The sequence below is a fragment of the Aquamicrobium ahrensii genome, from assembly GCF_040545755.1.
Lineage (GTDB): Bacteria > Pseudomonadota > Alphaproteobacteria > Rhizobiales > Rhizobiaceae > Mesorhizobium > Mesorhizobium ahrensii.
The window spans coordinates 1-53,502 of sequence record NZ_JBEPMN010000012.1; the positions used below are offsets into that span (position 1 = coordinate 1).

Below are 53,502 nucleotides of genomic sequence, written 5' to 3' on the forward strand. Positions count from 1 at the left end.
TCAAACCGGAGGCATCTTGATGACCCCACGTTAAGGGGTCCCGTTTGGACGAAAATCACCCCTTAAACAGGGTCCTCATTCCATGAAAAATCACATTGAAGGTGCTGGACGGCCAGCACACAGCCATCGCCGCGGCCAGCCATCCCCACATCGACATGATCCCGGTGATGATCGTCGAGGCGGCGGATACGGCCGCCCAGGCTGCGGCCTTCGTCGGTCAGAATACCCAGCGCGTGGCCGTCACCCCCTTGCAGGTATTCTTCGCCGAGGTCACCGCCGGGGATGACGACGCCCTTGACGTGCTGAAGACCTGCGAGCGGGCCGGCGTGACCGTCATGCGCTCACCGCCCAGCCGCGCCGAGTTCAAGCCGGCCGAGACGATTTCGATTTCGGCGATCAAGGCACTCGTCGACAAGCGCGGCGTCATGAAGGCCCGCATGGTGCTGGAGCTTCTGGCCAAGGCCAATCTGGCGCCGATCACAGCCGACCACATCAAGGCCGCCGAATACCTGATGACCGAACCGGAGTTCTGCGACCAGTTCGAACCCGAGGATCTGACGCGGGAGATTGAGACGGCCGGCAAGGCTGCCGAGCATGAGGCCAAGGTGTTCAGCGTGGCGCAGAAGGTGCCGGTGTGGCGGGCGCTGGCGGTGCAGTGGTTCAGGAAGACCCGGAAGAAGCGGAGGCAAGCGGCGTGAGACGTGATCGAGTGCGCGAGGCGGACATGCTGCGTCGCCATGAGGCTGGTGAAACCTTGAAGTCCATCGCGGACACTTACGGGCTGACCCGTGAACGCGTTCGCCAGATCGTGAAGCGGGCGGGTGGCATCATGCCGGGTAGTGGTCGTCCGCAACTAACTCGACGTCATCGCCTGATCGGGTACGCGGGAAAGGAACGCTGACATGAGCGACCCCGAACTGCTGACCACCATCTGGATCATGCACACAACTGACGGCTGGTATCCAATCCAGCCGAGCGACCGCTGCGAGGCCGAAGACCACGGCCGCCTCAATCCGCATGTCGTGCGGATCGAAGACACTGACGGCAACGTGCTTTGGGCTCGGAAGGGCACGCCGCAATGGCTGCCATGCGATGTCGGCACTGTCTTCCCGCCTCGCGACGAATGGGACATCGCCGCCTATCCGGCCGACGAGGTTGTCGCGGGTTATCGAGATCACCGCGCTGACGACTCCGCACCCGGCCCAAACCACTCCCCCGGCTATCGCTGGGGCTGGGCGAACAAGCGCAAGGACGTGACGGGCGAGCCGGATGGCTTCGAACCGCTTCGCGATGCCTTCATCAAGATCAGCAGGAGGCGGAATTGACCAAGCCCGCTCATGTCGCGCTCTCAGTCGATAGTTGCTTCTCCCAAAGCGTCCACCTCTTTGAGGAAAAGCATGACCACACTTCTCGCCTCGCCCGGCGAGATCGAGCCCTTCAACGCCTCGTCTATCTTGTTGGATGCGGCATAAAACAATGGCGTTCGTCGGTCAGCCCGCCATTCATCGAGATATTCCCGAGCGCCCTCGACGGTCTCCAAGGGAAGAACGTCGAGCCCTTCCTGTCTTACCCAAATGCTCGTGGTGAACCACTGCATAGCCGGACCTCCCTGCGCCTATGCTGTTTTAAACGCGCGGTGGGCGAGGTGGTTTCATGAACATCTCCGAACGCCTCGCCCGTGAAGCCTATGACCGTCTCAACCCGTGGCGTCCCATGTCCGAGGCCAAGCCTGACGGAACCGTCTGCGAATTGCTGTTCAACGATATGGTGGGCGCATTCGAAACAGATGGTCTGCGCTACTTTCTCGATCCCGACGGGCGCTGGTATCGTATCGACCCGCCCTCGCCCGTCTATGCCAGGCCCGTCAATTGGCGACCGGCCTGCGCACGGCTGACACACCAGCGCAGGAACCACATCAAGCAGGAATCAAGGCGGCGATGAGCAAGAATGAACTTCCCAAGCCCGGTATCCGCATTGATGGCGGTCGGCGGCGCGATCTGAACCAGCAGCGTGTGGCCCAGCGTATGACAGGAGTGTTGAAGCCCGGGCGCTCAGCGGAGCAGATCGAGGCTGAGCGGCGTGCCCGGCACAAAGCCGATGATGCGGCGCGCCGGCACATAGCCAAGCTGATACGCGAGGATGGAGGCAAGCAGGGGACGAAACTCACAAAAGTGAAGGTCAAGATTTCGGCTGAGCGCAGCGAGCGACAGACCATCCGATGCAGGCCCGGGACCTTCGACTGGAGATATGGCCGCGACAAGCAGGACGCCTTATTCCACGCTGGCAACCATTTCGCGCGCCTATGGGAGCAGGCAGGCACAGCGGCAGCGTGTTCGCCTTCTATGGAGGAGGCAAGCGGCGCTGGATGGCGTGGAATGCCGGATGGACGAGTCGCCGCAATCGACGTGCTGAACGCCGCGTCGTTCGAACTCGGCAGGCTGCCGCTGTCTCGGCTGATTGACTATTGCGTGAACGGATTGACGTCCGCCGAGATTGCTCGGAAGCATGGTCAAAAGGAACGGGACATGGCGGTGGTCCTGCATCAGGACCTGCGGGCCTGCGCCATTCATTTCCTGTATCTGTGAATACGCGAAAGTTTCGGGTCCGAAATGAGTTGACCATTCGTCACGAAACCCCTATAGGAATATCCATGCGGCGAATTGCGCCGGTGATCCGCCCCAGTCAGGCGGGTTTTCTTTTGAAATTTATCGGAACCGTCTCGGTCAGGACCCGTTGGTCATTCCTACAACCAAGGAGGCCGACATGACGCATCAGGATCCGAACATTAACGAAACTTTCGATCTTGTCGCGAGTGACATGGTCATTGGAACTAACGTCTATGACGCGGAAGGAAACAGCGTAGGCGAGGTAGAGAAGCTGGCTCTGGGCAAGCGAAGCGGCAAGGTGGCTTATGCGGTGCTCAGCTTTGGCGGCTTTCTCGGAATTGGAACTGATTACTACCCGGTTCCATGGGAGACGCTGACCTATGACGAAAGCGTCCAGGGCTTCAGGGTGAATCTCACCAAGGAGCAGATCGAAGGCGCGCCTCGCTACAATCCAAATGATGACTACGATTGGTATGAAGGCGGCAGAACTGTCGACGATTACTACGGCACCCGGCCTTACACACTCTGACACACCGCTAAAGGAGCTGCCAACAGGCAGCTTCTTTTTCTAGGAAACGCTGCTTCAGTCAGAGGTGATACCGTCCGATGGATCAAATCCTTCAGGCATTCGATTGGAAGCGCTTGCTGTTGGGTGACGAACCGCCGTGGTTCTTCGTTGAGATTCTTTTTCGTACCGCCGTTGTCTATGTATACGCGCTACTGCTGATACGCTGGCTGGGTAGCCGAACCATCGGCCAGCTTTCCACAATAGAGTTTCTTCTTGTAATCGCCTTGGGCTCTGCCGTCGGCGATTCGATGTTTTATCCTGACGTTCCACTTCTGCATGCGTTGCTGGTGATAACAGTCGTCGTGGTAGCCAATAAGGGGTTGGATGTTCTAATCGCCAAAAACGCCTCTGCGGAAAGGGCTCTTGATGGAGTCCCCGAAGAAGCTGTCAGAGATGGAGTGATCTGCAGGCCGTTTCTTTCCAGCACGAGCTTGAGCCAAAGCGAGCTTTTTCAGCAACTGAGAGAAAAAGGCATTTCGCAGTTGGGAGAGGTAGCCCACGCATACATTGAGACCGACGGCATGCTCAGTGTTTTCAAGGCAGACCCCGCGCACCCAGGGTTACCAATAGTACCTCCATGGGAAAACATACGACCTCCTGAATTCACATCCGGAGACAGGGATTTTGCAGCTGGCCAATTCGCGTGCAAAAGATGCGGGGCCATTGCGCAAGAAGAGAATTCTCGATGTCTTCATTGCGATGATGATCGCTGGATAAAGATCTCGGCCTGACAAGGCTACGTGAAACGTCAGCCGTGATCTGATTGGTCCGTTAATGAGTGGGCGTTGCTCGCCGCGGTCGCTGTCCATCGGAATGGCGTGTCTTTTCGTTGGCGTCGCTCAAAGGTTCGCTGTTTCCAACACCATCAGGCGGAAGTTTATTCTTTCCTGCATCCTGAGAGAATTCCGGGTGTCCCGCATAAATCGGATCTTCCGGCGCAGGATCAGGCATCGCATGCGGATCTGCAGGAGGTGGCTCTGCCGGCGTGGACGAAAAAGCCGGGTCGTTGAACGGTGGGAACGTCTCCCGCGGCACGCCCCCGTGTTCTGAAGGCGTGTTGTGGTCGGAATTGTGCAACCCGCTTTCGGTCGTGTCGGGTGATCTTTGGGTAGGCTCTTGTTCGAAACGTTTTATATCGGCCATGACCGTCTCCTTTCGCAACGCCAACGGTCCCGCCGGCATTGTTGTTCCCTCAGGGTTCCGAAAGCCGGCATGACACCGGTCCGGTCGCCGAAAAAGTCCAATGGCTGCTTTCGCATCGGAGAGCTGGATGTCCGACCAGCTCTCCGTTTATTGTTCCTCATGATCCGTCGAATTGGGTCGTTTTTCGGTTTTCAGAACCGCTTGCAGCAAGCCGAGAACCACCAGCGCTAAAATGGTGGCGAGGGCAGCGATTTGCCAAAACCCTAGCCCCACCGCTAATCCAATAGCACCAGCGAGCCACATGCCTGCCCCCGTGGTCAATCCATGGACTTCCCCTCTCGTGAAGAAGATCAGCCCGGCAGCCAGGAACGCGACCCCCGCGGTGGTAGCCTCGACCAGACGTAGAGGATCGATCCGAATTTCCTGCCCTCCGAAGTCATCAAGATGGGTAATTTCAACGGCAAGAATGGCAATTGCGGCAGCGGCAACACAGATGAGTATATGAGTGCGCAGGCCCGCCGGTCGATCACGCCATTCCCGTTCGGCTCCCACCAGCGCGCCGAAAATGGCAGCTGCCAGCAACCGAGCTGCGATCACTGAAAAAGGGAGCCAAGTGGAGTGGCCAAATCGGTCGAGAAATAGTTCCATGGCCTCAGCAACGCGTAAAAGGTGAGGCGGTTCCCCACGTTGCAGTGCTGCGGGCCGGACGGGATAGATGCTCGTCTGCCGTTTCGTTGGCCAGGAATCGAAATCGGGAAAAGACTTCCTGTTCACCGTACCGTCGAGCCCGATTGACACGGCCCGCAGCTGATAAATAACGGTCCAGAGTCAGGAAAGTTGCAGTACTTCCACTCCGGCGCGCCGGGCGCGCGGGTAACACCTGTTAACGGATGGCCTCATTTTCGAACAGGATGAGACGCCGCTGCGCCTCTTTGGCCGCTCACCCCTGTCCCTCCGAGATGGGGTCGTCCCACGTAAGTTGCTCAATCTTGGAGATAACCAGCTCAAACGTCTTTGTCTCTTCCAGGAGCGCCATGTCGATATCGCCGCTTTCCAGCGCTTTCAGCATATTGGCCTTGAGGTCGCTGGCGGCTTCTGGTCCCTCATGCTTGGCGACATGCCGCACAGCGTATTCGATGCACAGATAGAGCGTGTTAAGGATGATCTTGACCTGCTCCAATTCGGGTCCAGCCATTTCCTCCATATTGTCAGCCATTGCAGGGGTCTCCGTTCCAGCTCGCCGGCATGGCAAGGCTCCTAATGGCGCAACGCGAGCATTCTTGAATAGTTCCCGTGCATCACCGGTAGGATCTTCCGAGCAATGACCCGGGCGCGACGAGCGTACCGCGCGATCATATCAGGCTGCTCCACCGCTCCTGGTGTTGATTCCGAGCGGGTATGTCACTTTCCCGTCCGAAGTTTTCACCGCCCCAGAAGTGAACTTAGCGTGCTCGTAACGGCCCAAAGCCATCAAATGATCGACGTGGTGCCCTTTGAGCAAAAGATAGTCGGTGATGATTCTTCGATGACACCGCCACCAGACTGCTTCGGAACACATGAGCGCCAACCGATATAGTTCCCCCAGACGAATAACCTCCGAGAGTGCAGCGCCAAAAGCATCGGCGAGGGCGTAGTCCGCATAATTATGAAAGCTCTGAACTCGCCAAAATGCGTTGATGGTTTCGTCTACGTTCTTCTGCTTTGGCCTGCGACCACCCAAATCCGGGCAATGCCGGTAACCTATCTGTACGTCACCCAGCGCGGTTGGGAAGCTCTCGATGTTGAAAGCTGGGTTTGTTCGGGAACGCGGGAAGGACCGCACGTCAATGAGCAGGCTTATCCGAGCTTCCCGCAACATCTCTACAAATTCATCAAGAGAACGGTTTGAATGTCCAACGGTGAGAAATGTCGCCATGTCGATATGGAAACGCGCTAAACCGAGTGGCAGTTCCAGATGGCGGTGATAATCCACAAGCGCTAGCCGGTCGGTGGCGTGACCTTTACCGTACAAGGCGCGACTGAACGGGTTCGCAGGCGGTCGGACCAGTTTATTTACGCTGGATCGTTCTGTCGGTTCTCTGCAAGAAATTTCGCCAACCCCGGCTAAGAGGCTGGCGAAACTTGGAGGACGACCCTCAAATCCAAAATCGTCAGGGGAGTTTTAGACGCGATAGCGTCCGCGCTCCCGGTCGATTTCCTCAGTGGTATATGGCGGCAGGTTTTCATCAAAAGCTGACCAACCTTCCGCTTCATAGGCCCGACGACGTTCCATCGGATCCACCCACGTTCCACGACGCAGAATAGCGGTGGCCTCTGCCTCCCGAGCGTCATTTACACGAGCTGTAACGAGAGAGCCGCCGCGGCGAACACCTTCGGCATACACATGAGCGTCGGCCTCTGGCACGCCATCGTCTGTCATTGCGCCGATTATGCCGCCGGCTGCACCGCCTGCCACTGCTCCGGCGATCGCGCCAGCAGCGGTCGAGGCAAGCCAACCGGCAGCAACAACAGGTCCAACGCCAGGGATCGCCATGATACCGAGGCCGGCAAGAAGTCCGCCGGCTCCGCCAACGGCGGCACCTATACCGGCACCAGTTCCCGCGCCCTCAGCAGCGTTGGAGTCCTCGCCCTCGCCATGGTGGCTGACAATGCTGATGTCGTCGCTGGGGATTCCCATGCTTTCAAGGTCTCGCACAGCCGAAACGGCATCAGCGTGGGTATCGAAAAGTCCTGTTACGGTTTTCATCAGTCAATTCTCCCATTTATTCAGAGGTCACGTTGCCCTGGTAATCCAGGGCCACAGAGACAGACGCACCATTCTTCATCGCTGTGCCGCGCCAGAGACCCTTGTCATCCAGCTTCAGATCAGACACGTCGGTGTAACCCGCGTCGGCAATCCGGGATTTGGCCTGCTCTTCGGTAAAGCTGTTAGCGCCTTCAACCGGGGCCGTAGGGTTGGTGCTGTCCGGCGTAGCGACCGCAGGGGTATCGCCGTCAGGTGCAGGTTGTGTCTGCGCCAGTGCGGGTGAAAAAGACAAAGCCATAGCGGCCATGGCGAGCATGGTTCTGCGCATGATGCACTCCGTTTTGAGGATCTGTTGTACCCGGTAGTAACACGTCGTGGGCTGATAGGTTCCACCGCGATATCCGCCTGCAAAAAGGGAAGGATGGATAGCCGTCCCCCAACCCACCGCTTTCACTGCAAAGGCGAAAGACGGAATGGCTCGTAGATCACTCGATGCTCAAGAGTACCGCCGTCTCTACCGCGACAAGCGCTGGTGTGGTCCGCATGGTGTCAGGCAACAGTCACTGGTTCGTGATCTCTACACGTGCCAGCGCTGCGACTGCCTGCTGGTCACTGGCAACCATCACCATCCCCGCGCCGCAGTGGTCAACCACAAGAGACCGCACAAGGGTGACGAGATCCTGTTCTTCGATCTGGAGAACACGGAAGCCGTCTGCAAGTCCTGCCACGACACGCTGATCCAGAAGGAGGAAGCGCGCGGATACGTGATCGGGTCGGATATCACCGGCCAGCCTCTGGACCCAGATCACCCTTGGAACGGCTCATGGTGATACTGGGCATCCAAACGACCTTTAAAAATTCTGTTCAGTATGGTGCGCGCTGCGTTTGCTTGGGGCCAGGTGCGGTTCACTAGCAGAACCCCGCCCAGAGAAGCAGGTCTGCCTTCATGACAATCCCAAACTAGCCAGCTTCCGTCATCGCACCTCTGGCACTGAAATCGCTTCTTACACAATCGGCAAACTGTCCTCGGATAATTCTGCTGACCAACTATGGCCCAATTCGGCAGCGACGGCGACCAACCAAGGCTTGCAAAGGAGGGGGTGGGTCCAAGTCTGAAGCCGATCAGGCTGGAGACCCGCGCCCCCCCTCCGAATTCACCGAGACCGATTTCAGAACAAAAAGTTGGGGCATCCCGAAGGGATGAGATGTCATGAACGTGATTGAAGGCACCGGCTCAATTGTCGTTGAGCCTGACTGGCAGAGCCTGTTCAATGATGAACTGGAAATCGCTGCGGCCGCTGAACACTGGCGGATCATCACAACCGAGTTGAAGGACCGACAGCTGCTGGCAGCGGCCAACGGCCATTCTATCCAGCGACTGGTGTGCGCCTATCTGATGTTCGACCGCATGTATCGCGAGGTCGCTGAGCATGGCGTGGTGTCGAAACCTCGTCGCGGAAACAGCAAGGCGATTGCCAGGGTAAGCCCGTATTTCACAGCCATGCGAGAGGCAGGATCGGACGCAGACCGGATCGAAGCCGAACTTGGCATTTCACCGCGCCGCCGCGGTTCAGTGATGAAGGTCGAGCGCAAGCAGCGCCGGGAACGGGCATCAGATGGCTATCTCGGCAAGGCCAGCGGCTGACGATCTGGCAACACTTTACGCCTGCGATGTTTTGGACGGGAAGGTTGTAGCAGGCGAATTCGTGACGGCGTCTTGCCAGCGTCACCTGCGTGATCTGGACGAAGGCTCGGCACGCGGCCTGTCCTTCGATGTCGGCAAGGCAAAGCATCATTGCGGGTTCTTCCCGGCCGTGCTGACGGTGACGGAAGGCATTGCGGAAGGAAAGCCATTCCACCTTCTGCCTTGGCATGGCTTCGTCGTCGCTTCCCTGTTCGGATGGCTGCGGTCGAATGGTCTTAGGCGCTATCGCATGGCCTGGCTAGAAACCGGCAAGGGCCAAGCAAAGTCGCCGCTCATGGCCGGCATCGGCATCGACATGATGGGATATGCCGGCAAGGAGCGGTCGGAAGTCTACGCCATTGCTGGGGACAAGGATCAGGCCAACGTCCTGTTCAAGGATGCGGTCGCCATGTGCCGAGCGAATCTGCCGGATCGCGACGAAGATGAATTCGAGTCACTGGAGAGCCGGGGTGATGTCGTCATCCGCGGCACCGGTGACAATGCGTGGCGGATAGAGCACCCGGAGACCAGCTCAAAATTCCAATCGATGGCGTCGGTGGATTCGATCTCCGGGCCACGTCCCTATGCCGTGCTGGCCGATGAGATCCACGAGTTCAAGACCGCCTATTCCCTGCAAATCTGGAAGGCCGCTATCGACAAGATGTCAGGTGACCCGCTGATGGTTCTCGGCACGAACACGCCAGCCATCAACCAGATCGTCGGCACCGAGTATTCGGAGTTGTTCCAGAAGGTCGTCACCGGTCAGGCTGATGATGACAGCCTGTTCGGCTTCATCGCGCGCGTCGACGAAAAGGACCGCGAAACGATCTTTGACAATGAACACGCCTGGGCGAAGGCCCTCCCTGCCCTCGATGTCACCTACCCGATCGACAACGTCCGCAAGCGCGTAAACACGGCGCGGTTGATGCTGTCGGAAGCGCTGTCCACGAAGCGGCTCTATTTCGGCATCCCGGTCGGCACGGAAGGCTTCTGGACGACGCAGGAGGCATGGGACAGTTGCCAAGGCGTGGTCGACGAGGCCGCCATGGTAGGCCTGCCCTGTTGGCTTGGGCTCGACCTGTCGAAGAAAAATGACCTGACTGCGCTGTCGGCATGCTGGCGCGGGGAGAAAGCCGGCAAGCCGCACCTGTTCGTCAAGACCTGGTACTTCACCACCAAGGCCGGCATTCACGACCGCAGCCGTGACGACAATGCGCCCTATGCCGACTGGGCCGAAAAGAAGCTGATCGAGGCGGTTCCGGGTGCGACCATCGATTACGAATTCGTCGGCGCCAAGGTGAAGGCGCTCGACGATAAGCACGAAGTCCAGTTCCTCGCCTTTGACGCGGCCAAGATTGGCGACTTCATCGACGCCTGCGGCCGCATCGATTTTCCGACCTGGCGATTTGAAGGGCCAGAGGAACCGGAAGGCACCGGCCTGAAACTGGTCAGCCATGGTCAGGGTACCCGCCTCGTGTTCGTGGAGCGGGCGCTGTGCATGCCGAAGTCAATCGAGAAGCTGGAAGACGCGATACTCGACGGAGCGATCACCATCGACGCCAGTCCGGTAACGACGATGTGCGCGTCCAACGCGATCATCACGGCCGATCCAATGAACAACCGGGCTTTCGACAAGAAGCGGTCGCGCGGCCGGATCGACGGCATGATCTCAATCGCGGAAGCGACTGGCGCAGCGCACAACGAGTTCGTGGCACCAGCTTCTGTCTACCGCGAGCGCGGCGCGCTCGTCCTTTGAGGAAATCGCATGAGCCTATGGACACGCATATTCGGGGGCGGCGCTTCCCGGACCCCGGAACCGCGCGCGTCCTTCCAGGACAAGGGTGGCGGCGTCGTAATCAGCACGTCGCAGGAGCTAGAAGATGCGCTCCGCGCTGGATCGGTAACAGCGTCTGGCGCGAGGGTCACGCCCGACACTGCGATGCGTGTTGCTGCGGTTTATGCCTGCGTGCGAGTGCGCAGCGGCATCGTCGCGAACATGCCGTTGCACATCAAGCGCCGCGTTGACGCCCGGACGCGTGAGGATGCAACAGACCATCCAGTATGGAAGCTGCTGCGTCGAAAACCGAACCGCTGGCAGACTCCTGCGCAGTTCAAGCGGATGATGCAGGCCCACCTGATCCTGCGTGGCAATGCCTATGCGATGATCGTGTCGTCGCGAGGATTGCCGCAGGAAATGATCCCCCTGCATCCGGATCGCGTCGAGTGCAAGCAGAATGACGATCTTTCGCTGGTCTACGTCTACACACGGAAGGACGGGCGGCGGGTCGAACTGAAACAGTCGGAGGTCTTTCACCTCGTCGGCCTGACGCTCGACGGAGTGCATGGGGTGTCGGCGATCACCTATGCCCGTGAGACCATCGGGCTTTCGCTGGCCCAGGAACAGCACGGCGCGACGGTCTTCAAGAATGGCGCGCGCGTTTCCAGCGTGCTGACGCATCCGAATAAGCTCGGCAAGGAAGGCCTAGAGTTCCTGCGGGCAAGCCTCGATGACTACCGGGCCGGTGGTGAAAGCGAAGGTAAGGCGCTGATCCTTGAAGAGGGGATGTCGGTCACGCAACTGGCCATGACATCGGAAGATGCGGAGTGGATCGAGAGCCGGAAGTTCTCCCGCACCGACATTGCCATGTTCCTTGGCGTTCCGCCGCACATGATCGGTGACACCGAAAAGAACACGAGCTGGGGCACCGGCATCGAGTCGCAGACGCAGGGTTTCATTACCTTCTCTGCCGAGGACGATCTGACGATCTGGGAAGAGACGATCAACCGCGACCTGATCGGCGATGAAGCTGATGTCTACGCCCGCTTCAACCGGGCGGCGCTGGTTCGTGGCGACATCAAGGCCCGCTGGGAAGCCTATGTGAAGGCGCTGCAATGGGGCGTCTACAGCCCTGACGAAGTGCGCGCGCTTGAAGACATGAACCCTCGCGAGGATGGTCAGGGCGGCCAGTATTACGATCCGCCGAACACGGCCGGCGGCGCGGACAAATCGGAAAAGGATGATGGCGATGAGCCTGCGCAACCTGCCTGAGGCGAAGACGTTTCAGCGTCCGCAGAATTTCCAGTGGGACGCGCCGAGTGATGTGATGGCGAAATGGGCGGAAGCGCCCATGGCGGCGGCGTCCGAAGACGACAACACGATCACCATGTTTGAGGTGATTGGCGAAGACTGGTGGACGGGCGGTGGTGTGACGGCAAAGCGCATTTCCGCCGCCCTGCGCTCGATCGGCAAGAATGATGTGACGGTCAAGATCAACTCGCCCGGTGGCGATATGTTCGAGGGCATTGCGATCTACAACCTGCTGCGCTCGCATCCGGCCAAAGTCACGGTCGAGGTGCTGGGCTGGGCCGCGTCGGCCGCGTCGATCATCGCCATGGCCGCGGATGACATCCGTATGGGGCTCGGCTCCTTCATGATGATGCACAATGCCTGGGGCGTGGTGATTGGCAACCGGCACGACATGCGCGAGTCCGCGGAACTGTTTGACGGCTTCGATGGCGCAATCGCCGATATCTACGAAGCCCGCACCGGGATGAAGCGCGCCGACATCGAAAAGCTGATGGATGCCGAAACCTTTATGGGGCCGTCCGAGGCCGTGAAGAACGGCTTCGCCGATGTCGTCGATGACGGCATCGAGGCCGGGACCAGCGAGGCAAACAACATGGACCGGGGGCTGATGGCCCGCCGGCAGACGGAAGCCGCGCTCGCACGCGCTGGCTTCACCAGAGATAAGCGCTCCGAACTCCTGCTGGAGATGGGCGTTTCAGCGGCCCCGCGTGATGCAAGCCGCAAACCCGCCGCGCGTGATGCAGGCTTCGAGGCTGCCGCCAGGCAGTTGATCAACGCAATCCGGTCATAGGAGAACATCATGACCATCGCACTCAATCATCGTGCGCGCGGCATTGTCGCCATTCGCAACGATGGCGGTAGCAACCCGACCGCGATCCTCAACGAACTGAAGCAGACCTTCGAGACCTTCAAGGCCGAAAACGACAAGGCGCTTTCTGACCTGAAGAAAGGTCAGGAAGATGTCGTTCAGACCGAGAAGGTCGACCGGATCAACGCCACTATCACGGAACTTCAGAAGGCGATCGACGAAACCAACGTCGCGCTCGCTGCGGTCAAGGTAGGCGGCGTCGGCGGCGATCTCGATCCTGCCGCTGCGGAACATGCCGAGGCGTTCAATCGCTTCTTCCGTCGCGGCGTCGACAACGGCCTGCGCGACCTTGAGGTCAAGGCAAAGCTGACCACGCAGTCGGACCCTGACGGCGGCTATCTGGTTCCGGAAGAAACCGAGGCCGGTATCGACCGCGTGCTTGGCACCGTCTCGACCGTCCGGTCGCTTGCCCGCACCATCTCCATTTCGACCAACACCTATAAGAAGCTGGTCAACATGGGCGGGGCGACCTCGGGCTGGGTGGGCGAAGAGGATGCCCGCACCGGGACTGATACGCCGACGCTGCGCGAGATCGCTATCAACACCGGCGAGATCTATGCCCAGCCCGGTGCGACGCAGACCTCGCTCGATGACGCCCGCATCGACCTTGCCGCATGGCTGGCCGACGAGGTTGCAATCGAGTTCGCCGAGCAGGAAGGCGCTGCCTTCGTCAGCGGCGACGGCATGAACAAGCCGCGCGGCATCCTGGCCTATGACAAGGTGGCGAACGCCTCCTATGCCTGGGGCAAGATCGGCTTCGTTGTTTCCGGGAAGGCTGACGGGTTTGTCGCGGCCACGGCCTCGGCCAGCCCGGCCGATGCGCTGATCGACCTCTACTACTCGCTCAAGTCCGGCTATCGGAATGGAGCGGCGTGGCTGATGTCGGACAAGGTCATGAACACGGTTCGTAAGTTCAAGGACGCCGAAGGAGCCTATATCTGGGCTCCGCCTTCCGGCGCAGCTGAAGTTGCCACCATCCTTGGCAAGCCGGTTCACACCGACGACAACATGCCTGCCGTGGCAGGCAATGATTTCCCGATTGCCTTCGGGGATTTCAATCGGTCTTACCTGATCGTGGATCGCATCGGCATCCGGGTTCTGCGCGACCCGTTCACCAGCAAGCCGAACGTGCTGTTCTACACGACCAAGCGCGTCGGCGGCGGCATCGTCAACTTCGAGGCCATGAAGCTGCTGAAAATCAGCACATGAACCATGGCGGGCGGCTTCGGTCGCCCGTTCCATCCTCCCCCATTTCTCGAAAGGACAGTCCAATGAAGGACGGTATCTCCGGCCTCGGCCTCGTCGCATCGCTGGCCTCTGCCGTGGTTGCGGCCACGACCAAGGGCAACCATGCGGATTTGCAGGGCTTCAATTCCGCGACCCTGATCATCAATACCGGTGTGGTTGCCGGTGACGGTGATTATGCCGTCGCCATGCAGCACAGCGACACGACCACGGACGGCGACTTCACGGACGTGGCGGCCGGCGACCTGCTTGGCGACCTGCCTGCGACCCTTGAGGCCAGCACGGTCTACAAACAGGGTTACAAGGGCAGCAAACGCTATATCCGCGCGGTCATCACCAAAGCCGGCGGCACGAGCATCGCAGCTAGCGCGGTATTTGCGCTCGGCCATCCCTACGACGCTCCCGTCGCCTGACGATGACAGGGGCGGCGTCCGCGCCGCTCCATCCTCTTTTCCGAGGCATCCATGCTCGCACCTGTCCTGATCACGCCGCCGGCCATCACGCCTGTCTCGCTCATCGAGGCCAGGGCGCATCTGCGCGTCGACCATAATGATGACGATACGCTCATTGCAGCTCTGATTTCGGCTGCGGTCGATCATCTTGACGGCTGGACCGGCATTCTCGGCCGCTGCCTGGTTGAACAGGAATGGCGGCAAAATTCGGACGTGTCCGGCTCTTGTGTGATGTTGCCGCTCGGGCCTGTGATCGAGATCGTGAGCGTGACAAGCGGCTCCGATACGATCGACCCGGCAAATTATAAGCTCAAGACCGATGCCGGCGACCGCTCGCGCGTTGAGTTTGGCGGCCCTTTCTCCGGCCTGATGACCGTCACCTACAAGGCCGGCTATGCGACTATTCCGCAGGAAGATGGTCCGCCCGTTGTTCCCGAGCAATCAACGGTCCCGGACGCTCTGAAAGTGGCGATCCTGCTCCTGGTCGGCAATTGGTACGCCAATCGCGAAACTTCCAGCGTCCCGAGCCTGACGGAACTGCCATTCGCGGTTTCGGCGCTGATCGCGCCATATCGCCGGGTAGGTATCTGATGGTGGGGGCGGGTGATCTTGGCGAGCGCTTCACGATCCAGCGCGACATGGCCGAACCTGACTGGAGCGGCCATCCCGGCGAGCCAGATTGGCAGACGTTCGTCGGACCGATCTGGGCCGGCATTCAGTTCATGCGCGGCGGCGAGGGTGTTCTTGCTGCGCGGCTCACGGCAAAGCAACCGGCGATCCTGACGATCCGCAACAGCACCGCCGCGCGAGGTATCAAACCGAGTGACAGGGCCAAGAACGCGCGCACCGGCGAGATCTTCAATATTCGGGAGAAGCCGAGGGTTTCGCGCGAAAACCGGGGCTTTCTGGAAATGCTGGTTGAGGCGGGGGCGTCGGATGGCTAGGGGCGTAAAGGTGAGAGTGTCCGGCCTGAAGGAACTGGACGTGGCGCTCGGCGAGATGTCGAAGGGCGCGGCGCGCGGGGCACTGCGGCGGGCGCTGACCAAGGCGGCCGAACCGATGCGTGCGGCAGCCGAGCGCAATGCCCCGGAAGATACCGGCGCGCTCAAGCGCAGCATTGCGCTGTCCAGCAAGATCGACAATCGGGCCGGCAAGGCCGAATACGCGGCCGTCATGAAGGGCGGCGGCAGCAAGGCACAGGCGGCCGCGGCCCTGCGGGACGCTCGGCGCGCGAAGGGCATCGGCGAGAGTTTCGCGGAAGTCTTTATGGGACCGAAAAAATCAGGCAAGCGCAAAGCCATCAAAGCCATGGTGCAGGAGTTCGGCAGCAAGAAGCAGGCCGCGCAGCCGTATATGAGGCCCGCATTCGACGCCGAGGCGCAGAACGTCATCAACGGCATCAAGAGCGAACTGTCGACCGAGATTGACAAGTCCGTGCGACGAGCGCGCGCGCGGGCGGCAAAAAAGGCGGGCAAGTGATGGAGCAGGAACTGACCGCGCTTCTGACTTCCGCTGCCCCGCGCCGGTTCTGGGGCCGCGCGCCGCAGACACCGGCACCAGCCCGGCCCTATATCACTTTGTCTCGCGTATCGGGCGTGCGCCGCTATCACAATCAAGGTGCCGACGACCTCGTCGCCAGCCGCGTGCAGATCGATGTCTATGGCGACACCTATGTCTCGGCGCAGAACACCGGCAATGCAGTCATTGCCGTGCTGTCGGGTTATCACGGCGGCACATTGCAGGGCGTGTTCATCGACAGCCAGCGCGATCTGAGCGGTATCGACGGCAGCGATCCGAACGAACTGTTCCGTATGTCCATCGACGTGATCGTGCGTCACGCCGGCTGATCCACCTTCCGCAATCCTGATTTCAACCAGCCGCCCAGCGCGGCCTTTTCCGCATGAGGCAAGACAATGTCTGACGCAATGATCGGCTACAGCACGCTCTTCGACATCAGCCAGGACAATGGCGCATCGTGGATCACAATGGGCGAGGTCTATGACATCACGCCGCCCAGCGATACTGTCGACCAGGTGGACGTGACGCATATGCAGTCGCCGAACCGCAGGCGCGAATTCATTGCCGGTCTGTCCGATCCGGGCTCGGCCGCGTTCGAAATGAACTTTGTGCCCGGCTCCCCATCCGATCTGAAGATTCAGGAAATCCGGGGAACTGGCGAGCAGGTTCTGTGCCGTATCACCTTCCCGAACGCGGTCACATGGCAGTTTTCCGGGCAGATCGAAAGCTATGAGCCCGCGATCCCCACAGAAGATAAGCTCACCGCGTCGGTGAGTTTCAAGGTCTCCGGCTCGACGGTTGCCACGCCGGCGGCCGCTCCGGTCAATGCTGTGCCTCCTGCCGTTGCGGGCCTTGCCAAGGTCGGACAGGTGCTGACTGCATGGGAAGGTCAATGGTCGGTCGCGGCGACCTACACCTATCAGTGGAAAGTGGACGGCACGAACAAGGCCGGCGCGACTGCCAAGACCTACACGCCGGTGGTCGGCGATGTCGGCAAACCGGTGACGGTCGAGGTCACCGCCACCAATGCGGCAGGCACGGCGACGGCCGCCAGCCAGCCCACCGCTGACGTGGAGGCCGCATAATCATGGCCAATCCGAACCGTGGTGAAGTCGCCCTGCCGGTGGGCGATCGCGAGTACAGGCTGTCGTTCTCGGTCAACGCGATCTGCGAGCTGGAAGACGCGCTCAACATGCCCGTAAGCAAAATTGCCGATGGGATGAACGACGCCGGCAGCATCCGCATGTCCATGATCCGCACAGTGGTATGGGCTGCCTTGCAAGACCATCATGATAGCGTTTCGGTGAAGGAAGCCGGCCAGATCGCATCAGAGGCCGGCATCCCCACTGTCATGGAGGCCATCGGCAAGGCGTTCGCGCTGGCCTTCCCGGAGGCGGAAGACAAGGCAAACCCTCGGAAGGCGGCGAAGCGCGCATAGACGTGCTGTCGCTGCTGGAAATATGGGCTACCGCCGATCAAGACCCGGCTTTGTTCTGGCGTCTCACCTTGCGCGAAATCAGCATTATCCTGAAGGGAGCAGCCGCCAGATTGACCCGCGAGCAAGACGGCCGGGCCTGGGTGGCCTGGCACATCGAAGCGCTGGCCCGGACGAAGAAGCTGCCGACGCTGAAGTCGATGCAGTCGGGCAAGCCGCTCAAGCGTCGCCGGATGACGCCTAACGAGATGATCTCCATGGCGCATCTGTGGACGGCGGCAACGACGATGGGTCGGTGTTAGCTATTCACATTACCGGCTCTTGCCGCGTTAAGCGTGAAGGGCCGGCTGCCCTCTGCGATACGTCATCGGAGGCGATCTTGGATAGGTGGCGCTCTATTAGGACAAGATAAGCGATGGTCCCGCAGGCGAGTTCCGCCACCAACGCGCCCGCAACTGCCCCAGCGAACATGCCTGATATTGCGCCACCGGTAGCTTGGTAGCCCACGCCAACCCCGGCAACGACGATGAGAACTGCGATTATCGCGTTCAGTAGAGACAGCGTCTCTGCCAAAAACCTGTTCATTCCCCCACTCCGTTGAAAGTAAAAAACATGGCAAAAGGTAGCGTAATCGGCAACCTGCGTGTGAATATGGGGCTGGATAGTGCCCAGTTTCAGACTGGCTTGGCAAGTGTATCCAAAAACATGGACGCAATGGCGAAGGAGGCAGCAGCCTTCGGCGCGAAGATCGGCCTCGCCATAAGCGGCGCGGTGGCCGGTATCGGCGCATTCGTCAAGATGACAGCATCCAGCGCCGCCAAAATGGGGGATGTGGCCGACCGCCTTGGCCTTCCGGTTGAAAGCCTACAGGAGCTTCGCCATGCCGCCGATATGAGCGGCGTTGCGGTTCAGAACTTCGATGTTGCTTTTCGACGCTTCATTCGTCGCTCGTCAGAAGCTGCGCGGGGGACTGGCGCGGCAAAGGACGCATTCAAGGAATTGGGCGTCAGCCTGACCGATAATCAGAAGCGGATGCGTAACTCCGAGGATATCTTCAACGATGTCGCGGACGCGATGGGGAAGATTAAAGACCCCGCCAATCGGCTGCGCCTTGCGTTCAAAATGTTCGACACCGATGGCGCGGCCATGGTGAAGATGTTTGAGAATGGATCGGCCGGCGTAAAGCAGTTTCGTGAACAGGCGCAACAGCTTGGTATCGTCCTGTCGGAAGATGCCGTTCGGTCTTCGCAGCGATTCAATGATAGCCTGTCGTTGATCTCCAAGACCGCGGAAGGTTTCAAGAACCGTGTCTTCGCAGGCATCCTCCCTGCATTCGAGAACCTTGCCGCTCGCATTCTCGATATTTCGGTGAACGGTCAGGTTATGGACGGCGTGGTCAATGCTCTGAGTGGCGGCATGAATCTGCTCGCGCGCGGCATCGGCTTCGTTCTCGATAACCTCGACCACCTTGTCGATCTGTTCAAGGTCTTCGTCGCTGCGAAGATAGTCACCTATGTCGCAGCGGTGGGCGGCGCGATGCTCACGCTCGGTAGAACAGTTGGCATTGCCTCAAAGGCCATGCTGTTGTTGACGAGCATCACTCGCGTGAAAATTACCACTCTCGCGCTGCTTGCGGGAGTGATCGCCAAAGTGACTGGAACCTATGATGTTCTGGTTGAAAAATTAAAAAGCGTCGGACAGGCGGTGCTGGATGCGCTTCCGGAAGATATGCGAAGCAGCATGGAGGGGCTGGGGCAAAAGCTGAAAGATCTAGTAGCCGACGTTAATGAGGCGAACTCGGAGAGCGCCAAGATGTTTGGCAGCTATCTGGGATGGTCCGATGAAGCTGTCGATAGTTTCGGCAGGGTCGGCACTGCCGCCAAGAGCGCCGCCGACAAAATGAAGGAGATGCAGTCCGAAGCCGCCCGCATCTTCGAAGCAACCCGCACGCCGCTCGAACAGTATCAGGCCCAGATTGCCAGGCTGAACGAATTGCTGGCCGCTGGCGCAATCAACCAGGACACCTACAACCGCGCTGTGATCCAGGCGCAGGATGCCTTCGAACAGGCCGAGAAAGCCGGATTGAAGACCGAGAGCGTGTTCCAGCAAATCGGCCAAACGATTGCGCAGTCTTTTGGCTCGGCCATGCAAGGGCTGATCGACAGGTCCAAGAAGGCGATCGATGTCTTGAAGGACCTCCTTTCGCAACTCGCCAGCATGGCGATGAACCGCGCATTTCAGGCTCTGTTGGGCAGCATTGGCGGGAGCTTGTTCGGCGGCTCCGACCCGTGGGCCGGTCTTCGCGTTCCCAATTTTGCCAGCGGAGGCACGATCATGCCGGGCGGATATGGCGGTATCGACAGCCAGCTCGTCATGTTCCGCAAATCCCCAAACGAGCGCGTCGATATCACCAAGCCGGGCCAGACGTTGGAGGGCGGCCGGGGCGGTGCCGTAAGCGTTGCGGTCGAGGTCTTCGTCAATGACGATGGCATGTTGGGCGCAATTGCAAAAACGGCCGGTCGCGATGCGGCAGTTTCTGTCGTGCAGGCCAACAACAAGGCCCGCCAGAAGCTCTACAACAATGGCGGGAATCCAAGGTGAGCATTCCAGTTCTCGACCTGCCTTCCATCCGCGGCTGGAAGGATGGTGCATTCGCTCCCATCCGGCCGGCGCGCAGTAACCAGATGCGCGGTCGCCGTACCGAGCGGCTGCTTCAAGGCGCGCCCTACTGGACAGCTTCCTTTCAGTCCGTCCACCTCACCTATGAGGATTTCGGCCTGATGGACGCGTTCCGCATGCAGATGGACGGTGGCGGCGTTTTCCGTGCCTACGATCCGATGCGTGCCCGGCCGATCGCTCATGACAAACACGACGGTCAGCCGCTATCAGGCACAAAGGCAGGCGGCGGGGCATTCAATGGCTCTGCGACACTCGTCGAGATCATCAGCCCCACCAAGGTGAGGGTTGGCGGCCTTCCGGCAGGATTTCGGCTGTCGATTGGCGATTACCTATGCCTCGCCATGGCGACGCTGGTGGTCTCGCTCCATCGGATCACAGCGCCGGCGATGGCTGACAGCGGTGGCGTTGTCACGCTCGACATCCTTCACCCGCTCGATACTCAGCATTTCACCACGGCGTCTGTCGTTCATTTCGAAAAGCCGTTCTGCCTGATGCAGGTCGATCCATCATCCTGGGATATGGGCAAGCCTGTTTCGGGCGAGCGGCCGGTTTCATTCTCCGCCCAGGAGGTATTCTTCTATGGCTCTTGACCCTGCCGTTGACGCCGCGCTTGAAAGCGGCCAGATCGCAGCGCTCGACCTGATCCGGTTCGACCTGCCGGGCCGCGATCCTGTGGGCTACCACATGGGCGGCCGGCCCTACACCTATAACGGGCTGACCTATCTTCCGAACCGCTGGCTCGACATGGGGGAGATGCGCGGCGATCTGGGAGTCGCGGTTTCGGCCCGCGAGGTCGTCTTCTCGAATATCCCGACCGATGATCCGAACGATCTGATCAACATTCTGGAATCGCTGTCCTACACCAATGCCCCGGTGATCATCTCGCATCTGGCCGGCGTTCCGGAAACCAATGCGGTTCTGGGTGTCCTCGCTTCCTCGATCTACGAGATCAACGAGGTTCGATACGAGGAAGGCGCGGCCGATGATAGCGGCGAAAGCGCCCTGACCATCATCATCGAACTGGAACCGCCCGGCCGCTCGGCGCGCGGCGAAACGCTCGTGATGCGCGCGCAGGAAGAACAGCAGTTCGACAACGATCCGACCGATACTTGCTTGGAATATGCGTCTGTCGTGCAGACAGTCCCGGTCGAGTGGGGGCAGCGCAGTGGCTAAGACCCGGTTCGAGATCGCCCATCTGATCATCGAGGCCGAACTGACGAAGCCGTATGTCTATGGCACGGCAGATTGCTTCTTTTTCGGCTGCCGGATCGCGGATGCCTTCGACCCGGCGAGGAAGATGGTGAAGACCTATTCCGGCTCCTACAAGACGTTGATGGGTGCCCAGCGCGCCATGCGCAAGCGCGGATTCAAGAGCCTGGCCGAACTGGTCGCCGTCCATCTGGAGCCGTGCGCGCCCGGCGAGGCGCAATTCGGCGATCTCGTCATCCTCCAGCTTGCCGATGGCGAGCATGTGGGCGTCTGCGTCGGCGCCAAGTTCATCACCAAGACCGAACGCGGCAGGTCGCTTCACGATCTGAGCGCCGTCAAGGCAGCTTTCCGCACCTGATCAGGTAGCTTCAGATGATTTTCACCGCTATTGGCACTGCCATTGCTGGAGTGCTTTTTGCTGGATCGGTGCTGGCCGCGAACATTATTGGCGGCGTTTTGGCGTTCGGCGCCCAGCTCGCGCTTTCCTATCTGAATCGGCCCAAGAAGCGGACCTATTCGGCTGTCCAGGGGCAGAAGGAATACGGCGCGCGTGTCCCTGTCTGGGGACTGTACGGCACCGGCAAGGTGCAGGGCCACCACATCTATTATGCGAAATGGGGCAAGGGGAACGCCTACAACGCAGACGTTTTCGTCCTCTCCAATGGCTGGTGCGATGGGCTGGAGCCGGAAATCTACTTCTATGGCAAGAAGCATGCGCTGATACCTCGCCCGATCATCGGCAACGAAGTCGCACACTATGGTGTCGGTGATTTCGGCAATCTCATCTCGATCCGGTTTTACGACGGGCGGCCGGAACAGGGGCCGGATACCAAGCTCGTCGCCGATACCGCGAACATCGGCCAGCGGTGGAAGGCGACTTCCGTCTGCGCCGGCATGACCTATGTCGTGGTCGAGCGGAAATACGACGAACAATTCGAACATGGCATCCCCGAGTTCGAGTTCATTCTTCGCGGTCTCCGCCTGTATGATCCGCGCCAGGACAGCACGGTTGCCGGCGGTTCCGGATCGCACCGGATCAACGAGCCATCAACGTGGGAGTTTTCGGAGAACCCGGCCCTCCAGCGCCTCAACTATCAGCTCGGCCTTCGTGGGCAGGTATCCGGCCGCACGCTGATCGGTGAAGGCAAGAGCCGCGGCCAACTGGATCTCGGCTCCTACTTAGCGGCGATGAACGCCTGTGATGCGCTGCGCAACGGCAAGCCCACGTATCGGGCATCGCTGCTGGTCACCGGCGAGGATGACCATACCGAAGTCCTGAAAGAGTTCGATGACGCCATAGCTGGCTACGGCATGAACCGCCGTGGCCTCTCTGGAGTGATCGCCGGTGCGCCGCAAATTCCGGTGATGGATATCGGGCCGGACGATATCGATGCGGGCCGCGCCGTGCAGATCAAGCGCCGGAAATCGGCCTTCGAACTCTACAACAGCATTGGCGGACAGTTCATTTCCAGGGAGGCGAACTGGAACCCGGAGAGCTTGAAGCCAGTCACGATCAACGCCGATGTGGTTGCCGACGGGCGGATGCGGCAAACCTCGAACGATTTCCTTCAGGTCACCGATCCCGATATCGCGCAATACCTGTTGCAGATCAGGTATCGCCAGAACCGCAAGGGTGGATCGGCTACCATCCCGGTATCGCGACGTGTCGGTTTCGACGTCGAGGAAGGCAACTGGATCACCTATGCCGGGCTGACCTGGCTTATCACCGGCTGGCAGATGGATTCCAGTCTGGAGTTCACGCTGACGCTGGCGGAGACCGGCAGCGATGTCTATTCAACCGCCGGTATCGAGCCCGGCCCGATCGTTGTTCCGCCGACACCTCCAATCAACCCGAGCCTTTTGACGACGGTTGCCGGTTTTGATGTGGATGCCGGGATGATCACCGGTGCAGATGGTTACGAAAAGCCGGTCCTGCGCATGACGTGGGAGCCGCCGGAAGACCCGACCATCACCATGGTCCGTTTCGAATACGGCATTGAAGGCGGCACTCAGAAGTTCACGGCCGAGACCGCGGATGTCGAAAGCGGCGAGTTCGTCACAGGCGAAAACGTGGTGCCGGGCGAAATCTACATCGCTCGTGCGACCATCGTCACGGTGCCGGATCGGTTCAAAACATGGACCGGCTGGGCAACGACCTCGACGGCAACTGGCGCGATGGCGGTTACCGCTTATCTGCGAAACGTCGGGCAGGACGTATACCAGACGCTTCAGAGCCTCCGCGCCGAGCAGGCCGAATTGCGCGACCGCCTCGAAATCCTCGCCGCCGGCACGGCCGATGCGACGGGGGCCAGCGTTGAGCGCCATAGCGTCGCCCGGCGGTTTCAGAACGCGACGGCGGTTGCCTTGCGAGAGATGACGGCGGCAATCAGTGATGAAGACGGTAATCTCATGGCAGTCGCCTCGATCCTTGACGCAGTGCAGGCATCGGTTGGCGACATCTCCGCCGATGGTCTGCGCAAGATTGAGGTGGTTGCGGGCTCTGGCGATGTCGTCGCGCGCCTTGTCGATATGGTGCGCGCCACGATTGATGACGATTGGGTTGAGGCCGGAACGGTTGTTGAGGTCGGATTCGAGGGTGGCGATCCGCTGAAGCCGTTCTCGCGGCAGCTTTTTCTCGCAAACCAGTTCATCTTCACGGACGGCTCGGACACCGCCCGTCCAATCGTCTTCGAGGATGGGGTCGCCTATCTGGACCAGGTGAGGCTCAAGCAGCTTATCGCAGATGAGATCGAAGTCATCGGCAAGTTCGATGCCGCGCTCATTCTTCAGAATGGCTCAGTCATCGAGGATCTGATCGATGTCGACACGTTCTCGCGTTTCGAGCCGATCCAGTATTCATTTTACCACTATTTTCCCAACGGGTCATCGGCGAATGACGCGTTGACAAATCGCGGGACGGTCATCGTAGATAAGCCGGCTGATAAGCCGTGCATCGAATTTATCGATATCGAGGTCATCTCCATTCGAAGCGGGACCGGCGCTGTGAACGGGAGGTTAGTGCTTACCCGAAACGGTGACGGTGTTAATCCGACATCAGGTGAGCAAGTTGCCTATGCGCAGGTCACCACAAACCAGACGGTAAAAATATCAGAGAACCGCATGAGAGGCGGCACTCTCGGCGAGACTACAATACGCTACGACATATGGACAGATTGGGGTGGCGCATTAGCCGGCTCGTCGAATGGCAGTATCTCCATCAAGTGCGACTCCGGCGTGTGGGTGTTTCGATGAATTCTCAGACGACAGGATAGCCAATCCATGAACTCACTTATTTACAACACCGGCACGGTGAGCGTGTCGGGCGGGCTCTCTATTGTCGAGGGCAATCTGACCGGCTGGGCCGTGGCGCTGGTCGAGGGCGGCGTGTTTTCCTGCGACGGCCTGTCCATACCGATCCTCTCCGTCGAGGACGACACGCACCTGACGTTGGCCTATGCGTGGCCGGGTGCGAACGGCAGCGGCAAGCAATATGCAATTGCGCGCACATCATCCGAAGCGACGGCGCGCGCGGCTACATGGACCGTGGACCGCCTCGGCAAGCTGGCGCAGACCCCATGGGGTGTGGGCGTCGTCCCGGACGGTCGCGGCACGCTCGCCCAGCGTGATGCGCTCAGCCCAATGCCGAATGACGACTATTGCTGGCTGCGCGTCGAGGTCGACGAGCCGGCGGAATTGTATTTCCGTGAGGGCGGTGTGTGGCTGGGGCCTTATGAACTGAGAGGCGAGCCGGGGGCGGATAGCGCTATTCCCAGCCCGGCCGGGTCAAAAGGCTGGACTCCGGTTATCGCTGTGGTCGCAGACGGCGCGCGATATGTGCAGCAGGTCATCGACTGGACGGGCGGCAATGGTGGCAAGCCTGCGGCGGGTCAATATGTAGGCTCGTCCGGCTTTGTCGAAACTATCGAGGATGCGGCTAATATCCGAGGTGCATCCGGTGACGGAACTGGCGATATGTTGGCCGAGGTCTACGATCCAAGCAACAAAGCTGCCGATGCCTTTTCGATGCGCAACATGGCTGAGGACGGCGACGCCAAGATCATGACAGCCGCAGAGCGCGTGGCAATTGCGGGCTTGCCGGATGCTCTGGCATCGAAGATCGGCAGAGATGAGCCGCCCGTCGCCAACAGCTTCAACCTGCTCAAGGACGCCGGGCGCTTCGCCGGCAGCCCCGAGCCGCAGGGCGCGAGGGTGACCAGCTTCGCCGCCCCGGCCTACATCCAGCCGGCCAACGGCGCGACCGTGAGCGCGGGTCCGAAACACATCTACGACAACACCACCTATGGCGGCAGCTTCGGCGATCTCGACGCAGATGTCGACGCCCTGATCTCGAAGCTGAAAGATGCGAGCTACCGGCGCTATGGCGTCGAGTTCTACCTGATGCAGATCACGGCCGGCGCTGGCACCGGCACGGCGCGCACCATCAACGGCGTTTCGCACTATCTGCCATTTGCGATCCCGCAACTGCCTTTGCCGCCGGAATTGACGATCAACTATCATGTGCTGGTGAAGTCGGGCAGCCTAGGCTGCGGGATTCCAGCCACGCCGAACTGGCTTTACCTGGACGGCCAGCATTATACGGGGGCACAGCAGATTTTGCCCGCCGACGGATGGCGGCAGGTGACGCGCCGGGTCGCCTATGATCCGCGTCAATTCAATGGATACGACAATCTGATCCACCAGCTCTTCGCCACGCCGGGCGCGGTCTTCTATCTCGCCGCCCTCACCGTCACGCCCGGCCTGCTGCCCATGGGCGAGGGACGCTATTACGGCGTGGTGCCGAGCCTGGAGGCGTGGCGGTGAATGCGAGGATATCGCGTGTCGCTAGCGTGACGAACTGTCGAGTGCGCGGTAGGCCGACGAAAGTCAAACCTTTAGAGGTCTGTAGATTTGGGGCGTTGGAGCCTAACCAGCCAATAGGCTGCCAAAAAGGTAATTGGTGGTGCGACCACCAAAAACGCAGCAACCAGAAAAACTTCTTGCCAGAGCGTCACTGGAAGGCCTCTCGAAGCAGACGGGCCGGCATATCAGCGGGGAGCGTCAATACCGGCCCTACAGCCACGAATGGCCGCTTCACACTGGCTACAGGCACGCCTGTTCCGTTTCAAGCATAAAAATCCCCGACGCTTATTCAGGAGCGGGCAGACGAGTGCAAATTGTCGCTGTGGGTGTTTTGCCGAAAATATTTCAGGATTTCGTCCGCCGAATCAAGACAGACTTCGACAATCGCAAAAGCAGCCGGATTTTCTGACCACCCCACAAGGGCGGTTTCCCAGGCTTTCTCATCCACGTGCTGGCCCGCAACTTGTCCGCCAAGCCTGAAATAGATGATCCGTGCGATTTCCGAGCGCATATATGAGGCGATATCGTCGCCAAGTTGCGACGACGCGAAGTTATTCGTTTGCACGCTATTAGCCCACCAAAGCCCAATACCCAGACGCATTATAGGCAGAGCTGTACACGTTTCAATCAGAGAGGGCGGCGCTTGACCAATGCGGCGGTCCTGCGGCAAGTGGGGACCCGATGAAAGGGAGTGCCAATGGGCTGGAGAACGATCGATTCAGCGCCGCGAGACGGAACCGTCATCGATCTATGGGCCAACGGGGAGCGCTGGCCCGATTGCTATTTCGGAAAGCGCCGATACTGGTCTTTAGACGGCAATGAAACGAAAACTTTAGCGTGGCTGATGGAGACGCCGGATTGGGTCTGGGTCACGCTCAATGAGAACTTACCTCGCGGTACGACCCCCACCCATTGGATGCCGCATCCAAAGCCACCTGGATCTCGATAGGGAGCGCCGGCTTGGGTTATTCCGCAGACCGAACGATGGCTTCAAGGACGGCCCCGGCGAACGTCGAACCTTCGCCCTCAACGATCGAGCCGGTTGGTGAATACAGCTTTGCAACAATTCTGCCGACCGGCTGATCGAGGCCGTCGCCAATGCTCCAGCCGGGGAGGATCGTGGCAAGCAATCCCATAGCTGAATGGAGGTCGCCTTCGACCGCGTCGTCGATCAGAGTTCCGATGTGCGCGGACGGTTGATCCAGCGAGCCGGTGATTTGGTGCAGCTTTTGCTTGATGTCCTGCATGCGGCTTAGTCTTCTCCGGGGATTTAAGCGGGCCGATACTTGGTCGCCTCAAGAAAGAGAACCGGGCAAGGTCAGTTGGATATTTGATGCAAAGACGGTATCGGTCACTGCCTCATTTTGCGCTCGCGGAAGATCGTTTGGGAGTTATCCACGTCCACCTGCGCGCATACGGGACAGGGGAGAGAGTAGCCAGGACAATCGCTGGCAATGGTGCCATCGGGGCATCCGCAGCCTGGCCACCTTTCGCAACTGAACACGCGGCCTAGATCGCCGCATCTCTTGCACGTTCCCATTTCGTGCAGCCCCCACTATCGCCGGGAAGCAACTTATTGTGGAAATTGACGGTCCACAACCTAAAAAGGCGCAGCTAAAGACGTCGACTATTCTGCGGAGATGGGCCGACGCGCTCTCGCTTGGGGGCGGGGAGCGCGCCGACCCTGCCGTCCCCTCGTAAGGACGGCCGGTGCATTGTAGCCTGCAAATCTGAACTGGCAATCGGGCGGTCAGCACTTGTCCCATGTGCCGTAGATCAGGGCCAAATTCTCTGGAGAAAGGTTGATCGTATAGCGATAGGTGGAGTTGTCGTAGATGCCTGCGGCCTCCACCGTCAAGCATATCCCGTCTCGGTAGGCGGTTACCTCGGCTGGTAAAAGCGCCGCATTCCGGATTCGTTTTCGCCTGCCGGCCCGCTTGGCCGGTTCGATGTAGATTTCCATGTCTTGCCCCCGCAAATTCGAAAGAATCTGGCGCACCCTTCGTCGCGGGTACACCAGCAGAAGTGATTCCTGGATGGCCACGTGTGCAGCCGGACTAACAATGTGAAATGGCTCACATTTGTTCCCCGGCCCTCGGGCACATGAAAATCTGATCTTACAATCGGCGCAAAAGAAAAGGCCCCGCGCGTGGCGGAGCCTTCGGAAAATGTCGAACGGGATGATCAGAATCTGTAGGAGATGCCGAGCCGAACTGAATGACTGGTGATATCGTTTTCAAAGGAGTTTAATCCTGCTGGCGCAAAATACTTTGTGCCAAAATCTGAGTATCGATACTCGATCCTGGTCGTCAGATTATCCGTGAACGCATATTCAGCGCCTGCTCCAACCGTCCAGCCTGTATAGGTTTTCTTGATGCTCTCAGGCACGCCGCCAATGTTGTTCTGGTCGATGCTGGCAAAGGCAATGCCGCCTGTTCCGTAAACCAACAGCCGGTCAAACGCATATCCGAGGCGAGCCCTGACTGATCCGGTCCAATTGAAGTCCGTCTCATCGACCGTGCCGCCGAAACCATTATCGTCACCATCAAGGTCGGCCCACTCAATGTCGCCTTCGATACCAACGACGAATTGATCGATCTGATGATTATAGCCGATGTGAACACCGGCAAGAAAGCCGTTGGCGTCGTAGCTATTGGCAATACCAGTGATTGCTAAACGATCAACATCTGCCCATCCATAACCAACATGCGCCCCGATATATGCGCCCGTCCAATCGAAAGAGGCGGCAATCGGCGCTTCCGAGACCGGTTCGTAGACAACCGCATCAGCCGCCTGCGCAGCCGAGAAGGTGAGCGCGCTAAGCGCGGCTGCAAGAAAAAGCTTCTTCATGATGTGCCCCCAGGAAACCTGACAAAAAAGCCAACATCGCGGCGGCAAGCTCGTCAACTGAATCATTCTCCGGAAGCGGTATGGCTGCATCTTTTGGCTGCAACTGTGGCGTGCCGACAACATAGACGCCCAACCCCCCTTACGACCTTGAAAGGAACTGACATGGACAGAACCGTGCCCTCCGGCGCGGCGATCACGCTTGCGCAAATCGAACGGATCGTCGGCAAACTGTCGGCCAAGCAGAAGGCCAATGCGAATAGCCTGGCCGAAGGGCTGGCGGCCTATGGCTTGCAGGCCGGTCTTTCCCAGCCGCACCGTCTCGCGCAGTTCCTCGCTCAAATCCTCCACGAGAGCGGGGCCTTCAACTACGACCGCGAGATATGGGGTCCGACGCCGGCGCAGAAGCGCTACGAGGGCCGCGCCGATCTCGGAAATGTCCAGAAGGGCGACGGCTCCCGATACCGTGGACGCGGCCCGATCCAGATCACCGGCCGGACCAACTATCGCGCCTTCACGAAATGGGCGAAGAAGATCGATCCCAAGGCCCCGAACTTCGAAACGACCCCCGATGCGGTCGTGACCGATCCGTGGGAAGGACTTGGTCCGATCTGGTATTGGGATGCCGGCAACCCGGAAGGTCGCAGCCTCAACCGCTACGCCGACGACAACAACATCGAGATGATTACGCGCCGGGTGAATGGCGGGCTCAATGGCTTCGCCGACCGCGTGAACTGGTATGTGCGCGCTGCGCTGGTTCTGCTTGGATACGGCCCAGCGGAAGTGAAGCGCTTCCAGCAGAACCATCCCGAAGCCGGTATGGCCGACGGCATTGCGGGGGAGAAAACCCGCATGGCCCTGCACAAGGCCCTGTCTGGCGCGAACCCTTACCGTGAGGTCGAGACCTTCGAGCGAGAGATCGAGGTGGAGATTCCTACCATCCCCGAAGCCGTCGAGACCAAGGTAAAGGAAAAGGTAGACTGGTGGACCAAGCTGACCGGTGGCGGTGGTGTGGCGGGCCTTGGTCTCAGCGCGTTCCTTGGCGCCGACTGGCAGGCCGTCCTCGCGGGCGGGGCCGTTCTTATCGCGGTGATCCTTATCCTTGTGCTTCTTCGCAGTCAGATCGGGGAAGTCATCCGCGATATTCGCGGGGCTCTGGCATGACTTTCCGTCTGATCCTCGTGGGCGCGGTGATCCTCGCGGTTATCGCGCTCGTCTACGTCATCCGGGAAGACGGCGCACGATCCGTCACCACGAAAATCGAAAGGCAGAACGATGCGGCACGCAATTCGGCTGATGGCGCTCGCAGCGCTTATGACAAGTGCATCGATGCTGGCGGGATGTGGAACTTCAGCGCCGGCAAATGTGAAGGGCCTTAGCCAGGTGGTCGGGACCGATCTCGTTGGTGCGCGCGGGGCATCTGCTGCCGATCAACGCAAGATCGACCGCACTGTTGTCGGGCTTTGCGCTGGCGGTGTGTGGAGCAAGCAGGACTGCGCGAGGCACGGGAAGGAAAGTCAGGAATGAACGACGCCAGCCAGGACCGGGCCATCGGCAGGATCGAGGGCAAGCTCGATCTGATCATTGCCGATCAGGACAAGGCCCGACAGGACCGAAAACAGCAGTATGAACGGCTGGAGAAGATCGAGCGGCGTACTGAAGGCACTGACCGGAAGGTCGAGAGCATCGACAAGCGACTTGAGAAGGTCGAGGAACCAGTGGCTGAGTTCTCGCGCTGGCGGGAACGCGGCGTTGGGGCTCTTATGCTGGTGAGTTTCGCCGCTGCCTCTGTCGGAGGGCTGGCAGTCGCATTTGGTAAAAAGATATGGGTTGCCTTAACCGGAACTTAGCGCGACGGAACCATTTAACAAGCGCGTCCGTTCGCGGGCGTGTCTCAGGCGACAGGCCCGTCATCCGCAAGGGTGGCGGGCTTTTCTGCGCCAACTCACTCTACCGTCACGGAATCCGTAGGACTGGGATCCACTTCTGCCAAGGGAACGGCAACAGCCACAAGCGCGCCAATGACGGCGACCGCGAAGGCAACTATCATTACGTGGATTGCGGTTTTCATATTGCGTTGCTCCAACGAAGATGTTCCGCACAAGCCAACACGCTAAAACGCTGAAGCCGGGCGGGATAGACACTCGTCTGCCAATTCGTTAGCCAGCAGAGGAAACCGGGAAAATTCTGCTGTTTGCCATACCACCGAGCCCGGTTGACGCAACTTCAGCGTCTAATATAACGAATGCTTTGGCGCAGGGTTCCCAAGAGAAGCGGACAGTTTCATGAGATTCGGTTCCTGCAAGGTTATCTATAGATGGTTGGGATTGTTCTCTTGGACGATGTGCCGAGCGTCTCGTTCCAGGATAGCGGCCAACACATCCGCCACATCCCTTAGCAACGCTTGCGTCTGGTTTGCGTCGAACTGGTCTATGTGGTCCGACGCGTCCATGACTTTCAGCAATACGTCGACGCCCCTTTGATGCAATAGCACGTTACTCTCCTACGACTCGCTGCGGCGATCATGCCTGCATTTCATAACCCCTGGGCTGAACAATTGTCACGATATGTTACGTGAAGGAACGCCTCCTGTTCGCTTCGGTTGTGTAGCGCTGGGCAATGAAGCTCGGCGGCACCAACCAGGAGAAGCATCATGCCGAACCAAGGCGGAACTCACGAGCAGCATGGGAAAGCGGGCCAGCAAAGCCACAAGAGCGACGATAACAAACAGCAGCATGCATCAGACAATAAGAAGTCTGCCGACAATCATCGTGGCGGCAAGGGCAATTTCGCAGAAGACCGGGAACGAGCTTCGGAAGCCGGCCGCAAGGGTGGACAGAAATAATCGTTATTCACCCGATAATAAGCCCGTCATCCGAAAGGGTGGCGGGCTTGTTTAGCTATACTGATCAAGTTCGGTGCCTATTTATCCCGCTCTGTTCTGGGGAATCGACAGGGGGCACTTTTTCCTGCGGCCCTGTTGTCCCGCACTGCCGGCATCCGCCATGCGGTCACCACTGTTCCTGATGATCACTCCATATCCGGCACATCGCCGCTGACGAACAGCGTGGTTGGCGGACCATACTCCCCAATGTCGGGATTGGCCTCACGGCTCCAAGCGATGACGCCGGCGTGCTTGTCGACAAGAGCTTTGGCAGTGCGAACCGCACGATCTTCACTTTGCTGATCGGCTGGGCCAAACGCGGGGAACAGTTCGCCATCTTCCCCACGGTCGAATGCCACGACGACAATCAGCTTTGGCCGCTTGGTCTGAGGTTGGACGTTGTTGGACATGACATCTTCTCCAGCCGGTGGGGAGACAGTTCTCTTGGCACTTGCTCAAACAGCGGTAACAGCAGGCAATGATTTCAATAGCTTGCCTTTAAGGGCCGGTTAATTCGGGGAAAATCAATATGCAGCATTTTCAATCGTTTGGGCGAAGTTACCGGCGGCGCGCATCACCGCCTGGTCATGGCCTGGCAATTGTGGCTTTCGCTCGGGCCAAAGGGGCAGGCCGCGCCATGCCTTCAAATGTTTCCACAACCCTCTGCAACGGCGTTCGACCTCGGAATAGATGGCCACAGATTCACATCTTGCCGAGCCGAGGTGCGCCGGCTTTACGGGCGTTGACTGTCCCTTTTTGCCTGCGCGACCGCCGCAGCTTTCCGCTGGCGTCCGAGTTCCATTGGCCGGATAAGGTTTTTGGGTCGCTCCGAGGCGGCTTTACGCATGCCCTTGTGCGCGTGACGCGTGTTGAATGGAATGTCGTCGTCAGACGACTTCTGCTTGAGTTGGAGAGCACGGCGCGAAAGCTCCGCCTGCGACATTTGGGCGGCCATGCGCTCACGCCGGGAACGCTCTGCATTCAGGCGACGGACGGCGGCTGACAACACCTCAAGCTTTATGTTGTTCCCGGTTGCGGAAGTCGCCGCCTCAGTTCCCTTTGGAGCAACTTTCCCTCGCATCTCTCGCCTGCGGCGCTGCACTTCGCCACGGGCCTTGTCGCGGCGTTCGCGGACCAATTTGATCAGGTTGGAAAGATCCTTGTCCGCCAGATCCTGCAATGCGGGATGACGGGTGCCGGACACAAGTTCCTGTTCGGCCTTGTCGAGAGCGCGATCTTCCTGTCTGCGGCTAATGGACATAGTGCTTCCTTCTATCTGTGGCGGGACCACCTAACCATATGCGGTCGATAACTCAAAACTGCTGACAATCCCGAAGAGTTCCGACAGTCATCGGGCGTCTGACCCTCCGTCTTGAAAGTCGCCACGGCGAACCATTCCCGCTCTGATGCGTTGGCTAACTGTACGCAAATACACAGGAGGTCAAAAATGGACTGGAACCGCGTCGAAGGAAACTGGAAGCAGCTCAAGGGCAAGGTGAAAGAACAGTGGGGTAAGCTCACGGATGACGATCTTGATGTGATCGCCGGCAAGCGCGATCAACTCGAAGGCAAAATTCAGGAACGGTATGGTCTGGAGAAAGACCGTGTTCGTAGCGATGTTGACGACTGGTACGGTCGACAGCAGTGGCTCGACTAAGACCTTGCGGTGAGCCTGCGCCCATCCAGACCCGTCACCCGCAAGGGTGACGGGCTCTTTTGCGTTTCAGACCAAAAACCCGAATAGGGTCGTACCATGCCCTCCATTCGAGGGGTTTTTGCTACTGTCTATTCCGCGCCCTGCCGTGGACCTGCCGCCCGCCTCCATGAGATGGGGCCGACGTCAGAAGCTCGTGTCGCCGGTTCAGGCGGACGATCTCCTGTTTCCATCCCCGCCAGTATATCCTTCAGGGCCGCAATGGTTTCGGCTGATCTCTGCGCCTCGGTAGCCGTATAATCCGTCCACTGAAGCTGACCTGGCTCCCGACGCTGCACTCTCGTCCAGCCGCTGTTTATGCTCGACAGAAACGCCTTTTCCTGTCTGATCTTCTTGAGCAGCCGGGTTTTGCTTGCCCGCACACTGAAATTCTTGGTCAATCCATTCTCCTTGTGCCGGCAGTGTAAGGGATTTCGCGACATAAGGCCAATGGCTGACTCTGCCTGACCGGCGTCCACCAGAACGCCGGTCCGGAAGATACCCGCCCACCGCAGCAATACATGCCAGGCAGGTGTCGGCCTCAGCGTACGACCAGGACAGGCACCTTTGAGTGGGTCAGCACTTCCACCGTCTGGCTGCCGAGCAACAGGCGGCCAAGACCACGGCGTCCATGCGAGGCCATGACGATCAGATTGGCGCCTTTCTCTTCGGCGACTTCGATGATCGCATCGGCCGGCCAGCGGTCGGCCAGATGCTCGACATCGGCCTGGACGCCCATCTTGTCGGCGGCGGACCGGGCGTTTTCCAGAATCCCGGCGGCGAATTCCTTCTGCCCTTCCTCGTAGCGGGAAATATCGTTTGGCCCGGCCACCCAGCCAGAGGCGGTCGCGCCCGCCGCGACCGGGAAGGGCTCGGTCACCATCACGAAAGTGACCTTGGCAGAAAGCGCCTTGGCCAGCGAGAGCCCATGATCGACGCCCTTCCGGGCGAGTTCGGATCCGTCAGTGGCGATGAGGATGTGGGTGTACATGGTTCGACCTCTTGTTGTGTCCGGTTAAGGAAACCAGAGCCGCACACGGCCTGCAAGTGATTCAGGCCAAACGGACAATGATGATCCCGGTGGCGCAAGCCGCCGTCAGAAACACGAAAGCAGTTCACATCAACGCACCGGCCGTCACCTTGATGCAGGTCAACCCGCCTGGTCCATTCCTGCGGCCGACGGCATATTTGTCGTCACGAAGGCTTGTCGGCGGAACCGGATGCGCTTTTCTGCGTTTAAGGTAAATTCTCCACCAGTGGATGATGTCGAGGGAGGTTGCCGATGGATCGCCTGCAGTTCTTTTCGCCTGTCCGCGTCTCGCTCGGGCGCGGGCAGGCTGTTCATGACATCGAAAATGTCGCCGAAGCTCTCGCCTTTTTGCGCGAATGGCCGATAGGCCGGCGCGGCCCGGTCTACCGTTGCGCGCTGAATTGCTGCGCGGCGGCGATGGCGGCGCAGATGAGCGCCGAGGAAGCACGCAAATCGTTTTCGGGGTTTGCACGTATCACCGGCTTGCTGGTCGACAGCGGTCCGTCCCCACTTGTGGCGACCTCGCGCTCGACCATGCGCCGCACGGCGACCTGAGCAGCGAACCGGACAGCCAGTCCGGCACGCGGCTCCCGAAGCAAGCGCCGCCCGGCGACTTTCATGGTCGCGGGCGGCGTATTTTCAGTTCTGCTCGATGGAAACGCCGCTTTCGTCAATCTTGAGTTCGACGCCGCTCGGCTTCGACTCCTCACGATAAACGTAGACACCCAACCCTATGACGACGACGACAAGCGCGCCGATGAGGAGATAAAGCGTATTCTTGTTCACAGGCACGCTCTCCCGATCCGGCTCAGGCTGTTTTCACAAGACGGATCAGCAGCAACAGAATCACCGCACCGATCACGGCGTTGATGATGCTGCCGATGATGTCGCCACCGATGTAGAGACCGACCCGCGGCAACAGCCAGCCGGCGATGAACGCACCCACAATGCCAACCACGATATTGCCAAGCAGACCAAAACCGTAGCCCTTGACGATCAGGCCCGCGAGCCAGCCGGCGATGGCTCCAACAATGAGAAAGATGATAAGACCTTCCGCACCCATGACATTCCCTCCATGAGAAATGGTCGAGTCGGAGCGCCGCGCCCCGAATCAACCTCGGGTTTCAACAAATGCAGGGTATGGGAATACGCACACCGCCGCCAGCCGTTACATTGGGCGGGGCGGAAAAGCGTCAAGTCCGAAGCGCTATTCTTCTTCCTCGTCGCCGTCGTCATCCGTCGCTTGCGGGCGCCAGCTGGTCGGTTCGATCTTCTTCTGGGTCCTGGAATCCGTATAAGCCCACCATGCCTTGTCCCCGGCGTCCCAGCGGGCGAGGGATTCGTTCATGACACCGTCGCTGTCGGTCCAGTAGACGGTGACGCGCGAGCCATCCTTCGGTGCGGTCGAGATCGGTTCCCGCTCAGCCATGATCCATCCTTTCTGTTCAGTCGTCTTGTGAGAGGCGACGGACGTGCAACGCGCCTGCGCCGTCAACGGTTCCGGCCTGGAGCGCCATGCGTCCTCGCGGACGTGAAAAGGGCGCTCCAACACTTCGACGGATCGTCGGACCAATCCGAAATTCGCGTATACTTTTCGGTCCGATGCTCTAGCTGTGGGCGAAGATATCCGTCTCTTCCCAGCCCATCAGGTCGAGCTTCGATCGGGTCGGCAGGAAGCGGAAGCAGGCCTCGGCTTCCGCGACGCGACCGTCACGCTCAAGCCGGCCCGCCAGCACATCGCGCAGGCGGTGCAGATAGAGCACGTCCGAGGCCGCATATTCGAGCTGCTCAGGCGACAGCACTTCCGCCGCCCAGTCCGAAGACTGCTGCTGCTTGGAGATGCTGACGCCCAGCAACTCGTTGCAGATGTCCTTCAGCCCGTGACGGTCGGTATAGGTGCGGGTGAGCCGCGAGGCGATCTTGGTGCAGAACACCGGCTCGGCCATGACGCCGAAGGCGTTGTAGAGCACCGCCAGATCGAAACGCGCATAGTGAAACAGTTTGGTGACGCCGGCGTCACGCAAAAGGCTCACGAGGTTCGGCGCCTCCTTCTGGCCGGCCGCGATCTGGATCACGTCCGCGGAGCCGTCGCCCGGTGAAATCTGCACCACGCACAGGCGGTCGCGATGCGGATTGAGGCCGAGCGTCTCGGTGTCGATGGCGACGGCGTCAACATTGTAGTGGGCGAGATCGGGCAGATCGCCCTTATGGAAACGGATAGTGCTCATGCCGCCCTCACTTCGTCAGCGCGTTAAGGATGCGCGCCCAGGAACGCTGACCCTTGTGGAAGGACGACAGCTCGTACTTCTCATTGGGCGAATGGATGCGGTCGTCGGAGAGACCGAAACCGACCAGCAGCGACTCCATGCCGAGATAGGTCTGGAAATCGCCGACGATCGGGATCGACCCGCCCATCGCGATCATTGCCGCCGGCTTCGACCATTCGTCGGACAGGGCCTCCTTGGCCTTGCTGAGGAACGGCGAGTCGTAGGAAAGCTGGATGGCGGGCGAACCGCCATGTTCATGGAACGCGACCGAACAGTCGACAGGAATGCGTTCCTCGACGAATTTGCGGAAAGCGGCGCGAATTTTTACCGGATCCTGCTTACCGACCAGGCGAAACGACACCTTGGCCGAGGCCTCGGATGCGATGACCGTCTTGAAGCCCTTGCCTGTATAGCCGCCGATGACACCATTGAACTCGGCCGTCGGGCGCGCCCATACCAGTTCCAGAACGGAGCGTCCCTTCTCGCCCGAGGGGACCGACAGGCCGACCTGCCCAAGGAACAACTCCGCCGTCTCGCCAAGGGCCTCCCACGACTTCAGCACCTGGGAGGGCGTTTCCTCAACCCCGTCATAGAAGCCGGGGATGCTCACGCGGCCGTTCTCGTCATGAATATCGGCGAGAACCCGCGCAAGTATGCGGATCGGGTTGGCGGCCGCGCCGCCGAACTCGCCCGAATGCAGGTCGCGGTCGGCGGCATGGACGACCACTTCCTCGCCCACCAGCCCGCGCAGCGCCGTGCAGATCGCCGGCGTGTCCCGGTCCCACATGCCGGTGTCGCACACCAGCGCGAAATCGGCCTTCAGTTCCTCGGCGTTGGCTTCAAGGAAGGGCTTGAGCGAAGGCGAACCGCTTTCCTCCTCGCCTTCGAACAGAAGCGTGATGCGGCACGGCAGGCCGCCATGCACCGCCTTCCAGGCGCGGCAGGCTTCCACGAAGGTCATGAGCTGGCCCTTGTCGTCGGCCGAGCCGCGTCCGGTGATGACCTTGCGGCCGGGCTCGGTTTCCTTCAGCGCCGGCGCGAAAGGATCGTCATGCCAAAGCTCCAGCGGATCGACCGGCTGCACGTCATAGTGGCCGTAGAACAGCACATGCGGGCTGCCTTCCGGTCCGTCATGATGGGCGACCACCATCGGGTGGCCGGGCGTATCGCGCACCGACGCATCGAAGCCGATGTTTTTCAGATCCTCCACCAGCCATTCCGCACCCTTGCGGCAGTCGGCGGCGAATTCGGGGTCGGTGGAGATCGAACGGATGCGCAGCAGCGAAAAAAGCCGGTCGAGACTGTCGTCGAGCGACTGATCGATGCGGTCGAGAACGGGGGAAAGTTTGGACATGGATATCGGGCCTTTCGATTCTGCGCGCAGCCTAAAGCCGTCGGAACGAAACGGAAAGACGGTTGTTGCCGCCACAAGCCGGAGGAAATCCGGCTGAAGCACAAAAAAAGTGCCGCCGTGGCGGAGGGGGAACCACGGCGGCTTGCTTCAAACGGCGCGGCAGCCTGGAGAGGGGGATAGGCTGCCGCGTTTGTCCGGGAAAGGCGGGGGACGGGCCTTGGTTCCGGACGTCGGCGAAAACTGCCGATGACTGCTATCTGTGGATTGGAAGATGGCGATTCAAGGGCACAAAGATTACATCTTTGTAACATAGGCGTGATGCGGTTTTCATGTCAGGAAGACACGCCTCCGGCAGGGTATAATCCGCCTTTGCGATGGACCCCGGCGGCCTGCCACGCTATCCATTCGCCATGAAAAAAGGCGATCATCTCTTCCTTGTCGACGGCTCCGGCTACATTTTCCGCGCCTATCACGCGTTGCCGCCGCTCAACCGCAAGTCGGACGGGCTTCCCACCAATGCGGTGCTGGGCTTCTGCAACATGGTGTGGAAGCTGATGCGCGATGCGCGCGACACCGATGTCGGCGTCACGCCCACTCACTTCGCCGTCATCTTCGACTATTCCTCGAAGACCTTCCGCAATGAGCTGTACCCGGAATACAAGGCGAACCGCTCGGCGCCGCCGGAAGATCTGATCCCGCAATTCGGTCTGATCCGGCACGCTACCCGCGCCTTCCACCTGCCTTGCGTGGAGATGGAAGGCTACGAAGCCGACGACCTGATCGCCACCTATTGCCGTATGGCCGAAGAAGCCGGCGCCGACGCCACCATCATTTCCTCCGACAAGGACCTGATGCAGATCGTCAGTCCCGCCGTCTCCATGTACGATCCGATGAAGGACCGTCAGGTCGGCATTCCCGAAGTGATCGAGAGGTGGGGCGTGCCGCCGGAAAAGATGATCGATCTCCAGGCGCTGACCGGCGACTCGATCGACAACATTCCCGGCGTTCCCGGCATCGGACCCAAGACCGCCGCGCAGCTTCTGGAACAGTTCGGCGACCTCGACACGCTGCTTTCCCGCGCCGGCGAGATCAAGCAGCAGAAACGGCGTGAATCCATCATCGAACATGCCGACAAGGCCCGCATATCGCGGGAGCTGGTGACGCTGAAGCGCGACGTTCCCGTGACCGAGATGCCGGACGATTTCGCGCTCGAACCCTCTGACGGCCCGAGACTGGTCGCCTTCCTCAAGGCGATGGAGTTCACCACCCTGACCCGCCGCGTCGCCGAGGCGACCGGGACGGACGCCTCCGCGGTCGAACCGGCCGAGGTTCCGGTCGAGCGCGCCGACGCCGCGCACGGACCGGACATGGAGACCCTGCCGCCGGGGGGAGTGGACGAGGACGGGGCCGAAGCGGCTCCGGCGAAGGACGAAGGCGACACCCCTTCCCTGCTCTCCGCGCTGCGGGCCGAGGCGGCGACGGGAGAGAAGATCGACGTCGACGCCTACGAAACCATTCGCGACCTGGGGACGCTGAAGAACTGGATCGAGGAGGCCTTCGAGGCCGGCGTCGTCGCCTTCGACACCGAAACCACCTCGCTCGATCCGATGCAGGCCGAACTGGTCGGCTTTTCGCTGGCCACAAGGCCCGGCCGTGCCGCCTATGTGCCGCTCGGCCACAAGGAGGGGGCGGGCGACCTGCTTGGCGGCGGGCCCGTCGAAGGGCAACTGCCGGTGCGCGAGGCGCTGGCGGAGCTGAAGCGGCTGATGGAAGCGCCTTCCGTGCTGAAAGTGGCGCAGAACCTCAAATACGATCTCGTGGTCATGAGCCGTTATGGCGTCGATATCGCTCCCTGCGACGACACGATGCTGATCTCCTACGTGCTGGACGGTGGCGCGGCGCGCGGCCACGGCATGGATTCGCTCTCCGAAAAATGGCTCGGCCACAAGACCATCCAGTTCGGAGAGGTGGCCGGCACCGGCAAAAGCTTCATCGGCTTCGAGAAGGTGGCGATCGACAAGGCCACCCGCTACGCCGGCGAGGACGCCGATGTGACGCTGCGGCTGTGGCAGGTGCTGAAGCCCCGCCTTGCCGCCAAGGGTCTGGTTTCCGTCTATGAGCGGCTGGAGCGCCCGCTCATTCCGGTGCTGGCGCGCATGGAACAGCGCGGCGTGTCGGTCGACCGGCAGATATTGTCGCGGCTTTCCGGCGAGCTGGCGCAGGGTGCGGCGGCGATCGAGGAAGAAATCTATGGCCTGATCGGCGAGCGCATCAATATCGGCTCGCCCAAGCAACTGGGCGATATATTGTTCGGGCGCATGGGGTTGCCCGGCGGAACGAAAACCAAGACCGGCCAATGGTCGACCTCCGCCCAGCTTCTGGAAGATCTGGCGGCGGAAGGCCACGAACTGCCACGCAAGATCGTGGACTGGCGTCAGCTCACCAAGCTGAAATCGACCTATACCGACGCTCTGCCCGGCTATATCCACCCTGGGACCAGCCGCGTGCACACCAGTTTCGCGCTGGCCGCAACCACCACCGGCCGGCTTTCGTCATCCGACCCGAACCTGCAGAACATCCCGGTGCGCACCGCCGAGGGGCGCAAGATCAGAACCGCCTTCGTCGCCGACAAGGGCTACAAGCTGGTCTCGGCCGACTACAGCCAGATCGAGCTGCGCGTGCTCGCCCATGTAGCAGACATTCCCCAGCTCAAGCAGGCGTTCGCGGAAGGGGCCGACATCCACGCCATCACCGCCTCCGAAATGTTCGGCGTGCCGGTGGAGGGCATGCCCTCGGAGGTGCGCCGCCGCGCCAAGGCGATCAATTTCGGCATCATCTACGGCATTTCGGCCTTCGGCCTCGCCAACCAGCTTTCCATTCCGCGCGAGGAGGCCAGCGCCTACATCAAGAAATATTTCGAGCGCTTCCCCGGTATCCGCGACTATATCGAGGAGACCAAGGCCTATGCGCGCGAGTTCGGCTATGTCGAGACCGTGTTCGGCCGGCGCATCCACTACCCGGAAATTCGCGCGCCCAATCCCTCAGTGCGCGCCTTCAACGAACGCGCCTCGATCAACGCCCGCCTGCAGGGCACGGCGGCCGACATCATCCGCCGCGCCATGGTGCGCATGGAGCCGGCGCTGGCGCAGGCGAAACTTTCGGCGCGCATGCTCCTGCAAGTCCATGACGAACTGATCTTCGAGGTGGCCGACGACGAGGTCGGGGCGACGATCCCGGTGATCTGCGCGGTGATGGAAAACGCGCCGATGCCGGCACGGTCGCTGTCGGTGCCGCTCAAGGTGGACGCCCGCGCCGCCCACAACTGGGATGAAGCGCATTGACGTGGCCGGCGGACTTCAGGCCACCTTGCGCCAAACAAGCGCGTCGGCCTCAATGCGCCTGATCCAGCCATCCTTGCAGTCGGAATAGGCGTGTGAATCCGCGGGGTGCGCGTCGCGGCAGGCCTCTTTCATGCGGTCATACTCCGCCGCTATATCCGGATTGACGCGCAGATAGTCCCGGAAGGCCAGATGCCGCGTGACTTCCGGCGAACCTTGCTCGTAGCAGTGGGCCTGAACCAGCCGGCGTCCGGTCCGCGGGTCGGACTTCGTACAATAGCGTCGGCCCGGCAGCCCGTATTCGCCCCACCACTCATAGCCGAGCGCCTCGATTGACCGCCTGTATGCGTCAAACGCGGCGAGGCTGCGCACCACCGGCAAAAGGTCGATGACCGGCTTGGCGCGGATGCCGGGAATCGCCGTCGAGCCTATGTGATGGACAACCACAAGGCATGGGCCAGCTGATGCCGTAAGGCGTTCCGCTTCAGCCTGCGCCTGCCGTGCCCAATCCGGGTCGCAGGCGACCTGTTCGACCTTGATGGGTGGCGGCATTTTTCGGTCTCTTTCATCTGTTTTTAGTCAGTTCGCCACTTCTATAGGCTGAACTCTCCAACGTGAAAGGCAGGACATGGCCGGCAGCAGGTTGCGCATTGCGATTCTCTATGGCGGTAGGTCGGCCGAACATGACGTTTCGGTGCTTTCCGCCACCAATGTCATGGGCGCGCTGGACCCTGCCAGATATGATGGCGTCCCGATCTTCGTCACCCGTGAGGGTCAATGGCTGCTGAGCAGCTATGAAGACGGCGTTCTGGCGAAGCCCGATACCGGAACCGAGGTCAGCCTCCTGCCCGGCGGCAAGGGCCGCGCGCTGGCTATACCCGAAAACGGCGCGCCGCATGAACTGGAGACGATCGACCTTCTGTTTCCCGTGCTGCACGGCCTGCATGGAGAAGACGGCGCGGTTCAGGGGCTTGCGCAGGTGGCGCGCGTGCCGCTGGTCGGCTGCGGCGTCATCGGCTCGGCCAACGCGCTGGACAAGGACATCGCCAAGCGGCTGTTCAACGAGGCCGGCGTGCCGGCGGCGCGCTCGGTCACCATTCTTCCGGACGCCGCGCCTTCCTTTTCGGATTTGAAGGACAGGCTGGGCCTGCCTCTGTTCATCAAGCCGGCAAGGCAGGGTTCGTCAGTCGGCGTCAGCAAGGTGACGGACGAAAGCGACTACAATGCAGCCCTTGAAGAAGGGTTCAGGCACGACACCAAGCTGCTGGCCGAAGAGTTCATCGACGGCCGCGAGGTGGAATGCAGCGTTCTGGAAGCGCCGGACGGCAGCCTGTTCGTATCGCGCACCGGCGAGATCGTGCCGGCTGAAAGCCACGGCTTCTACACCTACGACGCCAAATATATCGACGCCAAAGGCGCGGCCATCAAGGTTCCCGCGGAACTGCCCGCAGGCGTCGAAGACGAAATCCGCGCGCTGGCGGCCAGCGCCTTCCGCGCGCTCGGTTGCGACGGCATGGCGCGCGCCGACTTCTTCCTGACGGCGGAAAGGCGCATCGTCGTCAACGAGCTCAACACCATCCCCGGCTTTACCGATATCTCCATGTATTCCAAGGCGATGGCGGCCAGCGGCGTAAGCTATCCGGAAATCATCGACCGGCTCGTCGCGCACGCTCTGGCGCGCGCGGCCCGTGAAGTTTGAGCAGGCTCAGGCCGCCTTCCTGCGGCAGCTTTCGCAGATGCCGCGGAACTCGATAACCGCATGTTTGGGGGCGAAGCCCGTGGACTGAACCCAGTCCTCCAGTCTGTGGCCGACATCATGGTCGCACAGTTCCGCCACCTGCCCGCAGGTGTCGCAGATGGCGAAAGCCGTCATGGAATGGCTGTGGTCGTGCGGCTCGGCGCAGGCGACGAAAGCGTTGAGGCTTTCCAGCCGGTGGACGAGCCCCTCCTTCACCAGCGCATCGAGCGCCCGATATACCTGCAAGGGTGCGCGGAACCCCTTTTCTCGTAGCTGGTCGAGCAATGTATAGGCGCTGAGCGGCGCGCCGGCGACCTCCAGCTTTTCGAGCACCCAGAGCTGGTTCCTGGTGAGACTGCTTCTTGCCGACATGATCCTGCCTTATCCTGCCGCGCCCTGCCTTATCCTGCCGGGCATGGGGGACAGCGCCACAGTGCGCCTTGTGTCCCCTATGTAGTGATTATGTGGCTCACTGGCTACCATCCGCCACCTTGGCCGGCAAAGACCGGACTATTTGCGCGGCGGCCCCTCACGCTCCGCCGACGCCGCCCACAGATTTATGTTGGCGTCGCGCGCATAAGTGTCGATTTCGGCAAGCTCCGTGTCCGAAAAATCACGCTTCGCAAGCGCTCCCACGCAATCCTCGATCTGCTCGACGCGGCTGGCCCCGATCAGCGCCGAAGTGACGCGCCCACCGCGCAACACCCAGGCCAGCGCCATTTGCGCAAGCGTCTGCCCCCGCCGTTCGGCGATGGCGTTAAGCGCGCGGATATTGGCGAGCGTTTCCTCGTTGATGAAGGATTCGCGCAACGGCCCGCCCTTCTTCACGCGGCTGTCCTGCGGAATGCCGGAGAGATATTTGGTGGTGAGCATGCCTTGCGCCAGCGGTGAAAATACGATCGAGCCTATGCCGAGCCCGTCCAGCGTGTCGAGCAACCCGTCATCTTCCACCCAACGGTTCAGCATGGAATAGCTGGGCTGGTGGATCAGGCAGGGTGTGCCCATCTGCTTCAGTATGTCGGCCGCCTCGCGGGTGCGCTGCGAACTGTAGGAAGAGATGCCGGCATAGAGCGCCTTGCCCGACCGCACCGCATGGTCGAGCGCGCCGCAGGTTTCCTCAAGCGGCGTATCGGGATCGAAGCGATGCGAGTAGAAGATGTCGACATAATCGAGCCCCATCCGCCTCAGGCTCTGGTCGAGGCTGGCAAGCAGATATTTGCGGCTGCCCCATTCGCCATAGGGGCCAGGCCACATATCGTAGCCGGCCTTGGTCGAGATGACGAGTTCGTCGCGATAGGGTCCAAGATCGGCGCGCAGAATCTCGCCAAAAGCCACTTCCGCCGCGCCCTTGGGCGGGCCGTAATTGTTGGCGAGGTCGAAATGGGTCACGCCGAGATCGAACGCCCTGCGCACCAGCGCCTGACGCGTGGAATGGGGTGTTGTGTCTCCGAAATTCTGCCACAGCCCAAGCGAGATCGCCGGCAGCTTCAGACCGGAGCGCCCGCAGCGATTGTAGATCATTTTGTCATAGCGGTCGGAAGCGGGAATATATGCCATGTCCCTTCTTAGCCCATCGCGGACCTCTAGGGAATGATCGGGTTTCGCGGTATGAACCGATTGAAAAATCCGCGCCGGTCTGGAACACAAGCTTATCGCAATGGATGGCGCGGGACGTGAAGGAGACACTCATGCCGACGACGATGAAGGGCCCCGCAATCTTCCTGGCGCAGTTCGCCGGCGATGAAGCCCCGTTCAACTCGCTCCCCTCCATCGCGAAATGGGCGGCCGGGCTTGGCTATGAGGGCATCCAGATTCCGAGCGGCGACGCACGTCTGTTCGACCTCCAGCGCGCCGCCACGTCGAAGGATTATTGCGACGAGATCAAGGGCGTCTGCGCCCAGGCCGGCCTCGAAATCACCGAACTGTCGACCCATACCCAGGGCCAGCTCGTGGCCGTGCATCCGGCCTATGACGCCCAGTTCGATTCCTTCGCGCCCGAACAGGTGCGCGGCAATCCGAAGGCGCGGCAGGAATGGGCGGTCGGGCAGATGCTTCTCGGCGCAAAGGCCTCACGCAATCTCGGCCTCGACGTTTCGGTAAGTTTCACCGGCGCGCTCGCCTTTCCCTATCTCTACCCGTGGCCGCAGCGGCCCGCCGGTCTGGTGGAAGAAGCCTTTTCCGAACTTGGTCGCCGTTGGAAACCGATCCTCGACGCCTATGAAGAGCAAGGCGTCGATATCGCCTACGAAATCCATCCGGGCGAGGACGTATTCGACGGCGCGACCTTCGAGATGTTCCTCGATGCGGTCGGCGGCCACCAGCGCTGCGCCATCAATTACGACCCCTCGCATTTCCTGTTGCAGCAGCTCGACTATCTGGCCTTCATCGACATCTATCACGAGCGCATCCGGGCCTTTCACGTCAAGGACGCCGAGTTCAACCCAACCGGGCGGCAGGGCGTCTATTCCGGCTATCAGGGCTGGCTGGGCCGCGCCGGCCGCTTCCGCTCGCCGGGCGATGGCCAGGTCGATTTCCTGGGCATCTTTTCGAAGCTCGCGCAATATGGCTACGATCGCTGGGCCGTACTGGAATGGGAATGCTGCCTCAAGCACCCGGAAGACGGCGCGGCGCAGGGCGCGCCCTTCATTCGCGACCACATCATCCGCGTGACCGACAGGGCGTTCGACGACTTCGCCGCCAGCACGACCGATCGCGAGCTGCTGCGCGCCATGATGGGTATCTGACCCAGATGAATATCCGACAGGGAGGACGGCATGGCGAACGATAAGAAACAAGGCCCGATCCGTTACGGCATGGTCGGCGGCGGCCGGGGCGCATTCATAGGCGGCGTTCATCGCATCGCCGCGCGCATGGATGGCGAGTTCGTGCTGGTCGCCGGCGCGCTGTCCTCCAATCCGGAGCGCGCAAAAGCCTCGGCGGCGGAACTGGGGCTCGATCCGGAGCGCACCTATGCCTCCTATGCCGCGATGGCGAAGGCCGAAGCCGACCGGCCGGACGGGATCGAGGCCGTCGCCATCGTCACGCCCAACAACCACCACTTTCCGGCGGCGAAAGCCTTTCTCGAAGCCGGCATCCATGTGATCTGCGACAAGCCTCTGGCCACCACGCTGGCCGAGGCGAAGAAACTTGCCGGACTGGTCGAGAAGACCGGCAGGGTTTTCGTGCTCACTCACAACTACACCGCCTACCCGATGGTGCGACAAGCGCAGGAAATGGTCGCCGGGGGTGCGCTTGGCGATATCCGTCTGGTCCAGGTCGAATATCCGCAGGACTGGCTGACCGAGGACATATCGGCAAGCGGCAACAAGCAGGCCTCATGGCGGTCCGATCCCAAGCAGGCGGGCGCTGGCGGCGCGACCGGCGATATCGGCACCCATGCCTACAATCTCGCCCGCTTCGTCACCGGGCTGGAACTGCACAGTCTCGCCGCCGATCTGGACGCCTTCGTGCCCGGCCGCCTTCTGGACGACAATCTCAACGTGCTGCTGCGCTTCAAGGCCAGGGGAACGGCCCCCGCCGCCAAGGGCATGCTGTGGGCGAGCCAGGTCGCGCCCGGCCATGAGAACGGCCTGAAGCTCAGGGTCTACGGCTCGAAAGGCGGGCTGGAATGGGTGCAGGCCGATCCGAATTATCTCTGGCACACGCCATTTGGCGAGCCGAAGCGCCTTTTGACCCGCGGCGGAGCGGGCGCGCTCGCCAGCGCCAACCGGCTGACCCGCATTCCCGCCGGCCACCCGGAAGGCTATCTTGAAGGCTTCGCCAATATCTATCGCGAAGCCGCCGCCGCGATCCGCGCCGCGCGCATCGGACAGCCGCCGCCGCACGATGTGATCTTTCCCACGGTCCATGACGGTGTCGAGGGCATGGCCTTCATCGAGGCCTGCGTGCGATCTTCCCGCAATGACGGCGCCTGGACAAAACTCTGAAGCACCGGCAACGGCGACAAAGTGGCCGCTTGCCGGGCTTCGGCGATGTGCTAGGTCTGGAAAAGATGACGCGGAGACAGCCCCGGTGAAGGCACGGCGCAGAAAATGGAACATGGCGGTGGCGTTCGCCGCAGCCTGGTTCCTTGCGCTGCAATCGCTGCTCGGCGCTTTTGCGCTGGCGGCAGGTCCCCAGCCGTTGCAGCTTGACGCCTTCGGCAACGTCATCTGTACCCATGAGGGCATTGGCGAACTTCCCGACGGCTCGCAACCGGCCCACCTGCCGGATTGCTGCGTGCTCGGCTGCAATCTCGCCGCGCCACTTCTGGCCAACCCGCCAGCGCCTGTAGCGCTGGAAAGCAAATTCAGCTTCGAAGCCCTGGATTTCCGGGCCAGCGCAACAGATCACCTGTCTTTCGCGCGCCGGCGCTCGCCGGCCAATCCGCGCGCGCCCCCGGCAACGGCCTGAAAGCACGGACGACCGCCGGTCGCCGCATTCCACGAATTTTTCCGCGCCTTTACTGCTGCGCATCTTCTTTTTGGAGACAGTTCATGTCCAACACGCACAATCCCGCACGCGCCATCCTCACCCGTCGCGGCTTCGCCGCCGTCGCCCTTGGCGCAATGCTACCGCTCGCCCTGCTCGCCACGCCGGCTTCCGCACATGAATACAAGCTGGGCGAGCTTGAAATCGGCCATCCCTGGTCGCGCGAGACCCCCGCCGGCGCCAAGGTGGCCGGCGGCTACCTCACCGTCACCAACCATGGCGAGGAAGCCGACAGGCTGATCGCCGTTTCCTCGGAAATTTCGGAAAAGGGCGAAATCCATGAAATGGCCGTCAACGATGGCGTCATGACCATGCGCCAGTTGCCCGACGGGCTGGAAATCGCGCCTGGCGAAAAGGTGGAGCTGAAGCCCGGTTCCTACCATCTCATGTTCATGAGCCTGAAAACGCAGCCGAAGAAGGGCGAGCGCTTCCTCGGCACGCTGACCTTCGAGAAGGCCGGCAAGATCGACGTCGAATTCGCGGTCGATGCGATGGGTGGCGAGCCCGAGCACAGCAGCCACGGCAACGCCGACGACCATAGCGGACACTGACCATAGACACGAAGGCCGGCGCGGCGCGCCGGCCTTTCCTTAAGGCTGGCTTAAGCCAATAGGGTAAATCGGGGCGCTCAACCGGATGCAATGAGATGCGGCTGCTCATCGTTGAAGACGACGATATTTTGCGTGATGGGCTGAAGGTCGGACTGGCCATCGCCGGCTTCACCACCGACGCCGTCGCCACTTGCGAAAGCGCGATGGCGGCGCTGGAGACAAACACCTATGACGCAGTCGTCCTCGACCTGATGCTGCCGGACGGATCCGGACTGGATATCCTCAATTCGTTGCGCGGGACCCGCGACGAAACGCCGGTGCTCATGCTGACCGCTCGCGATGCGGTGGCCGACCGCATCAATGGCCTCGACAGCGGCGCCGACGACTATCTTGGCAAACCCTTCGATTTGGATGAGGTGGCGGCCCGGCTGCGCGCGCTCACCCGCCGCTCCAACGGGCGCGCCAGCGCCGAGCTGCGCTGGCGCGACATCACGCTTCTTCCCGCCAGCCAGCTTGCGGAACGCGCCGGCCGGCAGATCCGTTTGTCGCGGCGCGAGTTTACCCTGCTTCAGGCGCTGATGAGCCGCCCGGGCGCGATCCTGTCCAAGGCTCAACTGGAAGACAAGCTCTATGGCTGGCAGGAGGAGGTGGAAAGCAACACGGTGGAGGTTCACATTCACCACCTGCGCTCCAAGCTGGGACCGGGACTGATCGAGACGGTGCGCGGACTTGGCTATCGGCTTGGTCCGGAGCCCTGAACCGCGGTCAGGTCACGCTTTAAGCCTGACTTAAGCTTCAAGCCGCATTCCCGTACGAAGTGAATTGCCAAACGCGGACCCATACTCCGTCTGCGCGCAAGGAGAGACGTTCCATGCAGGACAGGTTCCTTCCTGACGATGCGGGCCCGAAACCGGCCACCCTCGCCGCGCAACCGGTGAACCGCCGCACATTTCTGCTCGGCCTGCCCGTGCTCGCGGGCGCGGGCGTTTTCGCCACCCCCTCGCCTGCCTCGACCTATCTGGTCGAAAGCGTTCCCCAATATCGGGCCGCGCTTGCCGATCTGGCGCAAACTAGGGCGAAGGCGCTTGTCGATGTCGGCGCGGAATGGTGCGCCTTCTGCAAGGTCATCGACAGCAAGATCCTGCCCGACAGGCGCGTGGCGGAACTGATGCGGAGTTTCGGCCTTGTCAGGATCGACGTCACCGTCATGACTGCCGATAACCGCGCCCTGTTGCAGCATTTGAAGGTGGACGGCCCACCCACGGTTTTCATAGTCGATGCAGCCAGCGGACGCGAACATGAAGGCACCCGCTCGCTCGGCAACTTTCCCACCGAAAACCTTGTCGCCCGCCTGAAGCCCTTTGCCGCCTGAACCGGCGCGCCAGCAAGAGAACGACACGTTGAGAAAAATCCTGCCCGCCGTCTGCGCCCTGCTGCTCCTTGTCGGTCTTTTGCCTGCCGCCGCGCAGCAGCCCGACCTGCTTCAGGCCGACGAGGCGTTCCGCCTGAAAGCCGTTCCCGCGCCGCAAGGTGGCGTCATTTTCGAATGGAAGATCGCCGAAGGCTATTATCTCTACCGTGACCATATCGAGGCGAAAGCAGCCGACGGGGACACGCCGGTGTCGCTGGAAACGGCTGAGGGGACCAGGGAAGACGATCCGAATTTCGGCGTCTCGGAAGTCTATTACGACAAGGCGCAGGCAAGCCTTGCAGCAGGCTCGGCGTCCGAAATCCTGCTCACCTATCAAGGCTGCAAGAAAGATTCGATCTGCTACCCGCCCGAGACCCGCAGGGTGAACCTCGACACGCTGGAAATCAGGACGGCTGGCTTAGGCTTCGGCCTGTTTGCCGATGCGACGCAACCATCTCAAACGCCAGCGCAGTCAGCCGAAACACCGGCCTCCGGTTTCAGAATCTCGCAGGAAGCGGCTTCGGGGGGGCTGGTCGCCTCGCTGCTAGCCGATGGCGGCGCGCTTTGGGTGGTGGGCAGCTTCCTCATTTTCGGGCTTCTGCTCGCCTTCACCCCGTGCGTTCTGCCCATGTATCCGATCCTGAGCGCCACGCTCGCCCGCTCAGGCGAATCGCTTGGGCCCCGCCGTAGCTTTGCCCTGTCGCTGGCCTATGTGCTGGCCATGGCGGCGGCTTTCGGCTTGCTTGGCGTCGCCGCCGCATGGTCCGGCCAGAACCTGCAGATCGCGCTGCAGTCGCCCTATGCGGTCGGCACCGTCGCAGCGATCTTCCTTATCCTCGCCCTGTCCATGTTCGGCCTGTTCGAAATCCAGCTTCCATCCGCATGGATCAATCGTATCGCAGGCGCCGGCGGCGGCCGGCGCGGTTCCCTGGGCGGGGCGGCGGCCATCGGCTTCACCTCGGCGCTGATCGTCGGTCCCTGCGTCACCGCTCCGCTGGCCGCCGCTCTCCTCTACATCGCCCAGAGCGGCGACGCCGTGCTCGGCGCAGCCGCCTTGTTTGCGCTGGGGCTTGGGCAAGGCCTGCCGCTGATCGCCTTCGGCGCTTTCGGCAGCCGCGCCCTGCCGAAAGCGGGCGGCTGGATGGAGTATGTGAAATATGTCTTCGGCTTCATGCTGCTTGGAATGGCGGTGTGGATGGCCTCGCGCCTGCTGCCGCCGCCCGTGACGCTGGCGCTGTGGGCCGTTCTGGCCATAACCGCCGCCGTCTTCATCGGCGCTTTCGACGCTCCGGGCGACGATACGACGGCCGGCCGCCGCCTGTGCAAGGGCGCTGGATTGGCATTGGCGCTGTATGCGCTGATCCTCGGCGTGGGAGCCGCATCCGGCGGCGGCGATCCGGCCCGCCCGCTGGCGCATTTCAACCTTGCGCGAGGAAGCGCGCAAATCGCCACGCCCGATTTCGCCGGTGTTTCCTCCGTATCGGAACTGGAAGGCGTATTGACCACCGCCGCCTCCGAAAAGCATCCCACGCTGGTCTATTTCACCGCCGACTGGTGCGTGACCTGCGCCGCCATCGAGCGCGACGTGCTGCCGGCCCCACAGGTCGCCGAGAGCCTCTCCGGCTTTCGCCGCATCAAGGTCGATCTGTCGCGGCTCAACGAGGCCAACCGATCGCTCATGCGCGACCTCGCCGTGATCGGCCCGCCGACGATGATCTTCTTTGGAACCGACATGGCCGAGGTCGAGCGCACACGACTGGTGGGTGAGGTCGACCTCAATGCACTGGTGGCTTCAGCGATTCAGGCCGGGAAATAGGGACCTGTCCGAATGAACGCCTTCACCATCGGGCCGTTGATGTTTTCGCCTGACCGTCTCGCGGCGGTGCTGGCCATAGCCACGTTCCTTGGCGGGGCCGAACTTCTTGCCCGGACCGTCGACAAGCGCTTCGCCGGCTGGTCATGGCGCGCGGCGCTGGCCTTTCTGATAGCGGCCCGCATCGGCCATATAGCCCGCCATTTCGACAGCTTCGCCGCCGAGCCCTGGCGTGTGCTGGCCGTCTGGCAAGGCGGTTTCATGATCAAGGCGGGCGTCGCGGCCGTGGCGGTCATCACAGTGCTGTATCTGCGGAGGCATCCTAAACTGCTGATCTGGACGCCATTTCCGGCGGCGGCCGCCGCCTTCATGGCCACGCTGGTCATCCAGCTTACGGCTGGCGTGCCGCCGACCCCGCTACCGCCCGGTTCCTACACGTCGCTTAACGGCGACGAGATCACCCCTTCGGCGCGTTCCGGCAAGCCGATGGTCGTCAATCTGTGGGCGTCATGGTGCCCGCCCTGCCGGCGCGAAATGCCGATGATGGCCGATGTCGCGGCAGCCAGCGAAGATGCGGCCTTCCTGTTCGTCAATCAGGGTGAAAACGAGGGAGCCGTGCGGTCCTATCTCGAACGGGAGGGGCTGAGCCTTGATCCAGTGCTGCTCGACGGGCTCAGTCGCTTCTCGCGCCATTACACCACGCCCGGCCTGCCGGCGACCCTGTTCGTCGGCGCGGACGGACGCCTACGCGCTGTCCACATGGGAGAAATCTCGCGCGAGGCGCTGCTGACGGGTATCCGGAAATTGCAGGAATAAAGCTTGGGGCAGTTCGTGCTGGAGCGCGACCCGATCCGGCGAGAAGCGGACAATGCCCCGGATCACGCAGCGGCCGCCAGCATCCGCGCGCTGCGCGCGGGAATGACGATGCCTGCGGCCAGCCCGCCCTCCCTGCGGTTGCGCAATTCCAGTCTCGCACCGGCGCGGACCAGCGCCGTTTCGACAATGCTCAGACCCAGCCCGCTTCCCACGGCGGAGCGAAAGCGGCCCCGGAAGAACCGTTCCGTCACGCGCGCCAGTTCTTCGTTGGGAATACCCGGCCCTTCATCCTCGATCCAGATGGCCACTTCGCCCTCCGCTTCCGAAAAACCGCAGGCGACATTTCCCCCCTCGGGCGAGTGGTGCAAGGCGTTTTCGATCAGGTTGCGCGCAGCCAGCCGGAAAAGCTCCGCCGGCATGCTCAACTGAAGGGCGTGCAAAGCCGGATCGATAAGGACTGCGCCGCCCTGATGGGCAGTGAGGTCGTCGGCCACGGATGTCAGTATCTGCCCCGCATTGAGCTGGTCTTCCATTACCGAAGCGGCACCGCTTTCAAGCGATGCGACATCCAGCAACTGCCGCACCAGCCGGCCTGTCCGGTCGACGCCCACCACGATCTGGGAAAGCGCGTTCTGCCGGATCGCGGGCTCTTCCGATGCAAGCGCGATCTGGGCCTGTGTCTTCAGCCCTGCCATAGGTGTGCGCAGTTCGTGAGCGGCGTAGGCAATAAAGTCCCGCTCTCGCTCGCGTGCTTCCGAAACGCGCCGGAACAGTGCGTTGAGCGACTTCACCACCGGCTGCAATTCACTGACCGCGCCGTCGGCTTCGATGGGGTGCAGATCGGATGCGGGCCGCAGTGACAGTTCTCCGGCAATGCGGCTGAGCGGCGTCAGCCCGCGCCCAACGCTCAGCCAGATAAGACCGGCCAGCACCGGCAGGATGAGCAACGCCGGCAACAGCAAGCCGAAAACGACGCTGTTGACCAGATGATCACGGAAATGGACGCGATCGCCGACCATGACCCGCACGCCCGCTTCCGGGTTGTCTACCGTATAGACCCTCCAGGTCTCGCCATTGAGGACGGTGTTGGAGAAGCCTTCCGCATGCTCCGACAGCCTGGCCTCCGGTGCGCCTTCGGACTGACTGATCAGCGCGCCGTCCAGCGACC

The 53,502-nt window shown here is 61.0% G+C and carries 68 protein-coding genes (1 of these 68 only partly in view); 44 read left to right on the forward strand and 24 right to left on the reverse strand.

Features of this window, described 5'->3' with window-relative positions; all coding sequences use genetic code 11:
* Nucleotides 1-95 precede the first annotated feature (95 nt).
* The 3 genes from ABID44_RS13960 to ABID44_RS13970 are packed head-to-tail and all read left to right on the forward strand — an operon-like array spanning nucleotide 96 to nucleotide 1,325.
* A complete protein-coding gene (locus ABID44_RS13960) occupies nucleotides 96-698 on the forward strand; it encodes a hypothetical protein (protein ID WP_354152329.1) in 603 nt (200 codons plus the stop codon).
* Entirely contained in the window at nucleotides 695-901 is a 207-nt protein-coding gene (locus tag ABID44_RS13965; protein ID WP_354152330.1) for a sigma factor-like helix-turn-helix DNA-binding protein, read from the forward strand. Before ABID44_RS13960 ends, ABID44_RS13965 begins: the two co-directional genes overlap by 4 nt.
* A 1-nt stretch (nucleotide 902) precedes the next feature.
* Entirely contained in the window at nucleotides 903-1,325 is a 423-nt protein-coding gene (locus ABID44_RS13970) for a hypothetical protein (protein WP_354152331.1), read from the forward strand.
* A gap of 23 nt (nucleotides 1,326-1,348) precedes the next feature.
* On the opposite strand, the gene ABID44_RS13975 is transcribed toward ABID44_RS13970, so the two are convergent.
* Nucleotides 1,349-1,597, reverse strand: a complete 249-nt coding sequence (locus ABID44_RS13975) for a DUF982 domain-containing protein (protein ID WP_354152332.1) — start codon at nucleotides 1,595-1,597, stop codon at nucleotides 1,349-1,351.
* Nucleotides 1,598-1,653: 56 nt separating this feature from the next.
* Between ABID44_RS13975 and ABID44_RS13980 the strand changes: the two genes are divergently transcribed.
* The 4 genes from ABID44_RS13980 (at nucleotide 1,654) to ABID44_RS13995 (ending at nucleotide 3,905) form a co-directional block, all read left to right on the forward strand.
* The gene (locus ABID44_RS13980) at nucleotides 1,654-1,941 is read left to right on the forward strand and encodes a hypothetical protein (RefSeq protein ID WP_354152333.1); all 288 of its coding nucleotides are present in this window, start codon (nucleotides 1,654-1,656) and stop codon (nucleotides 1,939-1,941) included.
* Entirely contained in the window at nucleotides 1,869-2,585 is a 717-nt protein-coding gene (locus ABID44_RS13985) for a hypothetical protein (protein ID WP_354152334.1), read from the forward strand. Before ABID44_RS13980 ends, ABID44_RS13985 begins: the two co-directional genes overlap by 73 nt.
* 178 nt (nucleotides 2,586-2,763) lie before the next feature.
* The gene (locus tag ABID44_RS13990; protein ID WP_354152335.1) at nucleotides 2,764-3,135 is read left to right on the forward strand and encodes a PRC-barrel domain-containing protein; all 372 of its coding nucleotides are present in this window, start codon (nucleotides 2,764-2,766) and stop codon (nucleotides 3,133-3,135) included.
* Between the two features lie 77 nt (nucleotides 3,136-3,212).
* Entirely contained in the window at nucleotides 3,213-3,905 is a 693-nt protein-coding gene (locus tag ABID44_RS13995; protein ID WP_354152336.1) for a DUF421 domain-containing protein, read from the forward strand.
* A 40-nt stretch (nucleotides 3,906-3,945) separates the two neighbouring features.
* Here ABID44_RS13995 and ABID44_RS14000 read toward each other — a convergent pair whose 3' ends face one another.
* The 6 genes from ABID44_RS14000 to ABID44_RS14025 all read right to left on the reverse strand — a co-directional run bounded on the left by ABID44_RS14000 (nucleotide 3,946) and on the right by ABID44_RS14025 (nucleotide 7,391).
* Entirely contained in the window at nucleotides 3,946-4,317 is a 372-nt protein-coding gene (locus ABID44_RS14000) for a hypothetical protein (RefSeq protein WP_354152337.1), read from the reverse strand.
* Nucleotides 4,318-4,464: 147 nt separating this feature from the next.
* Nucleotides 4,465-4,965 carry an MgtC/SapB family protein gene (locus ABID44_RS14005; RefSeq protein ID WP_354152338.1) on the reverse strand — a complete coding sequence of 167 codons (501 nt, stop codon included), beginning with the start codon at nucleotides 4,963-4,965 and terminating at the stop codon, nucleotides 4,465-4,467.
* Between the two features lie 292 nt (nucleotides 4,966-5,257).
* Nucleotides 5,258-5,533 carry a hypothetical protein gene (locus ABID44_RS14010; protein ID WP_354152339.1) on the reverse strand — a complete coding sequence of 92 codons (276 nt, stop codon included), beginning with the start codon at nucleotides 5,531-5,533 and terminating at the stop codon, nucleotides 5,258-5,260.
* 141 nt (nucleotides 5,534-5,674) lie between these two features.
* Nucleotides 5,675-6,289: a DUF488 domain-containing protein gene (locus tag ABID44_RS14015; RefSeq protein ID WP_354152340.1), complete on the reverse strand. Its 615-nt coding sequence runs from the start codon at nucleotides 6,287-6,289 to the stop codon at nucleotides 5,675-5,677.
* 189 nt (nucleotides 6,290-6,478) lie between these two features.
* Nucleotides 6,479-7,063 (reverse strand): general stress protein, encoded by a 585-nt coding sequence (locus tag ABID44_RS14020; protein WP_354152341.1) that lies wholly within the window; start codon nucleotides 7,061-7,063, stop codon nucleotides 6,479-6,481.
* Between the two features lie 16 nt (nucleotides 7,064-7,079).
* Nucleotides 7,080-7,391 (reverse strand): PepSY domain-containing protein, encoded by a 312-nt coding sequence (locus ABID44_RS14025; RefSeq protein WP_354152342.1) that lies wholly within the window; start codon nucleotides 7,389-7,391, stop codon nucleotides 7,080-7,082.
* A 145-nt stretch (nucleotides 7,392-7,536) separates the two neighbouring features.
* Between ABID44_RS14025 and ABID44_RS14030 the strand changes: the two genes are divergently transcribed.
* The 14 genes from ABID44_RS14030 (at nucleotide 7,537) to ABID44_RS14095 (ending at nucleotide 17,655) form a co-directional block, all read left to right on the forward strand.
* On the forward strand, nucleotides 7,537-7,893 hold the full coding sequence (locus tag ABID44_RS14030) for an HNH endonuclease (protein ID WP_354152343.1): 357 nt from the start codon (nucleotides 7,537-7,539) through the stop codon (nucleotides 7,891-7,893).
* Between the two features lie 380 nt (nucleotides 7,894-8,273).
* Entirely contained in the window at nucleotides 8,274-8,708 is a 435-nt protein-coding gene (locus ABID44_RS14035) for a P27 family phage terminase small subunit (protein WP_354152344.1), read from the forward strand.
* Between the two features lie 61 nt (nucleotides 8,709-8,769).
* Nucleotides 8,770-10,503 (forward strand): terminase large subunit, encoded by a 1,734-nt coding sequence (locus tag ABID44_RS14040; RefSeq protein WP_354152345.1) that lies wholly within the window; start codon nucleotides 8,770-8,772, stop codon nucleotides 10,501-10,503.
* A 9-nt stretch (nucleotides 10,504-10,512) separates the two neighbouring features.
* A complete protein-coding gene (locus tag ABID44_RS14045; RefSeq protein WP_354152346.1) occupies nucleotides 10,513-11,796 on the forward strand; it encodes a phage portal protein in 1,284 nt (427 codons plus the stop codon).
* Nucleotides 11,774-12,625 (forward strand): head maturation protease, ClpP-related, encoded by an 852-nt coding sequence (locus ABID44_RS14050; RefSeq protein ID WP_354152347.1) that lies wholly within the window; start codon nucleotides 11,774-11,776, stop codon nucleotides 12,623-12,625. Before ABID44_RS14045 ends, ABID44_RS14050 begins: the two co-directional genes overlap by 23 nt.
* 9 nt (nucleotides 12,626-12,634) lie before the next feature.
* A complete protein-coding gene (locus tag ABID44_RS14055) occupies nucleotides 12,635-13,912 on the forward strand; it encodes a phage major capsid protein (protein ID WP_354152348.1) in 1,278 nt (425 codons plus the stop codon).
* Nucleotides 13,913-13,974: 62 nt separating this feature from the next.
* On the forward strand, nucleotides 13,975-14,361 hold the full coding sequence (locus tag ABID44_RS14060) for a hypothetical protein (protein WP_354152349.1): 387 nt from the start codon (nucleotides 13,975-13,977) through the stop codon (nucleotides 14,359-14,361).
* Nucleotides 14,362-14,412: 51 nt separating this feature from the next.
* A complete protein-coding gene (locus ABID44_RS14065) occupies nucleotides 14,413-14,991 on the forward strand; it encodes a head-tail connector protein (protein WP_354152350.1) in 579 nt (192 codons plus the stop codon).
* Complete coding sequence (locus ABID44_RS14070) at nucleotides 14,991-15,344, forward strand: phage head completion protein (RefSeq protein WP_354152351.1); 354 nt, start codon at nucleotides 14,991-14,993, stop codon at nucleotides 15,342-15,344. The genes ABID44_RS14065 and ABID44_RS14070 overlap by 1 nt, the downstream gene beginning before the upstream one ends.
* Before the next feature lie 16 nt (nucleotides 15,345-15,360).
* The gene (locus tag ABID44_RS14075) at nucleotides 15,361-15,879 is read left to right on the forward strand and encodes an HK97-gp10 family putative phage morphogenesis protein (protein WP_354152352.1); all 519 of its coding nucleotides are present in this window, start codon (nucleotides 15,361-15,363) and stop codon (nucleotides 15,877-15,879) included.
* On the forward strand, nucleotides 15,879-16,247 hold the full coding sequence (gene gp17, locus ABID44_RS14080) for a tail completion protein gp17 (protein ID WP_354152353.1): 369 nt from the start codon (nucleotides 15,879-15,881) through the stop codon (nucleotides 16,245-16,247). Before ABID44_RS14075 ends, gp17 begins: the two co-directional genes overlap by 1 nt.
* 66 nt (nucleotides 16,248-16,313) lie before the next feature.
* On the forward strand, nucleotides 16,314-17,003 hold the full coding sequence (locus ABID44_RS14085) for a phage tail tube protein (RefSeq protein WP_354152354.1): 690 nt from the start codon (nucleotides 16,314-16,316) through the stop codon (nucleotides 17,001-17,003).
* 2 nt (nucleotides 17,004-17,005) lie between these two features.
* Nucleotides 17,006-17,356, forward strand: a complete 351-nt coding sequence (locus ABID44_RS14090) for a GTA-gp10 family protein (RefSeq protein ID WP_354152355.1) — start codon at nucleotides 17,006-17,008, stop codon at nucleotides 17,354-17,356.
* A gap of 2 nt (nucleotides 17,357-17,358) precedes the next feature.
* Nucleotides 17,359-17,655, forward strand: a complete 297-nt coding sequence (locus ABID44_RS14095; RefSeq protein WP_354152356.1) for a hypothetical protein — start codon at nucleotides 17,359-17,361, stop codon at nucleotides 17,653-17,655.
* 4 nt (nucleotides 17,656-17,659) lie between these two features.
* Here ABID44_RS14095 and ABID44_RS14100 read toward each other — a convergent pair whose 3' ends face one another.
* A complete protein-coding gene (locus tag ABID44_RS14100) occupies nucleotides 17,660-17,938 on the reverse strand; it encodes a hypothetical protein (protein WP_354152357.1) in 279 nt (92 codons plus the stop codon).
* A gap of 27 nt (nucleotides 17,939-17,965) precedes the next feature.
* On the opposite strand from ABID44_RS14100, the gene ABID44_RS14105 reads away from it, so the two are divergent.
* The 6 genes from ABID44_RS14105 to ABID44_RS14130 are packed head-to-tail and all read left to right on the forward strand — an operon-like array spanning nucleotide 17,966 to nucleotide 26,062.
* Nucleotides 17,966-19,954, forward strand: a complete 1,989-nt coding sequence (locus tag ABID44_RS14105; protein ID WP_354152358.1) for a phage tail tape measure protein — start codon at nucleotides 17,966-17,968, stop codon at nucleotides 19,952-19,954.
* On the forward strand, nucleotides 19,951-20,622 hold the full coding sequence (locus ABID44_RS14110) for a hypothetical protein (protein ID WP_354152359.1): 672 nt from the start codon (nucleotides 19,951-19,953) through the stop codon (nucleotides 20,620-20,622). Before ABID44_RS14105 ends, ABID44_RS14110 begins: the two co-directional genes overlap by 4 nt.
* Nucleotides 20,612-21,205 carry a DUF2163 domain-containing protein gene (locus ABID44_RS14115; protein ID WP_354152360.1) on the forward strand — a complete coding sequence of 198 codons (594 nt, stop codon included), beginning with the start codon at nucleotides 20,612-20,614 and terminating at the stop codon, nucleotides 21,203-21,205. The genes ABID44_RS14110 and ABID44_RS14115 overlap by 11 nt, the downstream gene beginning before the upstream one ends.
* Nucleotides 21,198-21,599, forward strand: coding sequence for a DUF6950 family protein (locus tag ABID44_RS14120; protein ID WP_354152361.1), 402 nt, complete (start codon nucleotides 21,198-21,200; stop codon nucleotides 21,597-21,599). The genes ABID44_RS14115 and ABID44_RS14120 overlap by 8 nt, the downstream gene beginning before the upstream one ends.
* A gap of 14 nt (nucleotides 21,600-21,613) precedes the next feature.
* Nucleotides 21,614-24,493, forward strand: coding sequence for a phage tail protein (locus tag ABID44_RS14125; protein ID WP_354152362.1), 2,880 nt, complete (start codon nucleotides 21,614-21,616; stop codon nucleotides 24,491-24,493).
* 27 nt (nucleotides 24,494-24,520) lie between these two features.
* Nucleotides 24,521-26,062 carry a hypothetical protein gene (locus ABID44_RS14130; RefSeq protein ID WP_354152363.1) on the forward strand — a complete coding sequence of 514 codons (1,542 nt, stop codon included), beginning with the start codon at nucleotides 24,521-24,523 and terminating at the stop codon, nucleotides 26,060-26,062.
* 328 nt (nucleotides 26,063-26,390) lie between these two features.
* Here ABID44_RS14130 and ABID44_RS14135 read toward each other — a convergent pair whose 3' ends face one another.
* From ABID44_RS14135 to ABID44_RS14150, 4 genes are all read right to left on the reverse strand, one after another.
* A complete protein-coding gene (locus ABID44_RS14135; RefSeq protein WP_354152364.1) occupies nucleotides 26,391-26,666 on the reverse strand; it encodes a hypothetical protein in 276 nt (91 codons plus the stop codon).
* A gap of 400 nt (nucleotides 26,667-27,066) precedes the next feature.
* A complete protein-coding gene (locus ABID44_RS14140; RefSeq protein ID WP_354152365.1) occupies nucleotides 27,067-27,348 on the reverse strand; it encodes a hypothetical protein in 282 nt (93 codons plus the stop codon).
* Nucleotides 27,349-27,851: 503 nt separating this feature from the next.
* Nucleotides 27,852-28,064 carry a hypothetical protein gene (locus tag ABID44_RS14145; RefSeq protein WP_354152366.1) on the reverse strand — a complete coding sequence of 71 codons (213 nt, stop codon included), beginning with the start codon at nucleotides 28,062-28,064 and terminating at the stop codon, nucleotides 27,852-27,854.
* 221 nt (nucleotides 28,065-28,285) lie between these two features.
* On the reverse strand, nucleotides 28,286-28,951 hold the full coding sequence (locus tag ABID44_RS14150) for an outer membrane protein (protein WP_354152367.1): 666 nt from the start codon (nucleotides 28,949-28,951) through the stop codon (nucleotides 28,286-28,288).
* A 162-nt stretch (nucleotides 28,952-29,113) separates the two neighbouring features.
* Between ABID44_RS14150 and ABID44_RS14155 the strand changes: the two genes are divergently transcribed.
* The 5 genes from ABID44_RS14155 to ABID44_RS14175 all read left to right on the forward strand — a co-directional run bounded on the left by ABID44_RS14155 (nucleotide 29,114) and on the right by ABID44_RS14175 (nucleotide 31,793).
* A complete protein-coding gene (locus ABID44_RS14155) occupies nucleotides 29,114-30,112 on the forward strand; it encodes a glycoside hydrolase family 19 protein (RefSeq protein WP_354152368.1) in 999 nt (332 codons plus the stop codon).
* On the forward strand, nucleotides 30,109-30,327 hold the full coding sequence (locus ABID44_RS14160; RefSeq protein ID WP_354152369.1) for a hypothetical protein: 219 nt from the start codon (nucleotides 30,109-30,111) through the stop codon (nucleotides 30,325-30,327). The genes ABID44_RS14155 and ABID44_RS14160 overlap by 4 nt, the downstream gene beginning before the upstream one ends.
* Nucleotides 30,245-30,475: a hypothetical protein gene (locus tag ABID44_RS14165; protein ID WP_354152370.1), complete on the forward strand. Its 231-nt coding sequence runs from the start codon at nucleotides 30,245-30,247 to the stop codon at nucleotides 30,473-30,475. The genes ABID44_RS14160 and ABID44_RS14165 overlap by 83 nt, the downstream gene beginning before the upstream one ends.
* Nucleotides 30,472-30,798, forward strand: a complete 327-nt coding sequence (locus tag ABID44_RS14170; protein ID WP_354152371.1) for a hypothetical protein — start codon at nucleotides 30,472-30,474, stop codon at nucleotides 30,796-30,798. Before ABID44_RS14165 ends, ABID44_RS14170 begins: the two co-directional genes overlap by 4 nt.
* Nucleotides 30,799-31,601: 803 nt before the next feature.
* Nucleotides 31,602-31,793: a KGG domain-containing protein gene (locus ABID44_RS14175; RefSeq protein ID WP_354152372.1), complete on the forward strand. Its 192-nt coding sequence runs from the start codon at nucleotides 31,602-31,604 to the stop codon at nucleotides 31,791-31,793.
* Between the two features lie 185 nt (nucleotides 31,794-31,978).
* Here the strand turns inward: ABID44_RS14175 and ABID44_RS14180 are convergent, their stop codons facing one another.
* Both ABID44_RS14180 and ABID44_RS14185 read right to left on the reverse strand, forming a co-directional pair.
* Nucleotides 31,979-32,242 (reverse strand): hypothetical protein, encoded by a 264-nt coding sequence (locus ABID44_RS14180; protein WP_354152373.1) that lies wholly within the window; start codon nucleotides 32,240-32,242, stop codon nucleotides 31,979-31,981.
* A gap of 323 nt (nucleotides 32,243-32,565) precedes the next feature.
* Nucleotides 32,566-33,036, reverse strand: coding sequence for a hypothetical protein (locus ABID44_RS14185; protein WP_354152374.1), 471 nt, complete (start codon nucleotides 33,034-33,036; stop codon nucleotides 32,566-32,568).
* A 243-nt stretch (nucleotides 33,037-33,279) separates the two neighbouring features.
* Here ABID44_RS14185 and ABID44_RS14190 point away from each other — a divergent pair, with 243 nt between their 5' ends.
* A complete protein-coding gene (locus ABID44_RS14190) occupies nucleotides 33,280-33,489 on the forward strand; it encodes a CsbD family protein (protein WP_354152375.1) in 210 nt (69 codons plus the stop codon).
* 577 nt (nucleotides 33,490-34,066) lie between these two features.
* Here the strand turns inward: ABID44_RS14190 and ABID44_RS14195 are convergent.
* Nucleotides 34,067-34,516, reverse strand: a complete 450-nt coding sequence (locus tag ABID44_RS14195) for a universal stress protein (protein WP_354152376.1) — start codon at nucleotides 34,514-34,516, stop codon at nucleotides 34,067-34,069.
* A gap of 291 nt (nucleotides 34,517-34,807) precedes the next feature.
* Here ABID44_RS14195 and ABID44_RS14200 point away from each other — a divergent pair, with 291 nt between their 5' ends.
* Entirely contained in the window at nucleotides 34,808-35,110 is a 303-nt protein-coding gene (locus tag ABID44_RS14200; protein WP_354152377.1) for a DUF982 domain-containing protein, read from the forward strand.
* Between the two features lie 84 nt (nucleotides 35,111-35,194).
* Here ABID44_RS14200 and ABID44_RS14205 read toward each other — a convergent pair whose 3' ends face one another.
* The 5 genes from ABID44_RS14205 to ABID44_RS14225 form a co-directional block, all read right to left on the reverse strand.
* A complete protein-coding gene (locus ABID44_RS14205; RefSeq protein WP_354152378.1) occupies nucleotides 35,195-35,341 on the reverse strand; it encodes a hypothetical protein in 147 nt (48 codons plus the stop codon).
* 22 nt (nucleotides 35,342-35,363) lie between these two features.
* Nucleotides 35,364-35,618, reverse strand: a complete 255-nt coding sequence (locus tag ABID44_RS14210) for a GlsB/YeaQ/YmgE family stress response membrane protein (protein ID WP_354152379.1) — start codon at nucleotides 35,616-35,618, stop codon at nucleotides 35,364-35,366.
* A gap of 144 nt (nucleotides 35,619-35,762) precedes the next feature.
* Nucleotides 35,763-35,984: a hypothetical protein gene (locus ABID44_RS14215; RefSeq protein ID WP_354152380.1), complete on the reverse strand. Its 222-nt coding sequence runs from the start codon at nucleotides 35,982-35,984 to the stop codon at nucleotides 35,763-35,765.
* 178 nt (nucleotides 35,985-36,162) lie between these two features.
* On the reverse strand, nucleotides 36,163-36,783 hold the full coding sequence (locus ABID44_RS14220) for a ribonuclease D (protein ID WP_354152381.1): 621 nt from the start codon (nucleotides 36,781-36,783) through the stop codon (nucleotides 36,163-36,165).
* 7 nt (nucleotides 36,784-36,790) lie between these two features.
* Entirely contained in the window at nucleotides 36,791-38,176 is a 1,386-nt protein-coding gene (locus tag ABID44_RS14225; protein WP_354152382.1) for a M20/M25/M40 family metallo-hydrolase, read from the reverse strand.
* 410 nt (nucleotides 38,177-38,586) lie between these two features.
* Here ABID44_RS14225 and polA point away from each other — a divergent pair, with 410 nt between their 5' ends.
* Nucleotides 38,587-41,517 (forward strand): DNA polymerase I, encoded by a 2,931-nt coding sequence (gene polA, locus ABID44_RS14230; RefSeq protein WP_354152383.1) that lies wholly within the window; start codon nucleotides 38,587-38,589, stop codon nucleotides 41,515-41,517.
* A gap of 15 nt (nucleotides 41,518-41,532) precedes the next feature.
* On the opposite strand, the gene ABID44_RS14235 is transcribed toward polA, so the two are convergent.
* Nucleotides 41,533-42,066 (reverse strand): GrpB family protein, encoded by a 534-nt coding sequence (locus ABID44_RS14235; RefSeq protein ID WP_354152384.1) that lies wholly within the window; start codon nucleotides 42,064-42,066, stop codon nucleotides 41,533-41,535.
* A gap of 76 nt (nucleotides 42,067-42,142) precedes the next feature.
* On the opposite strand from ABID44_RS14235, the gene ABID44_RS14240 reads away from it, so the two are divergent.
* A complete protein-coding gene (locus ABID44_RS14240) occupies nucleotides 42,143-43,213 on the forward strand; it encodes a D-alanine--D-alanine ligase family protein (protein WP_354152385.1) in 1,071 nt (356 codons plus the stop codon).
* Between the two features lie 6 nt (nucleotides 43,214-43,219).
* Here ABID44_RS14240 and ABID44_RS14245 read toward each other — a convergent pair whose 3' ends face one another.
* Together ABID44_RS14245 and mgrA are read right to left on the reverse strand one after the other, a co-directional pair.
* Nucleotides 43,220-43,624, reverse strand: coding sequence for a Fur family transcriptional regulator (locus tag ABID44_RS14245; protein WP_354152386.1), 405 nt, complete (start codon nucleotides 43,622-43,624; stop codon nucleotides 43,220-43,222).
* A gap of 138 nt (nucleotides 43,625-43,762) precedes the next feature.
* On the reverse strand, nucleotides 43,763-44,809 hold the full coding sequence (mgrA, locus tag ABID44_RS14250) for an L-glyceraldehyde 3-phosphate reductase (RefSeq protein ID WP_354152387.1): 1,047 nt from the start codon (nucleotides 44,807-44,809) through the stop codon (nucleotides 43,763-43,765).
* Nucleotides 44,810-44,940: 131 nt separating this feature from the next.
* On the opposite strand from mgrA, the gene ABID44_RS14255 reads away from it, so the two are divergent.
* The 8 genes from ABID44_RS14255 (at nucleotide 44,941) to ABID44_RS14290 (ending at nucleotide 52,334) form a co-directional block, all read left to right on the forward strand.
* Nucleotides 44,941-45,996, forward strand: coding sequence for a sugar phosphate isomerase/epimerase family protein (locus ABID44_RS14255; protein WP_354152388.1), 1,056 nt, complete (start codon nucleotides 44,941-44,943; stop codon nucleotides 45,994-45,996).
* 30 nt (nucleotides 45,997-46,026) lie between these two features.
* Nucleotides 46,027-47,199: a Gfo/Idh/MocA family protein gene (locus tag ABID44_RS14260; RefSeq protein WP_354152389.1), complete on the forward strand. Its 1,173-nt coding sequence runs from the start codon at nucleotides 46,027-46,029 to the stop codon at nucleotides 47,197-47,199.
* A gap of 85 nt (nucleotides 47,200-47,284) precedes the next feature.
* Entirely contained in the window at nucleotides 47,285-47,665 is a 381-nt protein-coding gene (locus ABID44_RS14265) for a hypothetical protein (protein ID WP_354152390.1), read from the forward strand.
* Between the two features lie 83 nt (nucleotides 47,666-47,748).
* A complete protein-coding gene (locus ABID44_RS14270; RefSeq protein ID WP_378226890.1) occupies nucleotides 47,749-48,294 on the forward strand; it encodes a copper chaperone PCu(A)C in 546 nt (181 codons plus the stop codon).
* Between the two features lie 95 nt (nucleotides 48,295-48,389).
* Entirely contained in the window at nucleotides 48,390-49,052 is a 663-nt protein-coding gene (locus ABID44_RS14275) for a response regulator (RefSeq protein WP_354152391.1), read from the forward strand.
* Between the two features lie 113 nt (nucleotides 49,053-49,165).
* Nucleotides 49,166-49,666: a thioredoxin family protein gene (locus ABID44_RS14280; protein ID WP_354152392.1), complete on the forward strand. Its 501-nt coding sequence runs from the start codon at nucleotides 49,166-49,168 to the stop codon at nucleotides 49,664-49,666.
* A 28-nt stretch (nucleotides 49,667-49,694) separates the two neighbouring features.
* Nucleotides 49,695-51,521, forward strand: a complete 1,827-nt coding sequence (dsbD, locus tag ABID44_RS14285) for a protein-disulfide reductase DsbD (RefSeq protein ID WP_354152393.1) — start codon at nucleotides 49,695-49,697, stop codon at nucleotides 51,519-51,521.
* Nucleotides 51,522-51,533: 12 nt separating this feature from the next.
* Nucleotides 51,534-52,334 carry a prolipoprotein diacylglyceryl transferase family protein gene (locus ABID44_RS14290; protein ID WP_354152394.1) on the forward strand — a complete coding sequence of 267 codons (801 nt, stop codon included), beginning with the start codon at nucleotides 51,534-51,536 and terminating at the stop codon, nucleotides 52,332-52,334.
* Between the two features lie 62 nt (nucleotides 52,335-52,396).
* On the opposite strand, the gene ABID44_RS14295 is transcribed toward ABID44_RS14290, so the two are convergent.
* A protein-coding gene (locus ABID44_RS14295) for an ATP-binding protein (protein WP_354152395.1) crosses the window boundary here: on the reverse strand, nucleotides 52,397-53,502 show its 3' portion. Its footprint extends 259 nt past the window's final position; the window shows 1,106 of its 1,365 coding nt (coding positions 260-1,365); its start codon lies off the right edge, out of view; the stop codon is at nucleotides 52,397-52,399.

Coding starts and splice junctions, on each gene's coding strand:
- ABID44_RS13970 (WP_354152331.1), top strand. CDS start 903: ATGAGCGACCCCGAACTGCTGACCACCATCTGGATCATGCACACAACT.
- ABID44_RS13975 (WP_354152332.1), bottom strand. CDS start 1,597: ATGCAGTGGTTCACCACGAGCATTTGGGTAAGACAGGAAGGGCTCGAC.
- ABID44_RS13980 (WP_354152333.1), top strand. CDS start 1,654: ATGAACATCTCCGAACGCCTCGCCCGTGAAGCCTATGACCGTCTCAAC.
- ABID44_RS13990 (WP_354152335.1), top strand. CDS start 2,764: ATGACGCATCAGGATCCGAACATTAACGAAACTTTCGATCTTGTCGCG.
- ABID44_RS13995 (WP_354152336.1), top strand. CDS start 3,213: ATGGATCAAATCCTTCAGGCATTCGATTGGAAGCGCTTGCTGTTGGGT.
- ABID44_RS14000 (WP_354152337.1), bottom strand. CDS start 4,317: ATGGCCGATATAAAACGTTTCGAACAAGAGCCTACCCAAAGATCACCC.
- ABID44_RS14005 (WP_354152338.1), bottom strand. CDS start 4,965: ATGGAACTATTTCTCGACCGATTTGGCCACTCCACTTGGCTCCCTTTT.
- ABID44_RS14010 (WP_354152339.1), bottom strand. CDS start 5,533: ATGGCTGACAATATGGAGGAAATGGCTGGACCCGAATTGGAGCAGGTC.
- ABID44_RS14020 (WP_354152341.1), bottom strand. CDS start 7,063: ATGAAAACCGTAACAGGACTTTTCGATACCCACGCTGATGCCGTTTCG.
- ABID44_RS14025 (WP_354152342.1), bottom strand. CDS start 7,391: ATGCGCAGAACCATGCTCGCCATGGCCGCTATGGCTTTGTCTTTTTCA.
- ABID44_RS14030 (WP_354152343.1), top strand. CDS start 7,537: ATGGCTCGTAGATCACTCGATGCTCAAGAGTACCGCCGTCTCTACCGC.
- ABID44_RS14035 (WP_354152344.1), top strand. CDS start 8,274: ATGAACGTGATTGAAGGCACCGGCTCAATTGTCGTTGAGCCTGACTGG.
- ABID44_RS14045 (WP_354152346.1), top strand. CDS start 10,513: ATGAGCCTATGGACACGCATATTCGGGGGCGGCGCTTCCCGGACCCCG.
- ABID44_RS14050 (WP_354152347.1), top strand. CDS start 11,774: ATGAGCCTGCGCAACCTGCCTGAGGCGAAGACGTTTCAGCGTCCGCAG.
- ABID44_RS14055 (WP_354152348.1), top strand. CDS start 12,635: ATGACCATCGCACTCAATCATCGTGCGCGCGGCATTGTCGCCATTCGC.
- ABID44_RS14060 (WP_354152349.1), top strand. CDS start 13,975: ATGAAGGACGGTATCTCCGGCCTCGGCCTCGTCGCATCGCTGGCCTCT.
- ABID44_RS14065 (WP_354152350.1), top strand. CDS start 14,413: ATGCTCGCACCTGTCCTGATCACGCCGCCGGCCATCACGCCTGTCTCG.
- ABID44_RS14070 (WP_354152351.1), top strand. CDS start 14,991: ATGGTGGGGGCGGGTGATCTTGGCGAGCGCTTCACGATCCAGCGCGAC.
- gp17 (WP_354152353.1), top strand. CDS start 15,879: ATGGAGCAGGAACTGACCGCGCTTCTGACTTCCGCTGCCCCGCGCCGG.
- ABID44_RS14085 (WP_354152354.1), top strand. CDS start 16,314: ATGTCTGACGCAATGATCGGCTACAGCACGCTCTTCGACATCAGCCAG.
- ABID44_RS14090 (WP_354152355.1), top strand. CDS start 17,006: ATGGCCAATCCGAACCGTGGTGAAGTCGCCCTGCCGGTGGGCGATCGC.
- ABID44_RS14100 (WP_354152357.1), bottom strand. CDS start 17,938: ATGAACAGGTTTTTGGCAGAGACGCTGTCTCTACTGAACGCGATAATC.
- ABID44_RS14105 (WP_354152358.1), top strand. CDS start 17,966: ATGGCAAAAGGTAGCGTAATCGGCAACCTGCGTGTGAATATGGGGCTG.
- ABID44_RS14115 (WP_354152360.1), top strand. CDS start 20,612: ATGGCTCTTGACCCTGCCGTTGACGCCGCGCTTGAAAGCGGCCAGATC.
- ABID44_RS14125 (WP_354152362.1), top strand. CDS start 21,614: ATGATTTTCACCGCTATTGGCACTGCCATTGCTGGAGTGCTTTTTGCT.
- ABID44_RS14130 (WP_354152363.1), top strand. CDS start 24,521: ATGAACTCACTTATTTACAACACCGGCACGGTGAGCGTGTCGGGCGGG.
- ABID44_RS14140 (WP_354152365.1), bottom strand. CDS start 27,348: ATGCAGGACATCAAGCAAAAGCTGCACCAAATCACCGGCTCGCTGGAT.
- ABID44_RS14145 (WP_354152366.1), bottom strand. CDS start 28,064: ATGGAAATCTACATCGAACCGGCCAAGCGGGCCGGCAGGCGAAAACGA.
- ABID44_RS14150 (WP_354152367.1), bottom strand. CDS start 28,951: ATGAAGAAGCTTTTTCTTGCAGCCGCGCTTAGCGCGCTCACCTTCTCG.
- ABID44_RS14155 (WP_354152368.1), top strand. CDS start 29,114: ATGGACAGAACCGTGCCCTCCGGCGCGGCGATCACGCTTGCGCAAATC.
- ABID44_RS14160 (WP_354152369.1), top strand. CDS start 30,109: ATGACTTTCCGTCTGATCCTCGTGGGCGCGGTGATCCTCGCGGTTATC.
- ABID44_RS14165 (WP_354152370.1), top strand. CDS start 30,245: ATGGCGCTCGCAGCGCTTATGACAAGTGCATCGATGCTGGCGGGATGT.
- ABID44_RS14170 (WP_354152371.1), top strand. CDS start 30,472: ATGAACGACGCCAGCCAGGACCGGGCCATCGGCAGGATCGAGGGCAAG.
- ABID44_RS14175 (WP_354152372.1), top strand. CDS start 31,602: ATGCCGAACCAAGGCGGAACTCACGAGCAGCATGGGAAAGCGGGCCAG.
- ABID44_RS14180 (WP_354152373.1), bottom strand. CDS start 32,242: ATGTCCAACAACGTCCAACCTCAGACCAAGCGGCCAAAGCTGATTGTC.
- ABID44_RS14190 (WP_354152375.1), top strand. CDS start 33,280: ATGGACTGGAACCGCGTCGAAGGAAACTGGAAGCAGCTCAAGGGCAAG.
- ABID44_RS14195 (WP_354152376.1), bottom strand. CDS start 34,516: ATGTACACCCACATCCTCATCGCCACTGACGGATCCGAACTCGCCCGG.
- ABID44_RS14200 (WP_354152377.1), top strand. CDS start 34,808: ATGGATCGCCTGCAGTTCTTTTCGCCTGTCCGCGTCTCGCTCGGGCGC.
- ABID44_RS14210 (WP_354152379.1), bottom strand. CDS start 35,618: ATGGGTGCGGAAGGTCTTATCATCTTTCTCATTGTTGGAGCCATCGCC.
- ABID44_RS14215 (WP_354152380.1), bottom strand. CDS start 35,984: ATGGCTGAGCGGGAACCGATCTCGACCGCACCGAAGGATGGCTCGCGC.
- ABID44_RS14220 (WP_354152381.1), bottom strand. CDS start 36,783: ATGAGCACTATCCGTTTCCATAAGGGCGATCTGCCCGATCTCGCCCAC.
- ABID44_RS14225 (WP_354152382.1), bottom strand. CDS start 38,176: ATGTCCAAACTTTCCCCCGTTCTCGACCGCATCGATCAGTCGCTCGAC.
- polA (WP_354152383.1), top strand. CDS start 38,587: ATGAAAAAAGGCGATCATCTCTTCCTTGTCGACGGCTCCGGCTACATT.
- ABID44_RS14235 (WP_354152384.1), bottom strand. CDS start 42,066: ATGCCGCCACCCATCAAGGTCGAACAGGTCGCCTGCGACCCGGATTGG.
- ABID44_RS14240 (WP_354152385.1), top strand. CDS start 42,143: ATGGCCGGCAGCAGGTTGCGCATTGCGATTCTCTATGGCGGTAGGTCG.
- ABID44_RS14245 (WP_354152386.1), bottom strand. CDS start 43,624: ATGTCGGCAAGAAGCAGTCTCACCAGGAACCAGCTCTGGGTGCTCGAA.
- mgrA (WP_354152387.1), bottom strand. CDS start 44,809: ATGGCATATATTCCCGCTTCCGACCGCTATGACAAAATGATCTACAAT.
- ABID44_RS14255 (WP_354152388.1), top strand. CDS start 44,941: ATGCCGACGACGATGAAGGGCCCCGCAATCTTCCTGGCGCAGTTCGCC.
- ABID44_RS14260 (WP_354152389.1), top strand. CDS start 46,027: ATGGCGAACGATAAGAAACAAGGCCCGATCCGTTACGGCATGGTCGGC.
- ABID44_RS14270 (WP_378226890.1), top strand. CDS start 47,749: ATGTCCAACACGCACAATCCCGCACGCGCCATCCTCACCCGTCGCGGC.
- ABID44_RS14275 (WP_354152391.1), top strand. CDS start 48,390: ATGCGGCTGCTCATCGTTGAAGACGACGATATTTTGCGTGATGGGCTG.
- ABID44_RS14280 (WP_354152392.1), top strand. CDS start 49,166: ATGCAGGACAGGTTCCTTCCTGACGATGCGGGCCCGAAACCGGCCACC.
- ABID44_RS14290 (WP_354152394.1), top strand. CDS start 51,534: ATGAACGCCTTCACCATCGGGCCGTTGATGTTTTCGCCTGACCGTCTC.